Annotated in this window: 36 protein-coding genes (1 of these 36 running past the window's edge); 30 read left to right on the top strand and 6 right to left on the bottom strand. The window is 71.8% G+C overall.

Annotated features, from left to right (window positions below; all coding sequences use genetic code 11):
• The 6 genes in view from ACY34M_RS31215 to ACY34M_RS31190 are tightly spaced (at most 1 nt apart) and all read left to right on the top strand, a layout consistent with a single transcriptional unit that may run on beyond the window.
• A protein-coding gene (locus ACY34M_RS31215; RefSeq protein WP_462721830.1) for a DUF4910 domain-containing protein crosses the window boundary here: on the top strand, positions 1 to 406 show its end. The gene continues 848 nt to the left of window position 1, outside the view; 406 of the gene's 1,254 nt are visible here — the last part of the coding sequence; the start codon falls outside the window, past its left edge; the stop codon is at positions 404 to 406.
• Positions 403 to 1,701 carry a hypothetical protein gene (locus tag ACY34M_RS31210; protein WP_462721793.1) on the top strand — a complete coding sequence of 433 codons (1,299 nt, stop codon included), beginning with the start codon at positions 403 to 405 and terminating at the stop codon, positions 1,699 to 1,701. Before ACY34M_RS31215 ends, ACY34M_RS31210 begins: the two co-directional genes overlap by 4 nt.
• Complete coding sequence (locus ACY34M_RS31205) at positions 1,698 to 2,645, top strand: glycosyltransferase family 2 protein (RefSeq protein ID WP_462721794.1); 948 nt, start codon at positions 1,698 to 1,700, stop codon at positions 2,643 to 2,645. Before ACY34M_RS31210 ends, ACY34M_RS31205 begins: the two co-directional genes overlap by 4 nt.
• Positions 2,642 to 3,859 (top strand): polysaccharide pyruvyl transferase family protein, encoded by a 1,218-nt coding sequence (locus ACY34M_RS31200; protein ID WP_462721795.1) that lies wholly within the window; start codon positions 2,642 to 2,644, stop codon positions 3,857 to 3,859. The genes ACY34M_RS31205 and ACY34M_RS31200 overlap by 4 nt, the downstream gene beginning before the upstream one ends.
• Positions 3,856 to 4,407, top strand: a complete 552-nt coding sequence (gene rfbC, locus ACY34M_RS31195) for a dTDP-4-dehydrorhamnose 3,5-epimerase (protein ID WP_462721796.1) — start codon at positions 3,856 to 3,858, stop codon at positions 4,405 to 4,407. The genes ACY34M_RS31200 and rfbC overlap by 4 nt, the downstream gene beginning before the upstream one ends.
• A 1-nt stretch (position 4,408) precedes the next feature.
• Positions 4,409 to 5,734 (top strand): glutamate-1-semialdehyde 2,1-aminomutase, encoded by a 1,326-nt coding sequence (locus ACY34M_RS31190; protein ID WP_462721797.1) that lies wholly within the window; start codon positions 4,409 to 4,411, stop codon positions 5,732 to 5,734.
• A gap of 2 nt (positions 5,735 to 5,736) precedes the next feature.
• Here ACY34M_RS31190 and ACY34M_RS31185 read toward each other — a convergent pair whose 3' ends face one another.
• The gene (locus tag ACY34M_RS31185) at positions 5,737 to 6,345 is read right to left on the bottom strand and encodes a phosphatase PAP2 family protein (RefSeq protein ID WP_462721831.1); all 609 of its coding nucleotides are present in this window, start codon (positions 6,343 to 6,345) and stop codon (positions 5,737 to 5,739) included.
• Positions 6,346 to 6,680: 335 nt separating this feature from the next.
• On the opposite strand from ACY34M_RS31185, the gene ACY34M_RS31180 reads away from it, so the two are divergent.
• The 5 genes from ACY34M_RS31180 (at position 6,681) to ACY34M_RS31160 (ending at position 11,827) form a co-directional block, all read left to right on the top strand.
• Complete coding sequence (locus tag ACY34M_RS31180) at positions 6,681 to 7,187, top strand: MarR family winged helix-turn-helix transcriptional regulator (protein ID WP_462721798.1); 507 nt, start codon at positions 6,681 to 6,683, stop codon at positions 7,185 to 7,187.
• A gap of 159 nt (positions 7,188 to 7,346) precedes the next feature.
• Positions 7,347 to 8,513: a PP2C family protein-serine/threonine phosphatase gene (locus ACY34M_RS31175; protein ID WP_462721799.1), complete on the top strand. Its 1,167-nt coding sequence runs from the start codon at positions 7,347 to 7,349 to the stop codon at positions 8,511 to 8,513.
• 235 nt (positions 8,514 to 8,748) lie between these two features.
• Positions 8,749 to 10,332 (top strand): PP2C family protein-serine/threonine phosphatase, encoded by a 1,584-nt coding sequence (locus tag ACY34M_RS31170; protein ID WP_462721800.1) that lies wholly within the window; start codon positions 8,749 to 8,751, stop codon positions 10,330 to 10,332.
• Entirely contained in the window at positions 10,329 to 11,426 is a 1,098-nt protein-coding gene (locus ACY34M_RS31165) for a cobalamin B12-binding domain-containing protein (RefSeq protein ID WP_462721801.1), read from the top strand. The genes ACY34M_RS31170 and ACY34M_RS31165 overlap by 4 nt, the downstream gene beginning before the upstream one ends.
• Positions 11,423 to 11,827 carry an STAS domain-containing protein gene (locus ACY34M_RS31160; protein ID WP_462721802.1) on the top strand — a complete coding sequence of 135 codons (405 nt, stop codon included), beginning with the start codon at positions 11,423 to 11,425 and terminating at the stop codon, positions 11,825 to 11,827. Before ACY34M_RS31165 ends, ACY34M_RS31160 begins: the two co-directional genes overlap by 4 nt.
• Before the next feature lie 52 nt (positions 11,828 to 11,879).
• Here the strand turns inward: ACY34M_RS31160 and ACY34M_RS31155 are convergent, their stop codons facing one another.
• On the bottom strand, positions 11,880 to 12,173 hold the full coding sequence (locus ACY34M_RS31155; RefSeq protein WP_462721803.1) for a hypothetical protein: 294 nt from the start codon (positions 12,171 to 12,173) through the stop codon (positions 11,880 to 11,882).
• 347 nt (positions 12,174 to 12,520) lie between these two features.
• Between ACY34M_RS31155 and ACY34M_RS31150 the strand changes: the two genes are divergently transcribed.
• Positions 12,521 to 13,933, top strand: coding sequence for a DEAD/DEAH box helicase (locus ACY34M_RS31150; protein ID WP_462721804.1), 1,413 nt, complete (start codon positions 12,521 to 12,523; stop codon positions 13,931 to 13,933).
• Positions 13,934 to 14,095: 162 nt separating this feature from the next.
• Here ACY34M_RS31150 and ACY34M_RS31145 read toward each other — a convergent pair whose 3' ends face one another.
• On the bottom strand, positions 14,096 to 15,898 hold the full coding sequence (locus ACY34M_RS31145; protein WP_462721805.1) for a sigma-54-dependent Fis family transcriptional regulator: 1,803 nt from the start codon (positions 15,896 to 15,898) through the stop codon (positions 14,096 to 14,098).
• A gap of 218 nt (positions 15,899 to 16,116) precedes the next feature.
• Here ACY34M_RS31145 and ACY34M_RS31140 point away from each other — a divergent pair, with 218 nt between their 5' ends.
• The 4 genes from ACY34M_RS31140 to ACY34M_RS31125 all read left to right on the top strand — a co-directional run bounded on the left by ACY34M_RS31140 (position 16,117) and on the right by ACY34M_RS31125 (position 19,732).
• Positions 16,117 to 16,911, top strand: coding sequence for an acetoin reductase (locus ACY34M_RS31140; RefSeq protein ID WP_462721806.1), 795 nt, complete (start codon positions 16,117 to 16,119; stop codon positions 16,909 to 16,911).
• A gap of 70 nt (positions 16,912 to 16,981) precedes the next feature.
• Positions 16,982 to 17,989 carry an amidohydrolase family protein gene (locus ACY34M_RS31135; RefSeq protein WP_462721807.1) on the top strand — a complete coding sequence of 336 codons (1,008 nt, stop codon included), beginning with the start codon at positions 16,982 to 16,984 and terminating at the stop codon, positions 17,987 to 17,989.
• A gap of 1 nt (position 17,990) precedes the next feature.
• Entirely contained in the window at positions 17,991 to 18,710 is a 720-nt protein-coding gene (locus ACY34M_RS31130; RefSeq protein WP_462721808.1) for an iron-sulfur cluster assembly protein, read from the top strand.
• Complete coding sequence (locus tag ACY34M_RS31125) at positions 18,707 to 19,732, top strand: NAD(P)-dependent alcohol dehydrogenase (protein ID WP_462721809.1); 1,026 nt, start codon at positions 18,707 to 18,709, stop codon at positions 19,730 to 19,732. The genes ACY34M_RS31130 and ACY34M_RS31125 overlap by 4 nt, the downstream gene beginning before the upstream one ends.
• 65 nt (positions 19,733 to 19,797) lie before the next feature.
• Here ACY34M_RS31125 and ACY34M_RS31120 read toward each other — a convergent pair whose 3' ends face one another.
• Positions 19,798 to 20,727, bottom strand: a complete 930-nt coding sequence (locus ACY34M_RS31120; RefSeq protein ID WP_462721810.1) for an ADP-ribosylglycohydrolase family protein — start codon at positions 20,725 to 20,727, stop codon at positions 19,798 to 19,800.
• A 98-nt stretch (positions 20,728 to 20,825) separates the two neighbouring features.
• Between ACY34M_RS31120 and ACY34M_RS31115 the strand changes: the two genes are divergently transcribed.
• Positions 20,826 to 21,986: a cytochrome P450 family protein gene (locus ACY34M_RS31115; RefSeq protein WP_462721811.1), complete on the top strand. Its 1,161-nt coding sequence runs from the start codon at positions 20,826 to 20,828 to the stop codon at positions 21,984 to 21,986.
• Positions 21,987 to 22,051: 65 nt separating this feature from the next.
• Here ACY34M_RS31115 and ACY34M_RS31110 read toward each other — a convergent pair whose 3' ends face one another.
• Positions 22,052 to 23,035, bottom strand: coding sequence for a mannose-binding protein (locus tag ACY34M_RS31110; RefSeq protein WP_462721812.1), 984 nt, complete (start codon positions 23,033 to 23,035; stop codon positions 22,052 to 22,054).
• 410 nt (positions 23,036 to 23,445) lie between these two features.
• On the opposite strand from ACY34M_RS31110, the gene ACY34M_RS31105 reads away from it, so the two are divergent.
• The 4 genes from ACY34M_RS31105 to ACY34M_RS31090 all read left to right on the top strand — a co-directional run bounded on the left by ACY34M_RS31105 (position 23,446) and on the right by ACY34M_RS31090 (position 30,091).
• Positions 23,446 to 24,201 (top strand): type VII secretion system-associated protein, encoded by a 756-nt coding sequence (locus ACY34M_RS31105; protein WP_462721832.1) that lies wholly within the window; start codon positions 23,446 to 23,448, stop codon positions 24,199 to 24,201.
• Positions 24,198 to 25,382, top strand: coding sequence for an RICIN domain-containing protein (locus ACY34M_RS31100; protein WP_462721813.1), 1,185 nt, complete (start codon positions 24,198 to 24,200; stop codon positions 25,380 to 25,382). The genes ACY34M_RS31105 and ACY34M_RS31100 overlap by 4 nt, the downstream gene beginning before the upstream one ends.
• Positions 25,383 to 25,526: 144 nt before the next feature.
• Positions 25,527 to 28,844 (top strand): right-handed parallel beta-helix repeat-containing protein, encoded by a 3,318-nt coding sequence (locus ACY34M_RS31095; protein WP_462721814.1) that lies wholly within the window; start codon positions 25,527 to 25,529, stop codon positions 28,842 to 28,844.
• Positions 28,841 to 30,091, top strand: coding sequence for a S8 family serine peptidase (locus tag ACY34M_RS31090; RefSeq protein ID WP_462721815.1), 1,251 nt, complete (start codon positions 28,841 to 28,843; stop codon positions 30,089 to 30,091). The genes ACY34M_RS31095 and ACY34M_RS31090 overlap by 4 nt, the downstream gene beginning before the upstream one ends.
• 87 nt (positions 30,092 to 30,178) lie before the next feature.
• On the opposite strand, the gene eccCa is transcribed toward ACY34M_RS31090, so the two are convergent.
• Entirely contained in the window at positions 30,179 to 34,171 is a 3,993-nt protein-coding gene (eccCa, locus tag ACY34M_RS31085) for a type VII secretion protein EccCa (RefSeq protein ID WP_462721816.1), read from the bottom strand.
• A 462-nt stretch (positions 34,172 to 34,633) separates the two neighbouring features.
• Between eccCa and eccD the strand changes: the two genes are divergently transcribed.
• From eccD to ACY34M_RS31040, 9 genes are all read left to right on the top strand, one after another.
• Positions 34,634 to 36,040, top strand: coding sequence for a type VII secretion integral membrane protein EccD (eccD, locus tag ACY34M_RS31080; protein ID WP_462721817.1), 1,407 nt, complete (start codon positions 34,634 to 34,636; stop codon positions 36,038 to 36,040).
• 67 nt (positions 36,041 to 36,107) lie between these two features.
• Positions 36,108 to 37,709, top strand: coding sequence for a type VII secretion protein EccB (gene eccB, locus ACY34M_RS31075; RefSeq protein ID WP_462721818.1), 1,602 nt, complete (start codon positions 36,108 to 36,110; stop codon positions 37,707 to 37,709).
• A gap of 473 nt (positions 37,710 to 38,182) precedes the next feature.
• Positions 38,183 to 38,518 (top strand): hypothetical protein, encoded by a 336-nt coding sequence (locus tag ACY34M_RS31070; protein ID WP_462721819.1) that lies wholly within the window; start codon positions 38,183 to 38,185, stop codon positions 38,516 to 38,518.
• 82 nt (positions 38,519 to 38,600) lie between these two features.
• Entirely contained in the window at positions 38,601 to 38,909 is a 309-nt protein-coding gene (locus ACY34M_RS31065; protein WP_462721820.1) for a WXG100 family type VII secretion target, read from the top strand.
• A gap of 98 nt (positions 38,910 to 39,007) precedes the next feature.
• Positions 39,008 to 39,478, top strand: a complete 471-nt coding sequence (locus ACY34M_RS31060; protein ID WP_462721821.1) for a type VII secretion system-associated protein — start codon at positions 39,008 to 39,010, stop codon at positions 39,476 to 39,478.
• A gap of 85 nt (positions 39,479 to 39,563) precedes the next feature.
• Positions 39,564 to 43,250 carry an AAWKG family protein gene (locus tag ACY34M_RS31055; RefSeq protein WP_462721822.1) on the top strand — a complete coding sequence of 1,229 codons (3,687 nt, stop codon included), beginning with the start codon at positions 39,564 to 39,566 and terminating at the stop codon, positions 43,248 to 43,250.
• Between the two features lie 157 nt (positions 43,251 to 43,407).
• Positions 43,408 to 43,866, top strand: a complete 459-nt coding sequence (locus ACY34M_RS31050) for a YbaB/EbfC family nucleoid-associated protein (protein WP_462721823.1) — start codon at positions 43,408 to 43,410, stop codon at positions 43,864 to 43,866.
• Positions 43,867 to 43,868: 2 nt separating this feature from the next.
• Positions 43,869 to 44,261 carry a hypothetical protein gene (locus tag ACY34M_RS31045; protein ID WP_462721824.1) on the top strand — a complete coding sequence of 131 codons (393 nt, stop codon included), beginning with the start codon at positions 43,869 to 43,871 and terminating at the stop codon, positions 44,259 to 44,261.
• A gap of 81 nt (positions 44,262 to 44,342) precedes the next feature.
• The coding region (locus tag ACY34M_RS31040; protein WP_462721825.1) for a WXG100-like domain-containing protein at positions 44,343 to 57,671 on the top strand (13,329 nt) is incomplete at its 3' end.

Below are 57,671 nucleotides of genomic sequence, written 5' to 3'. Positions count from 1 at the left end.
GTACTGCTCGCCCGGATTCGACCTCGGCGTGGGCTCGCTCACCCGGACCCCGTACGCCGGGTACCCCGAGTACCACACGTCGGCGGACAACCTCGACTTCGTCTCCCCGGAGGCGATGGCGGACACGCTCGCCGTCTGCCGCGAGGCGTTCGCCGTCCTGGACCGCAACCGGCGCTACCTCAACCTCAGCCCCTACGGGGAGCCGCAGTTGGGGCGGCGCGGGCTGTACGACGCGCTCGGCGGGCGCAGTGACACCAAGGAGGCCCAGATGGCGATGCTCTGGGTGCTCAACCTGTCCGACGGCGAGCACAGCCTGCTCGACGTCGCGGAGCGGTCCGGGCTGCCGTTCGACACCGTCGCCACGGCGGCCGGTGCCCTGCACGGGGCCGGGCTGATCAAGGCATGACGGACGTGACCACCGAGGAGGAGACGACGAAGCCGACCGCCGCATCCGCCAAGCGGGCCCTCGCCGGGCGGCTCTCCTGGGGCCTCGCCGACCAGGCGGCCTCCAGCATGTCCAACTTCGCGGTGGGCATCTACGTGGCGCGCTCGCTCGGCGTCACCGCGTTCGGCGTCTTCAGCCTGGCCTGGGTGACGTACGGCGTGGTGCTCAACGTCTCCCGCGGCCTGGCCACCGACCCGCTCGTGGTGCGCTTCAGCGGGGTGCCGGAGGCGTCCTGGCGCGGGGCGGTCGCCCGCTGTTCGGGCACCGCGCTGGGAGTCGGCACGGCCCTCGGCGCGCTCTCCGTGGTGCTCGGCCTCGCCCTCGGCGGCCGGGTGGGGCCCGCCTTCGTCTGCCTCGGAGTCGTCCTGCCGGGGCTCCTGCTGCAGGACTCCTGGCGGTTCGCCTTCTTCGCCGTGGGCACCGGGCGCAAGGCGTTCGTCAACGACGTCGTGTGGTGCGTCGCGCTGGTCCCCGCCCTCGTGGCGGCGGACCGCGCGGGCGGCGTGCCCGCGTTCGTCCTCGCCTGGGGCGGATCCGCCGCGGTCGCCGCCGCGTACGGCTGCTTCCAGTCCGGCATCCGGCCCCGGCCCGCCGGGGCGCGCACCTGGCTGCGCGAACACCGCGACCTCGGCACCCGCTACCTCGTCGAGAACGTCAGCAACAGTGGCGGCAGCCAACTGCGCGCCTACGGGCTCGGCGTGATCGTCGGCGTCGGCGCGGTCGGCGTGATCCGCGGCGCCGAACTGCTGCTCGGCCCGTTCATGGCCGTGCTCATGGGGCTCTCCCTGGTCACCGTCGCGGAGGCGGCCCGGGTGCTGCGGCGGGCCCCGCAGCGCTTCCGCACCTTCTGCCTGCTGCTCGGCGGCGGGCAGGCCGTCGCCGCGCTGCTGTGGGGCGCGGCGCTGCTCCTCGTACCGGACCGGGCCGGGGAGTTCGTGCTGGGCGACGTATGGGGCGCCGCCTCGCAGCTCATCGTGCCGGTCACCCTCGGTGTCGCGGGCGCGGGACTCGGCACCGGCGCCGCCGCCGGGCTGCGCGCGCTCGGCGCGGCCAGGCGCAGCCTGCGCGCCCAACTGTTCGCCTCCGCCGCTTACGTCGGCGGCGGACTCGGCGGCGCGGCCGTGGGCGGCACGGTCGGCTCCGCCTGGGGCGTCGCCACCGCCACCGTCACCGGCTCCGCCGTGTGGTGGCTGACCCTGCGGTCCGCCCTGCGCGAGCACCACCACGACACCACCCCCGAAGTGAGGACCACATGACCGCCCACCCCCGGCTGAGCATCGGCCTGCCCGTCTACAACGGCGAGGAGTACCTGGCCGAGTCCCTCGACGCGCTGCTCGGCCAGACCTACGAGGACTTCGAGCTGGTCATCACCGACAACGCCTCGACCGACGGGACCGAGGACATCTGCCGGGCGTACGCCACCCGGGACAAGCGCATCCGCTACATCCGGCTGCCCCGCAACATCGGCGCCGCGCCGAACCACAACTACGTCTTCACGCAGTGCCACGGCGAACTGTTCAAGTGGGCGTCGCACGACGACCTCTACGCCCGCGACCTGCTGCGCCGCTGCGTCCAGGCGCTCGACGAGCACCCCGACGTCGTCCTCGCCCACGCCGACCAGGCCGTCATCGACGAGGACGGCAAGGTCAAGGTCCCGTACGCGTACACCCTCGACACCGACTCGCCGCGCGCGCCCGACCGGTTCCGCAGCATGCTGTTCGAACCCGGCGGCGACGACTTCTACGGAGTGATCCGGGCCGACGTGCTGCGCAAGGTCAAGCCGCACGACAGCTACCACCACGCCGACCGCACGTTCGTCGCCGAGATCGGTCTGCACGGGCCCTTCCACCAGGTGCCCGAGCTGCTGTACTTCCGCCGCGACCACCCGACCCGCGCGGAGCGGGCCAACCCGTCCAAGCGCTCCCGCTGCGTCAACCTCGACCCGCGCAGGGCCGGAGTGCTGCACCCGACCCCCCGGCTGCTCGCGGAGTACGTCCTCGGTTTCGTCTCGGCGATCCGGCGCGCGCCGCTGTCCTCGGCCGAACGGCGCGCGTGCTACCTGCACTTGGCCGCGTGGGCGACCAGCAGGGCCAGGCCGGGCGCGGGGGAGCGGGTCGAGGACCGGGCGCCGGTCGACCCCGCCCAGCTCGACGTGTCCCTCGACGAGATCGTCGCCGGCCGCGAGGGGCGGCGCCCATGAGAGCCGGGCCACGCGTCGGCGTGTTCGGGCTGCTCGGCTCGGGCAACCTCGGCAACGACGGCTCGCTCGAAGCCGTCCTCGGGTACCTGCGCGCCGACCACCCGGACGCGTCCGTGGACGCGCTGTGCGGCGGGCCCGACGTCGTCACGGCCCGCTACGGCATCCCCGCGACACGGCTGCACTGGAACCGGGGCGAGTACCGGACCGCGTCGCGCGCAAGTGCGCTCGCGTCGAAGGGCCTCGGCAAACTCGTCGACGTCGTGCGCACCGCCGCCTGGGTCCGCCGGCACGACGTGGTGATCGTGCCCGGCATGGGCGTACTGGAGGCGACCCTGCCGCTGCGGCCCTGGGGGTTCCCGTACGCCCTGTTCCTGCTCTGCGCGAGCGGCCGGCTGCTCGGCACGAAGGTCGCGCTGGTCGGCGTCGGCGCCGCCGAGATCCGGGTGCCCGCCACCCGGTTCCTGGTCCGCTGGTCGGCCCGGCTCGCCGCCTACCGCTCGTACCGCGACGAGCAGTCCCGCGACGCCATGCGGGCCATGGGCGTGGACACGAAGCGCGACCGCGTCCACCCGGACCTCGCGTTCGCCCTGCCGACGCCGCGGGCCACGGCGGAATCCGGCACGGTCTGCGTCGGCGTCATGGACTTCCACGGCGGCAACGACGACCGCGCGCGGGCCGAGGAGATCCACCGGCGCTACGTCGAGGGGATGATCCGGTTCGTCCGCGCACTGGTCGACGACGGCAGGCGCGTCCGGCTGCTCACCGGCGACGCCTGCGACGTGGCGGTGGTCGAGGCGATCCTCGAAGCGGTCGACTCGCCGCAGGTCACCGCCGCCGAGACGGCCTCACTTGCCGACCTCATGAAGGAGACGGCCGCCGCCGACACGGTGGTGGCGACCCGGTACCACAACCTGATCTGCGCCCTGAAGTCCGGCACACCCACGCTCGCCCTCACCTACGCGGCGAAGAGCGACGCGCTCATGGCCCGCATGGGCCTCGGCACCTACTGCCACCCCGCGCGCGAGGTCGACGCCGACCGGCTGCTCGAACAGTTCCGGGAGGTGGAGAAGCGCTCGGCGGAGCTGCGGCAGACCCTCACCGAGCGGGGCGAGGCCGTGGCACAGGAACTCGCCGAGCAATTCACCGACGTGAGCGCAGCCCTCTTCCCGACGACACACCGGACACCCGCCCCCGCGCACCCGGAGGACCGATGAAACTGACCGAAGTCCCGGAGATCGCCGGGGCGTTCCTGCTCGAACCGACCCCGCACGCCGACGAACGCGGCTTCTTCTGCCGCACCTTCGACGCCGACGTGCTCCGCTCGGTGGGCCTCGACCCGAACGCCTTCATCCAGGACAGCGTGTCCCGCTCCGTGCGCGGCGTGCTGCGCGGCATGCATCTGCGCTCCGGCAAGGGCGAGGCCAAGCTGGTGCGCTGCTCCTACGGCAGGATCTTCGACGTCGTCGTCGACCTGCGCCCCGACTCTCCGACGTACCGCAATCGAGCCACCTTCGAACTGTCCGGCGAGACGCAGGTGAGCCTCTACATCCCGGCGGGGTGCGCGCACGGTTTCCAGGCGCTGACCGAGACCGCCGACACCTCGTACCGGATCGACCGGCCGCACGACCCCACGGAGGACGTCACCATCGCCTTCGACGACCCGGAGCTCGCCATTCCCTGGCCGCTGCCGATCACGTCGATGTCCAAGCGGGACCGGGAGGCGCCGAGCCTCGCCGACGTCCTGAAGCAGAAGGGGAGTTGAGGTGCCCATGGAAGAATTCGACCTGCCCAGGTCGCGGTCGGCGAACGAGCGGCTGCACGGCATGATCCCCGGCGGCGCGCACACCTACGCCAAGGGCGACGACCAGTACCCCGAGCACCTGGCCCCCGTCATCAGCCACGGCCGCGGCGCCCACGTGTGGGACATCGACGGCAACAGCTACATCGAGTACGGCTCCGGGCTGCGCTCGGTCAGCCTCGGCCATGCCCACCCGCGGGTGAACGAGGCGGTGCGGCGCGAGATCGACCGCGGCGCCAACTTCGTGCGGCCGTCCGTCATGGAGGTCAGGGCCGCGGAGCGGTTCCTCGCCACCGTGCCGACCGCCGACATGGTGAAGTTCGCGAAGAACGGCTCCGACGTCACCACCGCCGCGGTGCGCCTCGCCCGCGCCGCCACCGGGCGGCTGCGCGTGGCCATCTGCGCCGACCACCCGTTCTTCTCCGTCGACGACTGGTTCATCGGCACCACACCGATGTCCGCGGGCATCCCGACGTCGACCACCGACCTCACGGTGTCCTTCCCCTACGGGGACCTGACGGCCACCGAAGAACTCCTCACGCGGTACGAGGGCGAGATCGCATGCCTGATCCTCGAACCCGCCGCCCACACCGAGCCGCCGCCCGGCTACCTCGAAGGACTGCGCGCCCTCACCTACAAGCACGGCTGCGTCCTCGTCTTCGACGAGATGATCACTGGTCTGCGCTGGTCCGCGGCGGGCGCCCAGGGACTGTACGACGTCGTCCCCGACCTCTCCACGTTCGGAAAGGCACTGGGCAACGGCTTCGCGGTCTCGGCCCTGGCCGGACGCCGCGAACTGATGGAGCGCGGCGGGCTCCGCCACCAGGGCGAGCGGGTCTTCCTGCTCTCCACGACACACGGCGCGGAGACCCACTGCCTGGCGGCCGCGATGGCCGTGCAGAGCACCTACGTGGAGGAGGGCATCACCGCGCGGCTGCACGCCCTCGGCGAGCGGCTGGCCGCCGGGGTTCGCGAGGCCGCGTCGAGCATGGGCGTCGGTGACCACGTCGTCGTGCGGGGCCGGGCCAGCAATCTGGTGTTCGCCACCCTCGACGAGCAGGGGCAGCCCTCGCAGGAGTACCGCACTCTGTTCCTGCGCCGACTCCTCCTGGGCGGGGTCCTCGCCCCGTCGTTCGTGGTGAGCAGCGCGCTCGACGACGAGGACATCGACCACACCGTGGACGTGGTGGCCGAGGCATGTGCCGTGTACCGCAAGGCGCTCGACGCCGGTGACCCCACGCCGTGGCTGGCGGGACGGCCCGTGAAGCCGGTGTTCCGCCGCAAGGCGTGACCTCAGCGGCGCGCTGGTCGACCGGTGTCTGCCAACCGGTCGACCAGCCACGCCGCCACCGGAACCAGCGCCAGCGCGGTGCACCAGCCGCCCAGCACATCGGTGGCGTAGTGCGCGCTCAGGGCGACCTCCGCCCACCCCATGACGGCGCCCGCGACCAGCCCCGCCCCGAACACGAACAGCACACCTGCCGCTCTGCTCATGCCGAGCCGGCCGGCCATCAGCAGCGCCACCACGAGGGCGAGCGCGGTGAGGAAGGCGGTGTGCCCGCTCGGGTAGGACAGGTTCTCCGGGCCGTGGATGGTGCGCCCCACCACCGGCTTGAGGGCCGTCCCCGTGCCCACGGTCAGGGCGACACCCACCATGACGAGCGCCGCCGCGCGGGGCCACCGCAGCAGCAGACACCACACCACGGCGGCTGCGACGAGTATCACCGAGCCCACGGGTTCCCCCAGGAAGTCGATGGTCAGCCCGACCGCCCGCCACGGCGGGCCCACGCTGTCCGCCGTCGGATCGACGAGCCACCGGTCGAGGCGGCCCGGCTCGCCGTGCCCCGCGTACATGACGCCGATCGCGACGGCCACGAGCGCGGCGAGGCCGGCGATCAGCATGAGGGGCGCGCGCAGCGCCGGGGGCAGCACGGGCGGCGGATGCCCGGAGACCGCCTGCTCGTGGCCACCGCGGCCCGGTTCCGCTTCCGGCTCTGCTCCTGCCAGGTGATCCAAGGCGAGCCCCCCCCGTCGTGTCCGACCCAACTTCCAGCGACCCTAACCGCCCTGTGCATGCTGCACCCCGCCAACTCGCCAGGCGGGTGGCGGAGTTGAAGGGGAGGGGGAGTGGGGGTCGTGGTGAGGGTCGGGTGTGTCGTGGCGCGGGGGTAGGCTCATGAGCCGTCGGTGTGTTTCGCCGACCGTTCTCTGACGGTTTCTGACGGGAGGGTGCTGGGATGCCCCGGAGTGTGCCCCTCCCCACCCCTGAGCGGGTGGCCGAGACGGCCTGTCACGTGTCGGAGCTGCTCGACGTGCTGTACGGGCGCGGCCAGGAGGCCGCCGCGGCGGGTCCGCTCCCGCCCTCGCAGTTCCGGGCGCTGGCGGTGATCGGGGAGCACGAGCGGGTGAATCAGCGGACGCTGGGCGAGGCCCTCGGCTCCCGGCCGTCGTCGGTGAGCCGGCTGTGCGACCGGCTCGAGGCCGCGGGTCTCGTGGAGCGCCTCGCCAGTACGACCAGCCGCCGCGAGGTCGACCTGCGGCTGAGCCGTCGCGGCGCCGCCGTCCTCGACGACTTCCGCGCTTCGCGCGCGCGGGAGATCGCGGAAGTGCTGGAGACCATGTCGCCGACCCACCTGCGCACCCTCGCCGAAGGGCTGGAGCAGTTCGAGCGTGCGGCCGCGGCGCACATCGGTCCGAGCGCTGGTCGGGCGGAAGCGCAGGGGGCGGCCGAGGCCACGGCCTGACAGGGCGTGGCGGGGCGGAGTGCGGCGCCGCGATCGGTGCCGAGCGGGTGCGTGGACGGGATACACTGCCCCAATCATTTGCCGTACGGCAACATTCCCGTGCATTGACGTTCCCGCCCGGCAGCCGGTATCTCTCCCCACCCATCGAAGAAGGCTGCCGTGACGCATTTCCTCGCCGCGGAGCGCGCTGTCCGCACCGCCGCGCCGTTCGATCTCCTGGATACCGTGCGGGCGGCGCTGACCGGGCACTACGCGGCCCTGAGCGTCGACCTGCTGCTGGCCGACTACGGCCTCACCGTGCTGCAGCCGGTGACGGAACTGCCGCACACCACCGAGCCGCTGCCCGTGCACGCCAGCCCCGCGGGCCGCGCCTTCGCGAGCCAGGACCCGCACAGCCGCACCGTCGGCGACGGGGGAGCGGTCGACCTGTATCTGCCGGTGACCGTACGGGGCGACCGGCTCGGCATTCTCTGCGTGCGCGTCCCCGAAGAGAGGTGCACCGCGCAGGACGTGGAGGAGCTGACCGCCCTCGCGGAGATCCTCGGCCACGAGATCGTCGTCGCGGACCGGGACACCGACGTCTATCTGCAGGCCCGCAGGGCGAGCCGGCTCACCCTGGCCGCCGAGATGCAGTGGCAGTTGCTGCCGGGGCGCGCCTACACCCGTACGGAATACGCGATCGGCGCCCAGCTGGAGCCCGCGTACGCCATCCACGGAGACAACTTCGACTGGGCGGCGACCGGCGAGACGCTCACCCTCACCATCACGAACGGCATGGGCGAGGGGATCGCCGCCTCGCTCCTGACCAACCTCGCCGTCAACGCGCTGCGCAACGCCCGGCGGGCCGGCATCGGCATCGCCGACCAGGCGGCCCTGGCCGACCAGGCGCTCCACGCCCAGCACCGCGGGGAGCAGTACGTCTCGACGCTGCTCCTCTCCTTCGAGGTGGCGACGGGCCGTGTGCAGGTGGTGGACGCCGGATCGCCCCAACTGTGGCGGCAGCGGGGCAGGGAAATCGAGCGGATCCCCTTCGAGGCGCAGCTGCCCCTGGGGATGTTCGAGGAGACCGACTACGTCGCGCAGGAGTTCACGGTGCTGCCGGGCGACCGCCTGCTGTTCGTCAGCGACGGTGTCTACGACGCGCTGTCCGCGGCGGGGGAGGCGTACGGGGAGAAGATGCTCTCGCGTGCGATACAGGCCGCCCGTCTGCTCCCTGCGTCCGCCGTGCCCGGGGCTGTGCTCCGGGAGTTGGCGACGCATCTGAACACCGATGCCGATGACGACGCACTCGTGGTCTGCCTGGACTGGACAGGCCGCGCGGGTTGACGGTTGCCCCGAGTGCCCCCAGCATGCAACTGTTGCCGTATGGAAACTGTCAGGCTTTGGGTTGCGCTCGGAGCAGGGCAAGTCCATTGATCACAGCGTCGTTTGCTGTCCCCAGACTCGTAGCGAAGGGTGGTGGGGGCCCGTCTCTGCCGGGCCCCAAGTGATGGTCTCCTCCACGGAGCCGTTGGGCCCCCACGACACGGCATCCACCCCTGGACCGGATACGTCGCACCCGATGCTGACGGTGAGCCCGGTCGGCCGCATCCTGTCCTGCAACGACCAGGCGCGGGCCCTCCTCGACGGAGTACGGGTCGGCGCCCTCCTGGTGGACACGGTGCCCGCCTGGCTGGCCGACGCCCACAGCGACGTCCTCATGGGCGCGGGCGACGGGCCGCCCGTCGTGGCGTGCGGCCGCGTCGGCGAGCGCACGGTGGAGGCCTTTCCCAGCCGCGGCACGAACGGCACGGTGTCCTGGTGGCTCGTCGACGACAGCGATCTCCGCTTCGCCCGCGAGCAGTTGACCAGCGAGCGGACCCGCTCCCGCCTCCTCCAGGAGGCCTCCAACGAACTGCTGGCCTCCCTGAACGTGGACCGGTGCATGGAGGTGACCGCCTCGCTCGCCGCCGAGCACCTCGCCGACGCGGCGGTCATCGTCGGCGTCGGCAGCGGCCGGACGCACCCGGTGGTCTGGGCGTGCGACGGCCGTGTCACGCGGGGCCGCATCGCCGTGAACACCGACGAACTGCCCGGCCTCACCGAGGCTTTGCTGGGATTTCCCCCGGTGCCCTCCCGGTGGATCGACCCGGCCCAGATGCCCGCGTGGGCCGTCCCCGAGGGCTTCACCGGGCACCCGGCCGACATCGGTTCGGTGGCCGTGGTGCCGCTCCCCGGCCACGGGCTGCCCGCGGGCGCCGTCGTACTGATGCGCCACAGCAAGGAAACGGCGTTCACCGAGAGCGAGGAGGCCTTCGCCCGGCTGTTCGCCGCCCGCGCGGGAGCGGGCCTCTCGGCCGCCCGGATCCATGCGGAGCAGACACACATCACCAGCGTCCTCATGCAGGAACTGCTGCCGCCGGCCCTCGGGCGGACCCAGGGCATCGACTTCTCCGGCCGCTACCGCCCCTCGGCGGCGAGCGAGCGGGTGGGCGGCGACTTCTACGACGTGTACGCCGCGGACAGCGAGGACGGCGAGGCGTTCGCGGTACTGGGCGACGTGTGCGGCAAGGGGCTGGAAGCGGCCGTCCTGACCGGGAAGATCCGCAACACCGTCCAGGCGCTGCTGCCCTTCGCGGCCGACCACGCCCGCGTACTGACCCTGCTCAACAACGCGTTGCTGACCTCGCACCACACGCGCTTCGCGACGATGGTGTTCGCGTCCGCGGTGCGCAGGCAGGGCCGGGTGCGGCTGCGGCTCACCAGCGGCGGACACCCCGCGCCCCTCATCCTGCGGGCCGACGGCCGCGTCGAGGAGGCCAGGACCCGCGGCACGCTCGTCGGTGTGCTGCCCGAGATGACGGTGGACACGGCGACGGTCGTCCTGGAACCGGGGGAGACCTGTCTGATGTACTCCGACGGCATCACCGAGGCGTACGGCGGCCCGTTGGGCGACCGCATGTTCGGGGAGGAGCGGCTGCGGTCCGTGCTCGCCGAGTGCGCCGGGCTGCCGGCGGACGCCGTCACGGAACATGTGCACATGGTGGCCGCCCAGTGGGTCGGCGACGGCCCCCACGACGACATGGCGCTCCTGGCGATCACCGCACCACGATCCACCCACCTCACCGCGGTGGACGGACACACCAGGGGCAGGTTCACCGCATGACGACGGACACGGCCGAGGAGTCACTGGACTGCGGCGCGCTGCGCGAGGAGTTGTGGGACGCCGCGATCGGCTGCGACGACACACGCGCCGTGGCGTTGGTGTCCCGGGCCGTCGGCGAGGGTGAACCCGCGCAGGTGTCGGCCGCGGCAGAGCGCGTCCTCCTCGACCTGATCGCGCCCGTCCAGGCACGCGTGGGCGTGGAGTGGGCGGCGAACACGATCTCGGTGGCACAGGAGCACGCGGCCACCGCCATAAACGAACGGTGCGTCAGCGCGGTCGCGGACCTGGCCGCCCCCGCGCCGGACGCCCCGGTCCGGGGCCGGGTGACGGTGGCGTGCGTCGACGGGGAATGGCACGCCCTGCCCGCCCGCCTGGTCACCGAAGTCCTGCGGCTGCGCGGCTGGGGCGTCGACCACCTCGGGGCGCAGGTACCCACGGAGCACCTCGTCGCCCACCTCCATCAGCGCGCCGCCGACGCCGTGCTGCTCTCCTCGTCGATCCCCTCGCACCTGCCCACCGCCCACGCCGCGATCAGTGCCTGCCAGGCCGCCGGTGTCCCGGTGATGGTCGGCGGCGCCGCGTTCGGACCGCAGGGCCGCTACGCACACCGGATGCGGGCCGCGTGGGCAGCCGACGCCCGCAGCGCGCACACCCTCCTGGAACGCGGGCTCCCACGCCCGTCCGTGGCGGCGGCCCGGCTGCCCGACCTCGACCTGCCGCACCTCAGCGACCAGGAATTCACCTTCGTCAGACAGTCGAAGCGACGGCTGATCAAGCAGATCCTCGTCGACGTCGAGAGCGCCTTCCCGCCCATGCGCGCCTACAACACGTACCAACTGGAGCGCACGACCGAGGACATCGACCACATCGTCACCCACCTCGGCACCGCCCTGTACGTCGACGACGCCGAACTGTTCAGCGGGTTCATCACCTGGACCGCCGACATCCTCCGCAGCCGCGGCGTCCCGTCCCGAAGCCTGCTGCCGGCCCTCGACTCGCTGCTGAACCAGCTCAACGACTTTCCGCGCGCCACGGCCGTCCTGACCGCGGCCCGCGAAGCCCTGACCGCCCCCCGACCCGGACACCCCGCATGACCTTCTACGCAGCCCTGAACGTGACCACTGTCGGGATCTCCGGCGGCGTACTGACCCTGCGGGCAGCAGGGGCGCTCGACCACGACAGCAGCGGCCACCTCACTCATCACGTCACCAGGGCGCTGGTCGAGCACCCCGCCACGCGCACCGTGCTCCTGGACTGCGCCGATCTGCACACCGTCGACCCCATGGGCCTGTCCGTCCTCCTGTCGCTGCGCCGGCGCCTCGACGGACTCGGGGCCACCCTGCGCCTGACCCAACGTTCCGCTCGACTGGACCGGTTCCTGGACGTGACCGGAACCTTCGACCACCTCGTGGGCGAGACCGGACCGACGACGGTCGACCAGGAGTCGGGCGTCGCCGAAACGAAGCCCCCTCAGCGCGAGGACACCTCACACTGAGGGGGCACAGGGCCGAGCGCCTCTCAGTCGTATTCGTACAGATCGTCCGGCGTCACTGCACGTGGTCGACACCCCGCAGCCCGACGGTCAGTTGATCCAGTACGGAGCCGGGATCCAGGTCGTACGCCTGCGCCGCGACGCCCACGCTCAGCTCCGCCGTGTGCGTCATCGCCCACAGCAGGGCGCAGTGGGCCGCGGCGTCGTTGCCGAGACGCTGTCTCAAGCGAAGCACGGCCGAGTCGAGTTGGGCCATGGACGCGGGCGTGTATCCGTCCTCCAGGGAGCCGCGCAGAAGCGTGAGGGCTTCCAGCGTGGCCGACGGATGGGACGGGGTCTCCAGTGACATGCGCGTTCCTTCCTTCATCAGCCGCTCTCTCTGTCGTTCTGGCCCGTTGCCCCGGTCCGTGGTGCGCACGCCTGGTGCCACCCGTGCGACGGACCCCGCGGTGTTCCGCAATCGAAGACAAGTACGTCGGTCGATCAAGGGATGGCGTATCGCGAGGACCGCACGGCCCTTCGGCGCCGGAGCCGCCGAGGAGTGAAGCAGCAGGTCAGAGGCGTACGACCGGCTCCCGTGCTAGCGTTGAACGCTTTCGGCGGCCAAACGTCGGAGCTCCGTTCGATGTCTCCGACCCGGGTGCCGCGTCCCCGCCGCTCCTGCCTCGGGACGGTCCCTTCACAGGAAGGCTCTCAGTGAGCGAATCAGCACATGCCGACAACCAGCAGGACGATGCGCCGGGCACCGCTCCCGTGACGTCCTTCGCTGAGCTCGAACTGCCGGCAGCGGTGCTGCGCACACTCGACGAGCACGGGGTGACCAAGCCGTTCCCGATCCAGGCGGCGGCGCTGCCGAACGCCATCGCGGGACGTGACGTCCTCGGCCGGGGCCGCACCGGCTCCGGCAAGACGCTCGCCTTCGGCCTGGGGCTGCTCGCCCGGACGGCCGGGCGGCGCGCACAGCCCAAGGAACCGCTGGCCCTCGTACTGGTGCCCACCAGGGAGCTGGCGCAGCAGGTCACCGAGGCGCTCACCCCGTACGCCGAGGCGCTGCGGCTGCGGCTCGCGACCGTGGTCGGCGGGGTGTCGATCGGACGGCAGGCCGCCGCGCTGCGGGACGGCGCCGAGGTCGTCGTCGCCACGCCGGGCCGCCTCCACGACCTCATCGAGCGCAAGGGCTGCCGCCTCGGCCGGGTCCGCATCACGGTCCTCGACGAGGCCGACCAGATGTGCGACATGGGATTCCTGCCGCAGGTCACCGAAGCCCTCGACCAGGTGCGGCCCGACGGGCAGCGCATGCTGTTCTCCGCCACCCTCGACGGCGACGTGGACCAGTTGGTGCGGCGCTACCTGCGCGACCCGGCCGTCCACTCCGTGGACCCCTCGTCCAGTTCGGTCACCGCGATCGAGCACCACGTCCTCGTCGTGCACGGACCGGACCGGTGGTCCGTCGCCACGGAGATCGCCGCCCGCGAGGGCCGCGTCCTGCTCTTCCTCGACACCAAGCACGGCGTCGACCAGCTCACCCGGCATCTGCGCGCGAGCGGCGTGGCCGCCGCCGCCCTGCACAGCGGCAAGGCCCAGCCGCAGCGCACCCGGACCCTGGCCCAGTTCAAGTACGGCGAGATCACCGCCCTCGTGGCGACCAACGTCGCCGCGCGCGGCCTGCACGTCGACGACCTCGACCTCGTGGTCAACGTCGACCCGGCGACCGACCCCAAGGACTATCTGCACCGCGCCGGCCGCACGGCCCGGGCAGGCCGCTCCGGCACCGTCGTGACGCTCGCCCTGTCGGGCCAGCGCCGCGAGACGAGCCAGGTCCTGACGGACGCCGACGTCAGGCCCAAGGTCACCAAGGTGCGCTCCGGCGAGGCGGAGCTGAGCCGTATCACCGGAGCGAAGGCCCCGTCCGGGAAGCCCCTCGACGGCGGCCCCGCCGCCCGCCCCAAGAACCAGAACACCCCGTTCCGCGGCATGGGCAGCACCAAGAACCCGAAGAGCGGCTCCGCCACCGGCTCCGGCTCGGGCGGCCGGGGCTCCCGCAAGACCAACGAGGCCCGCAAGCTCGCGGAGGCGCGGAAGGCGGCGCGGGTGCGGCGCGGGGGCTGAGCCTTCGACGGGCACCCGAGGAGGCTCACTGCGCGCGCGTCTCGTGAGCCTCCTCGAACGCACGGCGGATCGCGTCGCCGCCGCGTGCGCGCCAAGTCCGGACACGGACGCGATCGTCATGCGGGAGAGCGCGCCCGCCGACTCGTGGGCGGGCGCCCCGATTCAGCCGCGGGCGGGAAGCGTGATGCCGTAGGCCCGCATCTTGCGGTAGATCGTCGTACGGGAGATGCCGAGCCGCTGCGCCGCCAGCAGTTTGTTGCCGTCCGTCTCAAGGAGCGCCTGCACCAAGGTGTCGCGTTCGGACGCCTCCCAGGGGCTCAGCGACCGGCCGCCCGCACTGTGCAGGGACGGCGGCAGATCGCGGAGCTCGATGCGGTAGGTGCGGCGGCCCGCGGCGGCCTCGCGCAGGGCGACGTCCAGTTGCGTTACGTTGCCGGGCCAGTCGTGCCTGCGCAGCAGCGGCAGCACCTCCGGTGCGCACTCGACGCCCGCGCCGATGCGCCGCAGCAGACAGTCGACCAGGGCGGGGAGGTCCGCGAGGCGGTGCCGCAGGGCGGGCACCGGCGCCGCCTCGACGAAACAGCGCCGCAGGGGCTCCGGTACGCCCTGCGCACGCCGGAGCGTGCCCACGACCCAGGTGCCGTGCGCCGCCGCGGTCTCCAACGCCCCGGCGACGGCGGGCGCCTGCTCGGCCGGGACGGCGTCGACGTTCCGGAGGACCAGGGCGCGGCCCGGACCGGTGTGCGCCTCGCGCAGCACGGTCGGCAGGTCGCTCCCGGCGTCGGTGCGGGTGGCCGCGGCATCCACGACGACGGGCACAGAGGCGGCTCCCGTCAGCGCGTGCGCGGCGCCGACCAGCGAGACCTTCCCCGTGCCGGGCTCGCCGTGCAGCAGGAGCGGCGTCCGGTCGCGGGCGCAGCGCGACACCGTACGGGAGACGGTGTTCCAGGACGGGTCCGTTCCGGCCAGCCCCGGCAGCGGCCACGGCCGGGTCGCGTCCTCCGTCGCCCGGTACGGGACGCCGGCCGGAGCGCGGGACGGGCCGGAGAGGCGGTCCGCGAAGGACAGCTCCAGCAGATATCCGGCCGCACCCGCCGAACTGTCGACCCGGCGGCAGCGCATCAGGACGGTCTCGCCGCCGGTCAGCCGCACCTCTTGGCGGGTGCGCGGCGCGTGCCCCGGGCCGGCGGCGGCCTCGTGCAGCAGCCGGTGGTCGTCGCCCGTGAGCCGCGCGGAGGCGGCGGAGTTGGCGAGCACGAGATCCTGCCCGAGACAGAGCACCGGCCGGTCGCCGTAGTGGCTCACCTGCTGGAACGCTTCCAGGAGCGCCCGCTGGTGCGAGCTGCTGAACTCGTACATCACGCGCTCGATGTCGCTCGCGGCCTCCTGCACCAGGGCCGCCATGAGCGTGCGCGCCGGACCGTTCCAGCACGTCAGGTTCATGGCGCCCTCGACGCGACCGGTGACCGAGTTGCGGATCGGGGCGGCGGCGCAGGAGACGCCCTGCAGCCGTTCGTTGAAGTGTTCGGTGCCGAGGACGACGTTGGGGCGGCGCTCCTCCAGGGCGACCCCGATGCCGTTCGTGCCGACGAACTGTTCGGCGTAGTTGAAGCCGGGGGCCAGGTGGACCCGGTCGAGGTGCGCCGAGAGTCGCTTCTCGCCGACGCGCCGGTCGCGCACCCAGCCCTTGCGGTCCGTCACGATCACACAGGCGTCCGAACCCGCCAGCGTCCGTTCAAGGCGGTCGAGGACGGGCGTCGCGGCACGGACCAGGCGGCTCTCCCGGTCGTAGTCCGGCTGGTAGGGGGCGACCACCTCGTCCGTGCCGACCCCCAGGTACTTGGAACGCTGCCAGGAGTTGCGGATGCCCTCGGGGACGAACGGCGCAGGCGGTTCCGCGTTGGTGAGGAACTGCAGGCGCGCTCGTGCGATGGTCCGGTCCCGCTCCGTGCTGTCACTGAGCATGGCGCCTCCGATGGGCGTGTTTCCGCCATATTACGAAGGTGTTCGTACCAGTCAACGGACCGTTCGCCAAGAGGTCATGTGCGTTTTCACCGTCCCGATACCGGGTGCGGGCCCCGTGTGTTCCACATTGAAAAACTCGACGGCTCGCCCGGCCCCCACGCTGATGGACAGCGCCGCACACCGGATGCGGCGGCCCGCCGTCGAGCACAGGAGCCCCCATGACTTCCGTCGAGAACGCACCCCGTACCGCGATCGTCACCGGCGCCGCCCGCGGCATCGGCCGTGCCATCGCCGAACGGCTCGCCAAGGACGGACTCGACGTGGCCGTCGCCGACCTCCCCGGCATGAGCGAGGAGCTGAACGACGTGGCGGCCGGAATCGAGAAGGCCGGGCGCAAGGCCCTCGCCGTGCACGCCGACGTGTCCAGCAAGGAGCAGACCGACGCGCTCGTCGACGAGGTGGCGGCCCGCTTCGGCCGGGTCGACGTCTACGTCGCCAACGCCGGTATCGCCAGGGTCACCCCGCTCCTCGACACCGGGCTCGACGAGTTCGAGCAGATCATGTCCGTCAACCTGCGCGGCGTCTTCCTCTCCTACCAGGCCGCCGCCCGGCAGATGATCGCCCAGGGCGGCGGAGGCAAGATCATCGGTGCCGCGTCGATCGTCGCGTACCGCCCCTTCGCGCTGCTCGGCACCTACTCGGCGTCCAAGTGGGGCGTACGCGGTCTGACCCAGGCCGCCGCCATGGAGTGGGCCCAGCACGGCATCACCGTCAACGCGTACTGCCCGGGCATCGTCGGCACCGACATGTGGGACCTCATCGACGAACGCCTCGCGCAGGAGGAGGGCCTGCAGAAGGGCCGGGCCATCAAGAAGTACGCCGAGGCCATCGCGCTCGGCCGCGTCGAGGAGCCGACCGACGTCGCGTCCTTCGTCTCGTACCTGGCCTCGCCGGACTCGGACTACATGACCGGCCAGTCCGTCATGATCGACGGCGGAATCCAGTTCTCCTGACGCGCCGCGTCGCCCTCACACCCGGTCGGCCACCGCACGCGAACCGCGAACCCGTGAATCGAGGAGAGACATGTATTCCAAGGACGGCGAGAACTACTTCATCGTCGACGCGCACGTCGCACTCTGGGACGCGCGGCCCGAGAACCAACTCAACATCCACGGCAAGCAGTTCATCGACTGCTTCTACGACTACCACCGCAACCTGAGCCCGGAGTCGGAGGTGTGGCCGTACGAGGAGTACCTCTACCAGGGCGGCGAGCGCCTGATGAAGGACCTCTTCGACGACGGCTACGTCGACCACGCCATCTTCCAGCCCGCGCGCCTCGGGGCGTTCTACCGGAGCGGCTTCGGGCAGACCGAGGAAGCCTTCGCGCTCACCCAGAAGCACCCCGACAAGCTGACGTACAACCACTCATGGGATCCGCGGTACGAGCAGAAGGGCCTCGACCAACTGCGGCGCGACGCCGAGCGGTTCCAGCTCAAGGGCGTCAAGCTGTACACCGCCGAGTGGAAGGGAGACAGCCGCGGCTACAAGCTCGACGACCCGTGGACGTACCGCTATCTCGAGGTCTGCCAGGAACTCGGGATCAACAACATCCACATCCACAAGGGGCCGACGATCCGGCCGCTCGACCGGGACGCCTTCGACGTCGCGGATGTCGACAAGGCCGCCACGCAGTTCCCCGAGATGAACTTCGTCGTCGAACACTGCGGACTGCCGCGCCTGGAGGACTTCTGCTGGATCGCCACGCAGGAGCCCAACGTGCACGCGGGCCTCGCCGTCGCGATCCCCTTCATCCACAGCAGGCCGCGCTACTTCGCGCAGATCATCGGCGAACTCCTCTACTGGCTCGACGAGGACCGCATCCAGTTCTCCAGCGACTACGCGCTCTGGACGCCCCGCTGGCTGATCGAGCGGTTCGTCGACTTCCAGATCCCCGAGGACATGCAGCCCGAGTACGCGCCGATCACCCTGGCACAGAAGAAGAAGATCCTCGGGCTGAACGCGGCGGCCATGTACGACATCGAGGTCCCGGCGGGCCTCGACGTCGGCGTCGACGAAGCGGCGGTGGCCTGACATGGACGTCGCCGCACGGGAATGCTCCGCGCGCGCCGCACTGGACACGGTCCTCGACCCGGAGCTGGACGAGCCGATCACCGATCTGGGCTTCGTGCGCTCAGTGACGCTGACCCCCGACGGGGCGCTCACCGTCCGGCTCAGGCTCCCCACGTCGTTCTGCGCGCCCAACTTCGCGTACCTGATGGCCTCGGACTCCAAGGACGCGCTGACGGCGCTGCCCTGGACACGGGACGTCGTGGTGCTGCTCGACGACCACCACGACTCGGACCTGATCAACCAGGGGCTCGCGGCGGACGCGGGCTACTGCGGAACGTTCGGCGCGGAGGCGGAGAAGGACCTGGAGGCGCTGCGGCTGACGTTCCGCCGCAAGGCCCATGCCGCCGCGATGGAAAGGGCGTTGACCCTCCTGCTCCGCGAGAACCCCGACCTCACCGAGGAAGACCTGCACGCCGTGGTCCTCGACGACCTCCCGGACGCGGCGGCCTCCAGTGCGCTGCTGCGCCGACGGGAAGCGCTCGGCCTGGGCGTGGCACCGTCCGACCCGGTACTGGTGGACGAGGAAGGGCGACGCGTCCCGCCGGGCGAGATCCCGCTCCGGCTGCGCTTCGCCCGTGCGGTCCGGGTCTCGATCGACGGCAACGCGCACTTCTGCCGGGGGCTGCTGCGCACCCGGTACCCGCACTCCGCGGCCGACCAATCGAAGGAGAAAGTCTCATGAAGGCAGTTCAGGTCGTGGGCTACGGCAAGAACCTCGAAATGGCCGAAGTCCCGGCTCCCGAAATCACCGGCCCGTTCGACGTGATCGTCAGGATCGGCGGCGCCGGTGTGTGCCGCACCGACATCCACATCCTGGAAGGGCAGTGGGCGCAGAAGTCCGGCGTGACACTGCCCTACACGATCGGCCACGAGAACGCCGGCTGGGTCCACGCCGTCGGCAGCGCCGTCACCAACGTCTCCGAGGGCGACAAGGTCATCGTGCACCCGCTGATCACCTGCGGGCTGTGCCGGGCCTGCCGGGCGGGCGACGACGTGCACTGCGAGAACAACCAGTTCCCGGGCATCGACACGGCGGGCGGCTACGCCGAGTACCTGAAGACGTCCGCGCGCAGCGTCGTGCGGATCGACGACTCCCTCGAACCGGCCGACGTCGCGGCGCTCGCCGACGCGGGCCTCACGGCGTACCACGCCGCGGCCAAGGCGGCCCGCAAGCTGCGGCCGGGGGACCGCTGCGTCGTGATCGGCGCGGGCGGGCTCGGGCACATCGGCGTACAGGTTCTCAAGGCCCTCACCGCCGCCGAACTCCTCGTCGTCGACCGCAACCCCGACGCGGTGGCCCTCGCCACCTCCATCGGCGCCGACCACGGCATCGTCGCGGACGGCGGGCACATCGACCGGGTGCGCGAACTGACGGGCGGACACGGGGCGGAGGCGGTCGTCGACTTCGTCGGCGAGGGCGGCTCCACGAAGGAAGGTGTCGCCATGCTGCGCCAGGCGGGCGACTACCACGTGGTCGGCTACGGCGAGAACATCGACGTCCCGACCATCGACATCATCTCCGCCGAGATCAACTTCATCGGCAACCTCGTCGGCTCCTACAACGACCTGTGCGAACTGATGGTCCTGGCCGCACAGAACCGCGTACGCCTGCACACCGCGAAGTACCCCCTCGACCGCTTCCAGGACGCCCTGGACGACCTCGAGGGCGGCCGTATCCGGGGCCGAGCGATCCTCACACCGTGAACGCCCCGAACGCGCCCACCAGATGGTGGAGTCGACCCTCCACCCTCCACGCCGATTGAATGGGCTCAGGCGCCGAGGCGGTGCGCGAGGTCGAGCAGATCGGCCAGGCGGAGCACCCGTCCGTCGAATCCGGGGAGCGGAACATGGAGCGGCCGGGTCCAGCGGTCGGGGATCGCGTCGAGTCCGTAGTACGCCCCCGCGAGACCTCCCGTCACCGCGGCGACGGTGTCCGTGTCACCGCCGAGATCGATCGCCGTGCGCACCGCTTCCTCGAAGCCCGCAGTGGTACGCAGGGCCCAGACGGCGGAGCCCAGACAGGGCCAGACGGCACCGTTGAACTCGGTCGCCCGGTCGGGGTGCCAGTCGGGTGCGAGAACGGTGGCGTAGCGGTCACGGTGGTCGGGGTGGACGTGCGCCAGGACGTCCGGGAGCGCGGTGACGGGATCGGCGTCCTCGAAAGTGACGCGGATGAGTTCGTGGAAAATCGCGGTGCCCTCCCAGGCCGCGCGGTCACCGTGCGTCAGAGCGGCGATCCTGCGGGCCGCGTCCATGGTGGCTTCCTGCCCGGCGGCCGCGAAGTGGACCGCGGACGTCGAGGCCCGCATCAAGGAGCCGTTCCCGGCCGCTCGTAGATTGACCTGGAAATGGATCGCGGCGGCGAGGTCCCAGGACATGCCATTGGTCAGGACGTCCTCGGTCTGCAGTCCGATGTCCTTGGGCCCCGCCGCCGCCCACCGCTGAAAGCGGGCGAAGATGTCGGGCAGATCCAGTCCGCCCTGTTCAAGCAGCGACTCCGCGACCAGGACCGCCATCTGCGTGTCGTCGGTCGCCTCGCCGGGGTCCCAGCCACCGCCCCCGCACATCTCGTCATCGGCACCGGACACGGGAAACCGCGCGGAGAACGCCCCTTCGGGGCCGAACTCGAAGGGGCCACCCAGGGCGTCACCCACCGCCGAGCCGACGATCGCGCCTGCGGCCCGCTGAATCCGCTTCATCGCATCTCATTGCTGGTCATCAAGAAAGTGTCTCAGCAACACCGTTGCGTCGTCGGGCGTAGGTTGGGCTGTGCCGCACACCATTGGAGCCCGAGACCATGGCCGACCCGAACCAGGACCCCTGCCCGGTGCGGCCCGTACCGGGCGGCTCCGGTGGACGTACCAACTACGTGGTCACCGGGTACGCGGAGGCCAGGGAGGCCTTGAACGACGCCCGGCTGTCGAAGGACACGTCCGCCTTCTTCGCGGGCATGCAGTCACGGCGACGTCTGCACCCCGCGGTCGGCCACACCATGCTCGCCAGCGACCCACCCGAGCACACGCGGCTGCGCAAGCTGGTGACGAAGACGTTCACGACCGGGGCCGTCGCGCGGCTGCGTCCGTTCATCGCCCGTGTCACCGAGGAACTGCTGGACCAGTGGCACGTCGGCGAACCGTTCGACTTCGTGGCCGGTCTGGCTGTTCCCCTGCCGGTCACCGTGATCTGCGAATTGCTCGGAGTGCCGCAGGCCGACCGGGCCGACGTCCGGCGGTGGTCCGCGGAACTGTTCGCGGCGGGGGAGCCCGATGTCATCGACGCGGCATCGCACGCGATGGCGGAATACATGACGGACCTGATCGCCGCCAAGCGTCTCGCCCCCGGCGACTGTCTCCTGGACGAGCTGATCGCCGCCCGGGACGGAGCGGATCGCCTGACCGAGACCGAACTGGTCTCGCTCGCCGTCCTGTTGCTCGTTGCCGGACACGAAACCACCACCAACGCCCTCGGCAACGCCCTCCTGGCGCTGCTCCAGCATCCGGCCCAGTTGGATCGCCTCCGGCGGAACCCGGACGAGATCCCTGCCGCCCTGGACGAACTGCTCCGCTTCGACTCCGCGGTGAGCACCTCCACCTTCCGGTTCACCACGGAGCCCGTCACGCTCGGCGGCACCGAGATCCCAGCGGGCGTTCCGGTGCTGGTCGCCCTCGGGGCCGCCAACCGTGACCCGGCGCGGTTCCCGGGACCGGACGAGCTCGACCTGGACCGGGATGCCGCGGGCCACCTCGCCTTCGGCCACGGCATCCACCGCTGCGTCGGCGCACCGCTGGCCAAGGCCGAGGCGGACATCGTTCTGCGAGCCGTGCTGGCACGCTTCCCCGGACTTCAGTTGGCCGTACCGGCGGCTGAACTGCGCTGGAGGCGCACCCGCCTGGTCCGCGGGCTGACGTCGCTTCTCGTCTTGGCGCCCAATGGATTCACCTCCCAGCCGGGGCCGTAAGACGTGGCAACATCCGGTTGAACGGAAAGCTCTGTGAGTGAGGACGATCGAGAGATCGAAGTCGGTCAGGTCGACCAGATGACCCGCCCCTGGTGGACGATGACCACCTTGGCGTCGGCGCGGAGGATCAGTTGGGCGCCCTCGTGGCCGTGGCTCTTGGAGGCCCAGATGGGGCGGTCGTCGCCGTTGTGGATGACGAGGTTGCCGTCGTTCTGGAAGATCGCCCGGTGGTGCTCGCCGAAGGTCATGGACGCCCAGATCGGCTTGTTCTTCTCGTTGTAGACCACGAGGTTGCCGTCGGGCTGCATGATCATGCGGATGCGGTTGGTGGTCCAGGCCTGGTTGACCTCGAGGACGCTGGGCGCCCCGACCGTCGTGGCGCCCCAGTTCGGCTTCGGAGTCGCCTTGGGCTTGGGCTTGGGTGTCGCCTTCGGCTTGGGTGCGCTCGTCGTGGGCGCGGGCGGCGGCGCGACGGTCTTGACGACCGCCTTCGGCGTCTCCTTCTCCTTGCTGGGAGAGGGCTTCGGCTCCTCTGCCACGTAGTCGCCGAGGTCGTCGGGGGAGGAGTCCGCGTTCAGGACCGTGTCGGACTCCGCCGCGGTCCTGGCCTTGTCGTCGCGGGGCCCGTCGTCCTTCGAGCCGATCAGCAGCATGGGTATCGCGACCAGCGCGGCCCCGGCGAGCGCGGCCCCGGCCAGGACCGGCTTGCGCGGGCGGCCGCCGTCGACACCGGTCCGGGTCTTGGTGTTCGGCTGCACGGTGGCGACGGCCGTCGCCACCGCGACGCCCTCCTTCGCCTTCTTCGTCTTCCGCGCACCAGTGGTCTCTTCGGCGTCCGGGTCCGGGGACGAGGAGGCGGGCGTCTCCTGCGGCAGTGCGCCGGATCCGGAGGAGGCCGCGGGACCCGGTTCCTTCGCTGCGGCGCCCGACTCCGGTGCGGCGGACTCGGGTTCGGCGGTCGCGGCGCCCGACGCCGGTTCGGTACCGGCCTTGTGGGAGGCGGCGGCCGCCGCCCCGTTCGAGCCGGGGGGCTGCTGCTCGGTGGACATGCGGTACTCCTACTCGGGGCGGAGCTGTCGGTGTACGGAGCCCCTGCGGCGAGAAGGGACGAACGCCGCGTGGGGGACCGGCAGTTCGGCGCCGTACCCGGCACCGGTCACGCACGGCCCGGTACGGCTGGGGGGTCGAAGACACACCCAACTTAGCCCGTCGCATCCGTCACGGCCGCTCCTCCCGCCCCACCACCGTCCCCGCTATGTCCGCCAACTCCGCCTTGATCCCGTTAAGTTCCGCACTCGGGCGGCAAACGGGCAGGCTGTGGACCGATACGGGTCTTCCCGGGTCCAATACTGAAGGGACGTGTGTGGCATCCTGTTGACGCCTGATCTGATCAGTGTCGGCGTGTGCGCATGTCATGCGGCACCCAGGAATTCGTACGGACCAAAGAGTTCAGGTGGAGATGCGGCCCGGAGAACGGCAGGACGGCAGGCACGAGGCCCTGCCCGAGGCGCCCGACGGCTCCGGGACGGCCCATGACCCCGAGCCCGCCGTCACCCCTGCCGCCGACACGGCCGAAGCCCCCGAGATACCCGAGGCCGTGCGGGCCGCCGCCCGCCGCGCGCCCGGCCACTGGATCGGGGTGGCCGACCCGGAGTGGACCGAGGAGCGAACCCCTCCGGAGTGGGCGGTGCTCGGCGAATGGCAGTCGGACGCGAGCGGCGAGGTCGGTGACTACCGCGCCAATCCGGGGTACCGGCCGTCGGCCCGGATGCTCGGCTGGCCCGAGCCGACCGACCCCGTGGACACGGCGGCCCAGCGTGCCGCCACCGGCTACGGCACGGCGGACGACGCGGTCGCGGCGCTCGCCGACGCCGAGGTCACCGTGGTGCGCTCACCGGACGGCGGCCCGCTCACGGCTGCCGGACGGGACGGGGAGCCGGTGGTGCTGTTGTTCACCTCCGCGGCACACGCGTTCATGTCCGCAACACTTCGCCATGACAGTCTTCCCGCGCGGGAGTTGGCCCGGTCCCTGAGCGGATCGGACGCCCTGCTGCTGGCCAACGCCGGGGCAGCGGCACCTCTGCTCGTCCCGGCAGACCGTCTGCTCGGCCCCGAACCGGGTCCGGGCGCCGAGCAGGCGCCCGTGGCGGACACCGCCGCCCGGCCCGACAACTCCCCTGAACCCCGGCCCCACATCACAGGGAGGACCCCGTGACGCGTTCGGCCCAGCAGCCCCCCACCTCCGCCAAGGCGGAGACCGGGCCGGACGGCGAGGAGACGGCCACGGCCGCGACCGCCGCCGCCACCGAACCCGTACCCACGCCCGAGAAGTCCGGGGCCGAGTCCCCGTCCGAGCCCGGGAAGGCGACGACCGCCGACGGTGCCGCGTCGGCCGGTGCGCAGAGCACGGACACCGGCCCCGAAGCCGCTCCGGAGAACGAGAACGAGAGCGCGAGCGAGAGCGGCGACGGTGCGGACGCCGACGGCCGCACCGGATCCGGGGCCGACACCGAGACGGACCCCGGCGCCGCCGCCGCGGCCAAGAGCCGACTGCCCGCCCTCGTCCGCACCATGAGCGCCACGGCCATCGACAAGCCGCAGGCCGCCGCCGCGGTGGGGCGTCCGGGCAAGGCGGTGATCGCCGGTGCCGCGGTCGCGGGCGCGCTGCTGGTCTCCGTACCGTTCCTGGTGCTCGGCGGCGACAAGGACGACAACGACCGCAAGGAGACGACCGCGGCCGGCACCGTCCTCGGCGGCGACGAGACGGAGGCCCCCGGCGCGTTCTCGGAGTCCACGCCCAGCCCCAGCGCCTCGAAGGACGACAAGAAGGACTCCGGTGAAAAGGTAGCGGCCGGCCACGACGCCGCCTCTCCCTCCGCCGCGAAGAGCGAAAGCACGGACGAGGCGAAGAGCGGGTCCTCCGAGAAGAAGGAACCGGCGAAGAAGGCGGCCGGCGACAAGGAGTCGGACGCCAAGAAGAACAAGCCGGCCAAGGCGGGCAACGTCACCTTCAGCGCCCCCATGGCCCTGCGGAGCCACCTCGCGGGCCGCTGCCTCGACGTGCCGGCCGGCGACTTCAGCGACGGCAAGAAGCTGATGATGTGGGACTGCAACAACGGCCCCGCGCAGAAATGGCAGTTCGCCTCCGACGGCACCGTCCGGATCCACGGCATGTGCCTGGACGTCGCCAACGCCGACTTCACGCCCGGCACACCGATGCAGATCGCCTGGTGCAACGGCAACGACGCCCAGAAGTTCGTCCTGAACGAGGCGCATGACCTGGTCAACACCGTCAAGGGCATGTGTGTCGACATCAAGGGCAGCAACCCGGACAACAAGGCACCGGTGCAGCTGTGGACCTGCAACGGCGCCGACGCACAGAAGTGGAGCGTCTGACCGGACGCACCGGACCGGGGCACCACCCTCGGTCCGCCGCCCGTCACCACGACGAGGCATGATGACACCGTCGGCTCGCCGACAGGCACCCCCGGAAATCGGGGGAGCCCGCTCAGGACGCCGCCGTAGCAAGGAGGTTGGTGCGTGTCGCGCCAGGTACTGACGGTCGGACCCGGCACCGGGGACCGCTACCGGACCATCGGTGAGGCACTCGCGGCTGCCCGCACCGGCGCGCTGGTCAGCGTGCGGCCCGGGACGTACGCGGAGAATCTCGTGATCTCCACCCGGGTCACCCTCACCGCCGCCGAGGGCCGGGGCACCGTGGAGGTCCGGCCGCGCACGGGCAGCGTGATCGCGCTGCGCGCCGACGCCGTGATGGTCTCCGAGCTGACCCTGCGCGGCGGCGATGCGGAGCTGCCGACGGTGGACGTACGGCGCGGCCAGGCCGCGTTCGACGGCTGCGAGATCGTCGGTGCCGCCTGGACGGCGATGCTGGCGGGCGGCACCGGTTCGCTCGCCCTGCGCGAGTGCCGGATCAGCAACTCCCAGGGCGCCGGCGTCGTGATCACCTCCACCACGCCCACCACGGTGGAGTCCTGCACCTTCGAGCACCTGGGCACCAGCGGCCTGGTCCTCGCCGAGCAGGGCGAGGCCCGGATCCGCGACTGCACGGTGCGCGATGCCCGCGGCAACGGAGTCCTCGCCAACGGCGAGTCCCGCGGCACGGTCGAGGACTGCGACATCTCCTCCACCGACAAGCCCTCCCTCGCCCTGGAGCAGAACTCCGCCCTCACGGTCACCCGCACCGTCGTGCACGACACCAGCACCGGTGTGCACGTGAGCACCGCGGGCCGCACGACCCTGGAGGACGTCCGTGTCACCGGAGCGTCCGGGAACGGGATCGCGCTGGCCGCCGGCACCGACCCGGTGCTGCGCCGCTGCCGCGTCTCGCGCACCCGGGGCAACGGCATCCTGGTCACCGACCGCTCGCGCGGCACCTTCGAGGACTGCTGGGTGGACGGCGCGCGCGGCGCCGCCCTCCGCGTCGCCGGAGCCGCCTCCCCGGCGCTGACCGGACTGACCGTCCGCGACGCCGACCAGACCGGACTGCTCCTGGAGGAGGACGCGGCACCGGAGCTCGACCGCCTCGAGGTGATCGGCGGCGCGCCCGCCATCGCCATGCGCGGCGGCGCCAACCCGATGCTGCGCCGGGCCCGCCTGGTGGAGCCGAACGGCGACGGCATCGCGGCCACCGACAGCGCCCGCGGGCGCGCCGAGGACTGCGAGATCGTGCGGCCGAACGGCGCCGGGGTGCGCGTGGCCGCGGGCAGCACCCTCTACCTGGCCGGCGGCGGCGTCTCCGACTCCGTCCGCAACGGACTGGTCGTCGAGGACGGCGGCAACGTCACCGTCCGCGACTTCCGCGTCGAGATACCGGCCGAGGAAGGCGTGGTCGTGGCCGCGGGCGGCGAACTCACCGCCAACCGCACCACCGTGCACGCCGCCAAGGGGCACGGATATCTGCTCCGCGAGGGCTCGCTCGCCTCGCTCAGCGGCTGCGAGGCCAACGGCGGCGCGCAGGACGGCTTCCGGGTGGAGTCCACCGCCCCGGTCTCACTGGTGAACTGCACCGCCCGGGAGAACGAGGGCGCCGGGCTGGTGCAGACCGCCCCCGGCGAACGGCTCGCGGTCGAGGGCCTGAACAGCACAGGGAACGGCAAGCGCGACGCCTGGGGCAGCGGCAACGCCGAGAACACCGACCCGGCCGGCTCCGGCGCCGCCGACGCGCCGCCGCCGGACCGCGAGGGCGGCCCGCTCGGCGCGCTCAACGCGCTGATCGGCCTGGAGAACGTCAAGCAGCAGGTGGGCACGCTGGTCAATCTGACCCAGCTCGCCCAGCGCCGCGAGCAACTCGGCATGATCGCCCCGCCGATGAGCCGGCACCTGATCTTCGCCGGGCCGCCCGGCACCGGCAAGACGACCGTGGCCCGCCTCTACGGCGCGATCCTGGCCGAGCTGGGCTCGCTGCGCAGCGGCCACCTCGTCGAGGTGTCCCGCGCCGACCTGGTCGCCCAGGTCGTCGGCGGTACCGCCATCAAGACCACCGAGACCTTCGAACGGGCCCTCGGCGGCGTCCTGTTCATCGACGAGGCGTACACCCTCGCTGCGGACAGCGGCAACGGCGGCGCCGACTTCGGCCGGGAGGCCGTGGACACCCTCCTGAAGCTGATGGAGGACCACCGCGACGACGTGGTGGTGGTCGCCGCCGGATACTCTCGCGAGATGGACTCGTTCCTGGCCTCCAACCCCGGCCTCGCCTCCCGCTTCTCACGCACCGTCGAGTTCGAGAACTACTCGGTGCCCGAACTGGTCGCGATCATGGAGAGCATGTGCGCCCAGCACCAGTACGAGCTGGGCGAGGGCACCGCGGAGGCGCTGGCCGCGCACTTCGAGACGATGCCGCGCGACGCCGGGTTCGGCAACGGCCGCGCCGCACGCGGGGTGTTCGAGGAGATGGTGGACAGACAGGCGGTCCGGCTCGCCACCCTCCAGCAGGTCGGTGAAGACGATCTGCGGCTGCTGCTGCCGGAGGACGTGTCCGCGACGGCCGCCGGACAGGGCGGCGAGAGCGCCGTCCAGGAGGACGACCCGCTGACCCGCCTCGGCGACATGATCGGTCTGGCCGAGGTCAAGCGCGACGTCGCCAACCTGGTCAACCTCATCACCACGGCCCGGCACCGGGCCGCCGCCGGACTCCCGGTGCCCTCGCTCAGCCACCACCTGGTCTTCACCGGCCCACCCGGCACCGGCAAGACCACGGTGGCCCGCCTCTACGGCGAGATCCTCACCCAGCTGGGCATCCTGCAACGCGGCCAGATGGTCGAGGCGGCCCGCGCCGACCTCGTCGGCCGCTACATCGGCCACACGGCGCAGCTCACCCGTGAGGTCTTCGAACGGGCCCGCGGCGGCGTGCTGTTCATCGACGAGGCCTACACCCTCACCCCGCGCGGGGGCGGCGCCGACTTCGGCCAGGAGGCCGTCGACACGCTGCTGAAGCTCATGGAGGACCACCGCGACGAGGTGGTCGTCATCGTCGCCGGATACACCCACGAGATGGAGCGCTTCCTCGGCTCCAACCCCGGCCTGTCCTCGCGCTTCCCGCGCCGGATCGCCTTCGCCGACTACTCGTCCGAGGAACTGGTCACCATCGTGCGCGCCCAGGCCTCGAACATGGGCTACGAGTGCGGTCCCGGCACCGGTCCGCTGCTCAAGGAGTACTTCGACGCGCTGCCCAGGGATCGGACCTTCGGCAACGCCCGGCTGGCCCGTCAGGTGGTCGACTCGATGGTCACCCGACAGGCGGGACGGCTCAGTTCGCTGGCCTCGCCCACCCTGGACGACCTGCGCATCCTGCTGCCCGACGACGTCACCACCGCCGAGCCGAAGGCGGCGCCCCGATGAGGCCGCCCGCGCGCGGTGCCGCACGTGCGCTCTCCGGCGCCGCGGTCGCCGCCGCCCTGCTGATGTCGGTGGCCCCGCCGGTGCAGTCCGCCCCGCCGCGGCTGCCTGCCGCGGACGGTGACAAAGGTCAGGCGCTGCCCGGAATGCCGTCCGCGCTCGACACGAAGTACGGCAAGACGTCCTGCGTGCCCGCCTCCAAGGAACGGGCGAAGAAGCAGGACTGGTCGCGCCAGCGTCTCGACCTGGACAAGGTGCGCCGCGACGGCACCGGTGCGGGCGTGACCGTCGCCCTGATCGACACCGGGGTCGCGACGGACGCCGCCGGGCTCGACGGCCGGGTCACCGCGTCCGGCGCCGCCGGTGAGGACTGCGTGGGCCACGGCTCCTTCCTGGCGGGGCTGATCGCCGGTGACGGCGGGGCCAGCCCCCGGCTCGCCGGGGTCGCGCCGAGCGCCGAGATCCTCGCGCTGCGCGGCACCGACAAGAACGGCCGGGCCGAAGCCGCGCTCGTGACGTCGTCGGTCCGCGCGGCGACGCAGGCCCGCGCCGGGGTCATCGCGATCGGTGTGGCGCTGCCCCGGCGCGACAAGGAGCTGACCCGCGCGATCGCCGAAGCCCGCGCCGGGGGCGCCGTCGTGGTCGCCGCGGCCACCCCGGACCCGCCCAAGACCCTCGGCGACGAAGAGATCCCCGCCCGCCTCTACTGGCCGGCCGCCGAGCCCGGCGTCCTGTCGGTCGCCGACATGCTGCCCAATGGCTCCCGGCCCAAGAACTCACTGCTCACCGCGGGCGTCGACCTGGCCGCTCCCGGGGCCGGAGTGGTCTCGGGCGGGGCCCGGGGCACCGGCCACTACCTCGGCGGCGGCCCCGCGGTGGCCGCCGCCTACACGGCCGGTGCCGCCGCCGTGGTGCGCGCCGCACGCCCCGACGACTCGGCCGCCGAGGTGACCCACCGGCTCACCGCCACCGCCTACCCGGCCGACACCCCGCAGCTGGACCCGTACGCGGCCGTCACCACGGTCTTCGGTCACTCCGGGTCGTCCGGTTCCGGTGGCTCCGACAGCGCCGCGGAGCCGGTGACCGTGCGCGACACCTCGGACACCGAGCGGGCCACCGGACGGGCGACCGGCATGCTGCTCGGAGGGTCCGCCGTCGTCCTGGTGGTCGTCTGGCTGGCGTTCGCGCTGCCACGGGCCCGCTCCCGTGGCTGGCGCCCGGCCGAACAGGGCGGCTCCGGCACGGAGTGAAGGCGGAGGGAACGCGGAGGGAACGCGAGAGCGGGGGCCACCTCGGGTGGCCCCCGCTCCTTTGTGCCGTGCGCCTCTCGCGCCGGCTCAGCTCTCCTGCGGCAGCTCCTCCATCAGCGCCGTCTGCATCAGCCGCGCCCGGCGGCGGGCGATGTACTGGGCCCGGCCCGGCGGCAGGTTGAGCGGCTTCGCACTGCCGAACAGGCGGCCCTCCGTGGGCGGGCAGGACAGCAGGACCGCCGGGTTGTTGGCCTCGTCCAGGCGGCGCACCAGCGCGTCGCTGAGACCGCGGCCCGCGCCCATCGCGCTGCGGGCGACGACCACGTGCAGCCCCATCTCGTAGCCGAGCGTCAGATGCTCGAAGAGCGGCTCGAAGGGGTTCTGGAACGAGTTGCCGGAGACCATGTCGTAGTCGTCGATCAGGAGGAAAAGCCGCGGGCCCGTCCACCAGTCGCACTTGCGCATCCGCGCGGGCGCGATGTCCGCGCCGGGCACCCGGGTCTTGAGCGCACGGGCCGCGCCGTCGATGGTCTCCGTGAGGTTGTCCAGGGAGATCACGTGCCCGATGCGGTACTCCTCGGGGATGGCGTCGACCAGGGTGCGGCGGTAGTCGACCGCGATGATCTTCGCCTCGTTCGGGGCGTACCGGCTGGTGATGCCGTCCGTGATGCGGCGCAGCAGGTTCGTCTTGCCGCTTTCGGTGTCACCGACCACGATCAGGTGCGGAGTGCGGCTGAAGTCGTGCCAGACCGGCTCCAGAGCGTCTTGGTCGATGCCCACCGGCAGCCGCATCCCGCCGCCCTCGGTGCTCTCGGGCGCCGGGAGTTCGGCCAGCGGGAGCCGGTGCGGCAGCATCCGGACCTGCGGGGCGCGGGCACCCGTCCAGGCGCGGGAGATCTCGGAGACCAGGTGCGAGACACCGTCGCCGAGGTCCTCAAGGGACCCGCTGCCGTCCAGGCGGGGCAGGCCCGCCAGAAAGTGCATCTTGCTGTCGGCGGTGATGCCTCGGCCGCCGCTGCGCGGCACCGTGCGGGCCTTGCGGGTGTCGATCTCGGAGTCCATCGGGTCACCCATGCGCAGTTCGAGCCGGGTCGCCGACTGGTCGCGGACCTGCGCGGACAGCTCCACCCAGCGGGTGGTGGTGATGATCAGGTGGATGCCGTAGTTCAGTCCGCGGGCGGCGAGTTCATTGAACTTGGGGATCAGCTCGTCGTAGTCCTGGCGGACCGTGGACCAGCCGTCGACCACCATGAACACATCGCCGAACGGCTCGTCGGCGAACTCGCCCGCGGCCCGGCGGCGCCGGTAGGACTGCATGGAGTCCAGGGTGTGGTCCACGAAGAACTGCTCACGCCGGGCGAGCAGGGCCATCACCTCGGAGACGGCGCGCTGCACCCGCTCCGGGTTGAGCCGCGCCGCGACCCCGCCGACGTGCGGCAGACCGGCGAACTGGGAGAGACCGCCGCCACCGAAGTCCAGGCAGTAGAACTGGATCTCGCGGGGCGTGTGGGTCAGCGCGAGCGCGGCGATCAGCGTCCGGGCCAGCGTCGACTTGCCGCTCTGCGAACCGCCCGCGATGGCGACGTGGCCGCCCGCCGCGGACAGGTCCACGACCAGCGGGTCACGACGCTGCTCGAACGGCTTGTCCACCAGACCGACCGGGACCCGCAGCCTGCCGGTGCCGGACCACTTCGCCGCGGTGAGCCCGCGCTCCTCGTCGGGCACGACCCCGCCCAGGAGTTCGTCCAGCGGCGAGGGCGCGCCGAGCGGCGGCAGCCACACCCGGTGCGGATCGGGTCCTGAGCCGCGCAGCCGGTCGAGCGCGACCTCGAGCAGGGTCTCCTCGTCGCCGCTCTCCTCCTCGGCCGGCTCCGGCTCGGGGGCCGCCTCCAGGGTGCGGGGCACCACCCAGCCGCTGGTCCACTGCACCACCTGGCTGGCCACCCGGGCCTGCACGACCGCCCCGGTGCGGCGCCGGTAGGAGCCGGAGGAGTACGCCGCACGGAACCGGATCAGCGACTCCACACCGGACTTGAGGTAGCCACTGCCGGGCTGCGCCGGCAGCTCGTACGCGTCCGGGACGCCCAGCACACCGCGGCTCTCCATGGCGGAGAAGGTGCGCAGACCGATCCGGTAGGAGAGGTGGCTCTCCAACTGGTGCATACGTCCCTCGTCGAGACGCTGCGAGGCGAGCAGCAGATGGACGCCGAGCGAACGGCCGAGGCGGCCGATCATCACGAACAGGTCCATGAACTCGCGGTGAGCGGAGAGCAGTTCACTGAACTCGTCGACCACCACGAACAGGCTGGGCAGCGGCTTCAGATCGGCACCGGCCGCGCGGGCCCGCTCGTACTCCAGGGCGGAGGTGTAGTTGCCCGCGGCGCGCAGCAGTTCCTGGCGGCGGATGAGCTCACCGTGCAGGGCGTCCTGCATCCGCTCCACCAGCGCGGCCTCGTCGGCGAGGTTGGTGATGACGGCCGCGGTGTGGGGCAGTTCGTCCAGACCGAGGAAGGTCGCGCCACCCTTGAAGTCGACCAGGACGAAGTTGAGTGTCTCGGAGGAGTTGGTCAGGGCCAGACCGAGGACGAGGGTGCGCAGGAGTTCACTCTTGCCGGAGCCGGTGGCGCCGATGAGCATGCCGTGCGGTCCCATGCCGCCCTGCGCGGACTCCTTGATGTCGAGTTCCATCGGGCGGCCGTTCTCACCGACCGCGATCGGGACCCGCAGCCGCCCGCTCCCGGAGTGCCGGTCGAACAGGATCTGCGGGTCGTGCCGGTGCAGATCCGGGATGCCGAGCAGGGTGGTCAACTCGACGTCGCTGTCCAGTGGCTGGGATATGTCGCCGCCCAGGCTGATCCGGCGCGGTGTGAGCAGCCGGGCCAGCGCCTCCGCGCCGAGCACGCCGAGCCGGTCCGGTGTGCCGAGCGGCACGGAGCGCTCCTTGCGGCTGCGGTCGGTGCGCACCAGATTGACCCGGCCCTGCCCGACGGTCAGCCGCAGCGTGTTGCGGCCGGGACGCCAGCGCAGTGCGCCCGAGACATCGAGCACCAGCGCGTTGCGGTAACCGTGGCCCTCCCAGCGGTGCCCCTCGGGGACGGAGACACCGTCCAGGACGATGACCGTGTACGGCTCGTCGCGGTCGGGGCGGCCGTCCGGGTCGAAGCCCGGCCGCTCGGCGAACTCGGCGCCCAGCAGGTCGTCCAGCTCGGTGATGTCACCGGTGATCCGGCGGACCTGGCCCGCGCCGTCCTCCTCGTGCGGGTGCAGCACGTGCGGGAGCCACTTGGTCCACTCCCAGTCGGCCCGCCGCTCGTCGCTGACGCACAGCGCGAGCCACAGCTCCTCGGGCGCGTGGAAGACCGCGAGCTGGCCCAGCATGGCCCGCACCAGGTCCCGTACCGCCTCGGTGTCCCGCTCGGAGCCCTGCGTGCCGCCGCGCTCGGCGCTCTCCTCGCCGGCCGCTGCCTCGGGGCGCAGCAACACCCTGGCCGAGGAGCGAAGATACAGCCCGAGCGGCTGGTCGGGGATGGTGGAGTAGGCGCGGATGAAACGGCGCAGCGCGTGCGCGCACAGCGGTTCCAGGTCCTCCACGGGGCGGGTGGAGACCGGTTCCAGGGTCACCGCGAGCTGCTGCTCGCCGACCGCGAGCCGGACCTCGCCGAAGTCCTCGTCGGCCGGACGCCGCTCCCACAGCCGCGAGGTGCGGGCCACCGAACGCAGCGAGGAGGGCTCCGGGTGGCGCCAGGCCAGTGCCCGCTGCTGCTCGACGATGGTGGTACGGACCCGCTTGCGGATCTGCGCCAGGTACCGGAGGTAGTCACGCCGCTCGCCCTTGAGGCGCTGCTTGCGCTCACCGGCGCGGCGCATCAGCTGCCCCAGGAGCATCGCGGCGGCGGCGATCACCATGACACCCATCGCCAGATACATGAAGATGCCGTTGCTGCCGCCGGTCCGCAGGAACATCAGCATCATCGACACCGACATCAGTGCCATCGGCAAATAGGTCCAGATCGCCGATGTGTCGGGCACGGTCTCGGCGAGGACCGGTGGCTCCTGGAGGGTCAATTGCCCGTCTGGCATCTCCGGTCCACGCCTACGGGCCGGCCGGCGAAACAGCACCACACTCAAGGAACAGAACCTCCGGTTTCACTGACTTTCCGGCCCGGACCGAGTACCGGTGCACCGGTTCCGGGAAAGACCGCACCACGCCGATTCTCCGGGTCGCCGCTCACGCGGTGAACACCGGATGAAAACTTCGAGCGCATAACAGGGCAGCCGACTCCCGAGAGCAAGTCCGCACCGGACAAAGAGAGTCCGGTCGGCAGTGCGATCCGGCGGGCACAGGCAGTAGTCTGCATTCACGGAACGCGCCCTGTCCACGCGGGATGAGGCGGTCGCCGGACCGCGGGACTCAATTCCACTGCCCGGACCCGCCGTTCCTCACCGTGCGCGCTTTCCGTACTCTTCGCACATCCCTGTCGGGGAAGTTCCCTCTCGGGAAGTCCTCCGACAAAGCCCCCACGGAAGACGAGAGTTCAGCTGATGACCGACAGCGTGGTGGCCGCCCTGTGCCGCCTGACCGTACGTGCGCCGAGCGTCTCCGTCGATCTGGCCGTGCCCGCCGACGTCCCGGTCGCCGATCTGCTCCCCACGCTGCTGCGCTACGTCGGCGAGGACGCCGAGGAGTCCGGACTCGACCACGCGGGCTGGGTGCTCCAACGACTCGGTGACACCCCGCTCGACGAGGAGACCACCCTCGAACGCGCCGGTCTCGCCGACGGCGACGTGCTCCATCTGCGCCCGCACACCGAGGCACTGCCCGAGGCCCGGCTCGACGACCTGGTGGACGGCATAGCCGACACCGCGGGCCGCCGGCTGCACACCTGGCGCCCCGCGGCCTCCCGCTGGGCCCTGGTGGTCACCGCCCTGGTGACCGTGGCGGCCGCCCTCGTCCTGCTGCTGTGGCCCGGCGTCACCGCCACCGATTCCACCCGCGCCGCCTGCGCCGCGGTGACCGGGCTGCTGGTCCTCGCGGGCGCCGGTTCCGCCAGCCGCGCGGTCGGCGACCGGCTCTCGGCGACGGCCCTCGGCCTGCTGGTCGCCCCCTGCCTGGCCCTGGCCGGCTGGCTGCTGCCCGGCGGCGACCTGACAGGACCGGACGCGGCGCGCGTCGCCGGTGCCCGGCTGCTCGCCGCGGGCGCCGCGGGCGCGGGCGGCGCGGTCCTCGCGCTGGCGGCCACCGCGGTCGGCGCCCCGGCCCTGTTCGCCACCGCCGTCGTCGCGGTGGCCACCGCGATCGCCGGTGCGCTCATGGGCTACACCGGACTGCACGTCCCGGCCGCCGTGGCCGTGGTGGCCACCGTGGTCGCGCTGGGCGCCGGAGCGGTGGCGCCGTTCGCCTTCAAGCTGGCCGGGATGCGGCTGCCCGCCCTGCCCTCGTCGGCCGGTCAGCTCCAGGAGGGCATCGAGCCGTACGCGGGCGACGAGGTCGCCGAGCGCACCGAACTGGCCGGACGCTGGGTCGCCGCCCTGTTCGCCGCCACCGGCACCGTCGTCGCGGCCACCCTGGTCGTCCTCACCGAACACCCCAACCTTCCCGAGGTGCTGACCGCCGCCGCGCTGAGCCTGCTGCTGCTCCTGCACTCCCGCGGCCTGGTGCACATCGGGCAGCGCCTCACCCTGGCCGTCCCCGGCATCTGGGGGCTGCTGCTCCTCGCCCGCAGCTGGGCGGTGGAGGCCGAGGGCACGTCGCGCACCGTGGTCTTCGCGGTGCTGCTGGCCGCGGCCGCCGGGCTCGTGATCGCCGCCTGGACGGTGCCCGGCCGCCGGATGCTGCCCTACTGGGGCCGCGCCGCGGAGATCCTGCACACGCTGCTGGCGGTGGCGGTGCTGCCCCTGACCCTCTGGGTGGCGGGCCTCTTCGGCTGGCTCCGCGGCCTGTTCGGCTGAGCACACCCGTACGCCCGAAACGCCGACCGTAGGCGCGCGGACACGAGAAAGACGTTGAGGAGAGGCCGTGCAGTCCAAACGCGACCAGGTACACGCCCACACCTTCATGATGGGCAGGCTCAGCTCGGGCCTGCTGATGGCCGACCCGGACGCCCCGGAGAGCCCGCTCGGGCGCACCACCCGCGGTGTGGTCTTCGGCGTCCTGGTGACGGTCCTGATCGGCGCCGGGACCACCGTCTACGGGCTGCTGCGCCCCGGCGGCAACGAGAGCTGGCGCGACGGCAAGCACCTCGTGGTCAACCGTGACACCGGCGCCCGCTACCTGTGGACCGACACCGACGACGTGCTGCACCCGGTGCGCAACTACGCCTCGGCGCGCCTGATCGGCGGCTCCGACCTGGCCACGTCGGACGTCCACACGCCCTCCCTCGAAGGCGTCCCGGTGGGCTCCCCGGTCGGCATACCCGGCGCCCCCGACTCCGTGCCGGGGCCCGGCCAACTCGACGCGGACGCGTGGCACATGTGCGTCACCGGGCCCGGCGGGGCACTGGCCAACACGTCCGGAACCGTGTCGAACACCGGCGTGAACGAGCCCGGCGCCACCACCATGGTGGCCGGGGCGCCCCTGGACTCCTCCGACGTCGGCGGCGACCGCGGCGTGCTGGTACGCGGCCCGAACGGAACCGAGTACCTGGTCTGGCGCGGCAGCCGGCTGCCACTGGACCGCGCGTCCGACGCCCGCAACGCCCTCGGCTACGGCTCCCAGAAGCCGATGCCGGTCTCGGCGGCCTTCCTGGACGCGCTGGCCTCCGGGCCCACTCTGAAGCCGCCCGCGGCCCCGGGGCGCGGCGAACAGGGCCCCGTCATCGGCGGCGAGGCCAGCCGCGTCGGCCAGGTCTTCCAGGTCAGCGTGCCCGGCGGCGACAGCACGTACCACCTGCTGCGCAAGGACGGCCTGGTGCCGCTGACCCGGCTCGACGCCGCCCTCGTCCTCGGCGATCCGGCCACCCAGAAGGACGCCTACCAGGGGAAGTCGCCCGAGGCCCGCACGGTCGGCGCGGACGCGCTGCGCGAGCACCGGGCCAAGAACGCCGGTTCGGCCGGTTCTGCGGAGCTGCCGGACGCGCCGCCCGCCCCGCAGACCACACCGCGCGGCAAGGCGCTGTGCGCCCGGGCCGACGGCGGCGACGGCGGCGTCCGGATCAGGTCGGTCCTGGTCCCGCTGACCTCGCTGTCCCCGGTCGCGGTGCCCGCCGGCACCGCCGACCCGCTCGAGGACGCCTGTGTCCCCACCGACGCCACCGTGGTGCGGCCCGGCCGCGGCGCCCTGGTCAGGGCGCTGCACGCGAGCGGCGCCGCACACGCCGGGACGACGTACCTGGTGGCCGAGAACGGGGTGAAGTACCGCGTGTCCAACGAGGAGTCGTTGGCGGCCCTGGGCTTCGGCACCGGTGACATCGACTCGGTCCCGGCCCCACTGCTCGCCTCCCTGCCGACCGGCGCCGACCTCGACCCGGACGCCGCGACCGGCGCCGTTGAGGCCAAGGTCACAGCGCCGGCCTGTGCCAAGGGGGAGGAAACGGGGCAGCGGGGAGAGAGCGACGCACAGGACAAGAACGGAAAGACGGGCACAGTGCGCACTGTGGGCACAGCAGACACCGCGCACTGAGCGCGGCAAGCAGAACATAAGGTGGCGAAGAAAGAGAAAAGGGCGGCCCGGGGATACATTTCGGCCGAACTGGGTGCCGGTGACACCGAGTCGGTGTGCCGGCGCGGTATCCGGTCGCGGCGGCGAACCTCAGACAAAGCTCAGAAATATGTCCTCGGCTGGATCCGCTAAAGCCGCTGACGCGTCTTCAGGGGTGGATCCGATCCGTCCCGATGCCCGTTCGGCAGTCGCGTGCGCCCGTTTTCCGCCCGCGTCGCGTGCGTCGGTGAACGGTTCATGTCCGGCTGCCCGAATCCATGCCCGGCGAGTGTTCATCGTGCTGAAACCTGTGCTCAACTCCCGTGCCACACAGGAATTCTGGCGGGGCTTCGGATGCTCAAATCTTTCCGGCTCGCGTTGCGCGGAACCGCAGGTTCTCTTTAGCCTCAGCGGACAGCGTGCGACGAGACTCGCTTGAGCGAAGGGAACGCGACATGGCGGACAGCGCCGCGAGGAAAGCGGAATATGCCAAGGGTCTGGGAGGTGTCTCCTCCCTGGAGAGCGCCCGGGACCAGGTCGAGAAAATTCAGAACAACGTCGGTGAGATCGCGGCGCGTTCTGGTGTCGGCGGCGACGAGGGCCAGGCCCTGCTGAAGCTCTTCCGCAGCTGGAACGGCGAGGCGCAGAAGGTCGTCGTCCAGATCAGCAAGATGGTCGACGCCCTCCAGGAGAACGTGACCTCCGCCAACCGTCTGGCGCAGGAGAACCAGGACCTGACCGAGGTCCTCAACAGCAAGACCAGCCAGGGCGTCTTCGAAGCACTGCGCTGAACCACCCTGCGGTACGAGCCCCTTGACCGCGGGCTCGTGAGCTTTCCGGGCCACGGCGCCCGGCCACCGAAGAGGAGACGTCATGGCCGACGGCATTATCGATGTTCAGTACCCCAAGGTCCGGCAGGCGATCGAGGAGCTGGGCGAGCAGACCCAGCACATCATCACCGTCCTGAACAACCTGGAGGACGAGCTCAAGCCGCTCATCGCCTCCTGGGAGGGTTCGGACCAGGAGATGTACCGCGGGGTCCAGGCGGAGTGGGACCAGGCCACCAAGAACATGGCCCAGCTCCTCGGCGACAACGGCGAGTTGATCCAGAGCATCCACGACAACCACTCGCGTGACGAGCGCAAGAGCGCCGACAACTGGGGCAGCGTGCGAGCCCGTTAGGTCTTTCCGGGCCCCGGCGCTGCGGCCGGGGCCCCTGCTCGGGGCGCCCGTCGGGCCACCCCCACCCCCGTCAGGCAGCAAGCGGCAGGAGGCGCCCCATGGCCGACGACAAGGCCGACGTCACGCATTTCGACCTCAAGCAGATGGAGAGTTTCCGGGACCACGAGGTGCAGCCGGTCTACACCAAGGCGAAGAAGCACCGCGAGGACGGCGACGGGAGCAGCGTCCGCCCGCTCGGCGAGCTCATCGACGGACACACCACCGCGGACAACCTCTCCCAGGACCAGCAGCTCCTGCGCCTCGGCAAGATGAACAAGGAGCCCCTGGTCTCGGGCCCGACGCTGATCGAGGGCATCACCACCGCGGCCACGGCCGTCGACAAGCTGCTCGGTGACCAGATGGACCTGTTCAAGGAGCTGAAGGAAGCGCTCACGGACACCATCGACGAGGCCGAGAAGACCAAGGACAAGAACCTCGACGCGATCGACGCGCAGACGCTGCTGCAGAAGTTCGAGGAGGTCGACACCCTGACCTCCGGCAGCTCCGGATCGGACGACGAGACCACCTGAGCGGAACCTCAGCCGGCCGCCCCCCCCTCACGCATGAGGACCCGGTGGGCCGGTTCGCACGACTACTGACCAGAAGGGGCGCCCGGTGGCGGACCGGTACGACAAAGACTCACGGGACAACATCGGCGAGTTCAAGGACGCCAAGGACCCGCAGAGTGACATCTGGGCGAACCTGGTCACTCACATCACGGGCTACCCGGTGCCGGACCGCTCCACCGTCTTCGACACGCTCCGCTCCGACCACGGCGGCAAACTCTTCCGGATGGACATCCAGGAGCACAGCCTCAGCAACGCGGTCAAGGACTCCGGGTTCCTGCAGAACAGCGGCGAAGACTACGACATCTACTTCTTCGACAGCGGCAAGAAGACGGTGATCAAGCAGGCCCGCATCGTCTTCGAGGGCCGCGTCAAGTCGGGCGACGAGATCCACTTCGCCGACCCCGGCAGCGACAACTACGAGGACGCCTCGGTCAGTTCGGGCAACGAGTTCACCGACTACAACAAAGACAAGATGAGCACCGTCGCGCTCGCCCGGTACATGAACGGGCCGCGCGAGGCGCTCATGAAGCTGCTGGCCGGAGGAACCGGGGACGCCCGGTTCAGCAACCTGGGGGTGGCCGAGGACGCCGCGGTCGACCTCAGCTCCTTCGACCGCACCGGCGAATCCTTCGACTACGCCGCCAAGTTCTTCCGCGAGACCAAGGAAGTGCTGGAGGACTGGGAGAAGCGGTTCGGCGGCGACGGAGCGAGCTGGAAGGGCGAGGCGGCGGAGGTCTTCCGCAACCTGCTGAAGAAGGTCCGCGAGAACTACGAGAACTACATCGAGACCTTCGACGAGACGGCAGGCGACGGGGACGGGGCCGGCAAGGGCGGCACCGTGTACTCGCGGGCCCTCTCGCTGGGCCGCACGTACCTGGAGAACTCCGCGAAGGAGTTGCTCCAGGCGTGGAGCAAGTGGGCCAACTCCCCGTACTACGACCCGCTTCAGGTGCTGCGCTACGTCCTGGACGACCTGGCGATGTGGGTGGACGAGCACAACGTCGCCCAGACGGACATCCAGACGACGTACAGCGCGTACTCCTCCAGCACCTACCACTCCCCGAAGGACGGCTTCACCCAGAACCACCCGGAGTACGGCGACCTCACGAACATCGAGAACTGGTCCAAGGTCGGCGACAAGGCCGTCAAGCTCTGGAACCAGGGCATCGACCAGTACCTCGGCGACCCCGCCCGTACGGTGCAGTCGAATCTGAACAACCACTTCCTCGACCTCTCCAAGGACTTCTCGGGCAACGTGCCGAAGCCCAAGTCGACCAGCACGGCGTCGGACGACTACGAGAAGCAGCAGGCGCAGGAGGAGAAGGAGCGGATCGAGGAGGAGAACGAGAAGAACCGCAAGGAGCAGGAGGACCTCCGCAACGAGCAGGACAAGCAGCGTGAGGAGGACAAGGCCTACCAGGAGAAGTTGCGCAAGGAGCAGGAGGAACAGCGCAACGAGGACAAGGCCTACCAGGACGAGCTGCGCAAGGAGCAGGAAGAGCAGCGCAAAGAGGAAAAGGCGTACCAGGAAGAGCTGCGCGAGGAGCAGCGCAAGCAGCAGGAAGAGGCCCAGCGAGAGGCCGACGAGCAGGCCAAGAACCTGCAGAACAGCCTGGGCGACATCAACGGCGGGGGCGGCGGCGACCAGAGCCTCGACAAGCTCGACGACTACCTGAAGCAGAACGGCCCGACGACCGAGAACCTGGGCAACATCGACGGGTTGAACGGCAACGGCCAGAACAACCCCGTCACCGAGAGCCTCGGCAACTTCGACGGACTGAACGGCAACGGCGACCAGCAGCAGGGCAACGGCGACCCGCAGGGACTCGGGAACAACCCCGCCGCGCCGATCACGCAGAGCCTGGGCAACCTCGGCAGCCTCAACGGGGGCGGCGGGAACGCGCTCAAGACACCGACCGGCGGCAACACCCGCCTCGACGGCAACAAGCTGAACACCGACTTCGACGACGGCAGCAAGACCTCGTTCGACCCCGGCACCGGTGAGGTCACCACCACCAACCCGGACGGCTCGACCACCACCACGGATCTGGGCAACGGCAAGGAACTGCTCAACCCGGACGGGTCGAGGACCACGCTCGGCGACGACGGCAAGCTGACCACCACGTTCCCCGACGGCACCACCCAGACCGTCGACCCCAACACCGGGCAGAGCCTCACCACCAACCCGGACGGTTCCACGCACACGGACAACCTGGGCAGCCTTCAGGGCCTGAACAACAACAACGACGCGACCAACGCGCTGAACGAACAGCTCGGCAACAGCACCCTGGACACCCCGACCGGCGGGCACACCCAACTGACGGGCAACGGCGACCTGTCGACCGACTTCCCGGACGGCAGCGAGTCCTCGTTCAACCCGGACGACAGCACGCTCACCACGACCAACCCGGACGGTTCGACCAACACCGTCGACCTCGGCGACGGCCGCTCGGTGACCAACCCGGACGGCTCGGTCACCTCCCTCGGCGACGACGGCAAGCTGAACACCACGTTCCCCGACGGCAGCAGCCAGAGCGTCGACCCGTCCAACGGACAGGCCACCACCACGGACCCGAACGGTCACACCACGACCAGCAACCTCGGGAACCTGGGCAACCTGAACGGCAACAACAACCCGAACGACCTGAACAACCTGAACAACCTGAACGACCTCGGGAACATCGACTCGAACATCCCGACCACGTCGGACCTCGGCAACTTCGGCGACCTCAACAGCGGCAACAGCCTGGACACCCCGACCGGCGGCCACACCGGGATGGACGGCGACGACTTCGCCACCACATTCGCCGACGGCGGGCACTCCTCGTTCGACCCCGACACCGGCTCGCTGACCGTGACCAACCCGGACGGCACCACCACGACCACCGACCTCACCCACGGTGCGTCGGTGCACAACCCGGACGGTTCCACCACCACGCTCGACAACGGGCAGCTGACCACCAAGTACCCGGACGGCAGCACCCAGACCATCGACCCGGACACGGGCCTCGCCACTACCACCGACGCGCAGGGCCACACCGAGAAGGTCAACCTGCACGACCTGAACAGCGGCGGCAACACCACCTCGGACCCGCTGAAGGACCTGAAGGACCTGAACCTGACCGGCGGCGACAACCCGAGCACCCAACACGTCCCGACCTCGGACCTGAATCTCGGCGGAGGCGGGGCGAACGGCGGCGGGTCGAACGGCAGCACCCAGTCCCTCGGCTCGGCCCCGGGACTCAACGGGAACGGCTCCAACTCCTTGGGCGACCTGGGTGGCGGCAACGCCGCGCCGCTCTCGGACAGCCCCGCGAGCAACTCCTCGCTGAACAACGGGGGAGGCGGCGCGCAGCAGCCCGGCGCCCCGGGCGCCCCCGGTACGCCGGGCACTCCCGGTATGCCGATGGGCGGCGCCGGAGGCATGGGTGCGGGCGGCGCCGACAAGGGCAACGGCGAGCGCGTGCGTGCCGTCCTCGTCGACGCGGCCGAGGAGAGCGAGCGGCGCAACCGCCGGCGACGCAACCCGTGGAACCGCCAGGAGGACAGCGACACCTTCCTCTCACCGGCCTCCCGCGTCGCGACCACCACCAGCGGCGGCGGCCACGACGGCGCCGACCAGGACGCGGAGACCACGGGCCGAAGGACCACCAGCTCCGCCGACTACCTGGAGGAGGACGCCGACGTGTGGGGCACCGACGAGGGCGGCGCTCCCGCCGTCATCGGGCGGTGAGCGGTGGCGTGCCCCGGCCCGGCCGGTCGTGGAGACGAACACCACCCGACCCCGGCTTCCGCAGCACGCCCCTCACCAGGCAAGATCATGAGTGCAGTTGAGGGACCAACAGCGCGAAGAGACTGAAGAGACCGACGGGGAAGGGGGCTGAGCCGACGTGACGGAACCGCTGGAGAAGCGCCTGGAGAAGGCGATGGTCGAGCTCCAGGAGGCCCAGGAGGCGATCGCGCGCACCGAGCGCGAGCTGCGGCAGGCATCGTTCTCGGTGCTCTCCTCCGACCGCGCGGTCCGCGCCACCGTGGGCCCCCAGGGCGAACTGACCGGGATCGAGTTCCTGGAGAACAAGCACCGCGACATGTCGCCCCAGGAGCTGGCCGCCAGCGTCCTGGAGGCGTCGAGCGCGGCCCGCATCAAGATGAACCGGCATGTCATGAAGGCGATGGCGCCGTTCGCCGAGCCGAGCAGCAACCTGCCGGAGCTGAAGGGCTTCGAGCTGGACTGGGAGCGGATCTTCGGCCCCGAGGTGCTGCGCGACGACGACGAGGACACGGCACGCGACGACACCCGGGCCACGCCCGCCTGGCGGGACGCGCTCGACGAGGACGGGGAGGACTGACGATGGGACAGCGGTACTACGTCGACCCGCAGCGCATCGAAGCCTGCACGGGCCAGCTCGAGGAGATCTCCACGCTCGTCCGGAGCATGACCGAGGAATTCCTCGACGGTCTGGCCCCTACGGTGAACTGGCCCGGCCACGAGGGCGAGTTCGCGGAGAAGGCCAAGCCGCAGGAGCAGAAGGAGCGGCAGACCACCAAGGACACCATGATGTCCATCCGGGACGCCCTGGTGGGCATCACGGACTCCACGCTCAGCCAGGTCGAGATGATGAAGCGCACCCGCGACCAGAACATCGAGGACGTCGAGCGGGGCAACAGCCGGATCGAGACCGAGGGACTCGGCGACGACGTCGGCGTCGATGTCGACGGTGTCGGGAACCGTGGTCACCACTGACGCACGCCGCACCGGCCGCTCCCGCCTCCCGGCGGCAGCGGCCGCTCCGGCCTGCCCGTACGACCCCGCGGGCGGACCCCGGTGAGCATCAAGGCCTCGCCCGAGGTCAACGCGATGATCTTCATCCTCACCGGAGAGAAGCTCATCGACGCCGACGAGGATCTCGCCTACGACAGCCGTCAGCCCTACTCGGGCCTCGGCCGGAAGGTCGACCGGCTGTCGTCGCTGATCGACAAGTCGGTCCACGACATCTCCGAGGCCATGCCGGACGACCTGGCCAAGTCGTACGCCAGGGCGATGGGCACGCTCACCGACGACAACGGCAAGAACTATCTGCGCCAGTTCGCCGAGCAGCTCGACAAGATCGCCGAGGGACGGCGCAAGACCTCCATGGACATCATGGAGTCCAAGTGGCAGGTGATCGCCGAGATCATCCGGCTGCTCATCGAGATCGCCATCTATCTCGCGATGTCGTTCTTCACCGGCGGCGCCTCGGCCAGCCAGATCATGATGGCCAAGCTGCGCAGCCGCTTCATGATCCTCACCACGCTCAGTCATCTGCTGCAGCGGCTGCACATCGCGCCGTCGCTGACGGAGGCGTTCGCCGAGGCGTTCACCACGTTCGCGGTGCGCCTGGCGATGATGAACTTCGCGCCCAACAACCGCCGCCCGGACGGCTTCGACTGGAACCAGATCCTCAAGGACGGCGCGTTCGGAGCCGCCGCCGGAGGCCTCACCAGCATCTTCGACAAGTTCGCGCACAACATCGTCAAGAGCTACGACAGCACGTTCCTCAAGGACAGCCCGGACCTCGACTTCAAGCCCGGTCCGAACCTGAAGAACGACCTCGGTCCCGACCTCAAGGACCACACTCCGGGCCCCAACCTGAAGCCGAACGACCCCGGTCCCGGCCCCGACCCCGATCCGAAGCCGAAGCCCACACCGACCCCTGAGCCCACGCCCACCCCGACGCCCACGCCCACTCCGGTGCCGGGCGGCTCCGGCATCACCCGCAATCCGCCGTCCCTGCTGCACAACAACTCGCTGTCGTTCCTCAACAACCCGAACCTGTGGCGCAACAGCACCATCCTGCGCGACAACGCGGACAACCTGCGCGGCCTCGCCGGGCACTACGGGCTCAAGACGACGGCCGACTTCGTCGCGGCCGGTGCCGGTGAGGCGCTCGCGGAGATCTTCATCAGGGGCGTGTTCGACGGCGAGTGGACCACCAGCTGGTCCACCTTCGTCGGCGCGGGTGTCAGCAGCAAGGTCGAGTCCTCGCTCACCTCGACCGCCCTGAACGGCGGCGCCGAACTGCGCAACACCATCGACACCATGCGTACGCCGCCGACCGTCAGCGGCGGCGAGAACGGCTCCACGCGCTCCGTCGACGGCGACGGCCGCCCGCATACCGAAAGCGGGGGCGGCAACAACGGCCCCGGCTCCACGCAGTCCCCACCCACTGGCCAGGAGAGCCCCGCCCAGAACCAGGCGTCCGGCAACGAGTCCGCGTTCACGGACAGCCCGCCGCCGTACACACCCATGGACCCGCCGCCGTACACGCCGTTCGCGCCCTCGGTGTCCGCCAACGAGAGCCACCTGTGGCAGCAGGTGCTCAACGGTCCGGCCGACGTACGCCAGCAGGCGCTGGACGACCTTGGCGCACTGCGCGGCACGCCGCCGCCCGGCGGCACCGAGATCGGGGTGCGCGACGGTCTGAACCACAACCTGTCGCAGGTCCCCGAGGTCCGGGTGGTGTCCCCGGGCGGCCCCACTGCGCAGGCCGACATCGACCATGTCCGCGGTGCCCTCGACGGGTTCGGTACGCCGGTCACGGTGGACACCCCCGGGGGAGTGGACCACAACGACCAGCCCAGCACGCTGCCGGGCCAGGCCGGCGGCTCCACGTCCGGCACGGGCCCCACCTCCTCGACGACGCCCGGCGCCGGGCCGTCGAACACGCCGGGCGGCAACAACGGCGCCACCGGCCAGGACGCCTCGACAACCCCGAACCCCGACCCGGCCGCTTCAACGGCCCCGGACCCCGACACGTCGACGGTCCCCGACCCGGCCGCCTCAACGGCGCACAACCCCGACACGTCGAACGTGCCCGGCACGGACACGTCCGGGGCGTCCGGCTCCGACCTGTCGACGGCGCCGGGTTCCGACACGTCGAACGTGCCCGGTCGGGATGGCGTGACGGGGGACCTCCCCGACACGTCGAACGTGCCCGGCACGGACACGTCCGGGGCGTCCGGCTCCGACCTGTCGACGGCGCCGGGTTCCGATGCGTCTGACGTGCCCGGTCGGGATGGCGTGACGGGGGACCTCCCAGACACGGCGAACGTGCCCGGTACGGATACGTCCGAGCTGTCCGGCTCCGATCTGTCGACGGTGCCGGGTACCGACACGTTGAACGTGCCCGGCACGGACAGTGCGGCAGGGAGCGGCCCCGAGATCTCCGAGGGGCCCGGCGCTGGTACGTCCACGCCGCCGACGCCCGACGGCTCGCCCGTACCGGACTCCCACACGTCCCACGCGCCCGGTACGAACGACTCGACCGGATTCGGCTCCGACACCTCCGACGCGCCCAGTACGTCGAAGCCCCCCGGTGCCGCTCCCTCGACGTCGTCCGACCCCGAGATCTCGACCCGGCCCGACCCGGACGGCTCGACCGCGCACGACCCCAACACGTCTAGCACACCCAGTGACACAACCGAGAACGGACCCGCACCAGCTGTCCCGCCGGTGCCGGGCGCACCGGCCGCGCCCGGTACCGGCACCGGAACCAACGCCGCGCCCGCGCCCGGCTCCAACAGCTCCGCCAATCCCGTGGGCGCCACCGGCCCCCGGCCCGGCGCCACCGCCCCGCCGCAGGGCACCCGCACGAACCTCGACGGCACGCCGCCCGCCGCGGGCCCGCAGACTTCGCCGCCCCCGGAGGCCACCACCTCTTCTGGCACGGACACTTCCCCGGAGACCACCACCTCTTCCGGGACGGACACTTCCCCGGAGGCCACCACGCCTCCCGAGACCACCACGCCCCCGAATACCGGCAGCACGCTGGACACCACCTCGTCTGCCGACATCATCACGTCCGCGGACACGACGACGGCTCCGGATCTCACCACGTCCCCGGACGTCTCCAACACGCCCGACAGCAGCGTCAACCCGGGCCCCGACGGACGTCGCGCCACCCCACCGCCTGCCGACACGGTCACCCCGCCGAGGGTGAACACCACCGGGTCGTACACCGGAGGCGACGGCACCGTACGGACCGAGTCCACGCCCGGGACGGACCCGGCAGTCCAGGCGTCGCCGCTGACGATCGTCGTCTCGCAGACTCCTCCGCCGTCGGCGGGCACCCCCGAGGCGGCCGCCGTCCTGGACGGCGCCGGAACCGACCGCGCCGTCGTCTTCGGGCCGGGTGTCACCCCGGACGGCACCGGTCGCCCTGCGCGCTCCGCCGTGGAACTGACCCGCGTCGGACCGGGCGCCCCCGTCCAGGTCCGCCCGCTCGCCGGCCCGCCGCCCGCCGCGCACCCGGACGCCACCACCGACACCGAGTTCCCCGGCGCGGACGTACTGCTGCCGCTCGCCGACGCCCTCGGCCCGGCCCCGTCGACGACCCGCCCCGCCACCGAGTCCGGCCGCCCCACCGAGGAGGCCACCGACCTGCACCTGGAGTCGGGCCACGGCACGGGCGTACACGCTCCGGGCCCCGGCGGCGGACGCGGTCGCGGTACCGGCGCCACCCCACCGCCGCCGGCGAAGATCGTCGTACGGCCCGTCGCCCAGAGCGCGACCACCCCGGCCGAACCGGTCGTCACCACCCTGGACGGACAGACGGTTCCGGTCGCCCAACTGCGGCGCTGGATGCCCGAGTCGACCGTTCACCCCCGGCCGGGACAGGCCGTGCAGACGCTGACGATCTCGCAGAGCCCGACCGAGGACGGCACACCGCTCAGTGAGCGCCGGGCCGAACTCCTCGGCCAGGAGGACTTCCGCGGGGTGCGCACCACGTCCGGCCCGGAGGACACCTCCCGCACCGTGTTCACCGGCCCGCCCACCGCGCTCCCCGGCTCCGGCACCGAGCGCGGAGCCGACTACTTCGCCGGGCACGGCACGCCCCGTACGGTCACACTCGGCACCGACGACTCGGCGCACCCCAGCGTCAAGGTCAGCGGTGTGCAGCTCGGCGAAGTCCTCAAGTCCTGGTCGCAGGACGGGCAGCAGGACCGGCCAGTGGTCCTGTTCTCCTGCGAGACCGGACGGCAGCCCGCGGTGGCCGGACTGCCCGTCGCCCAGCACGTCGCCAACCGCACCGGACGCCCGGTGTACGCGCCGACCACCGAGGTTGGTACCGCCCGCGACCGCGACGGCAACGTACGCGCGGTGCTCACCGAGGGCGCGGAAGGACCGGGCCGCTGGCGGCTGTTCACCCCCGAGCCCGCCGGTGCCACCCTCGACCAACTGGCCCGCGAGGCGGGCCTGCACCGCGGCCCGGAACCGGCCGACGCCTTCGCCCGCGCCCGTACCCTCCAGCAGGTCCGCACGCTGCGCGACGCGCTCGGCCCGGACGCCGAACAGCGCCCGGAGAACCGCGCGCTGCTGTCCGGGCTCGCCTACGCCGACGCCCTGCGCTGGCACAGCCCGCAGAGCGCGGCCCGCTACGGCGACGGCCGGATGACTCCGGACCTGCTGAACCGCATGGTCACCGACCGGCTCCGCACGACCGGCGGCACCCTCACCGACCCAACGGCCGGCCCCACCGTCGAGCAGTACACCGAGTTCCTCCACGCGGCCGCCGAATTGCGTGCGAACACCGGACCCGACACCACTCTCGACGCGCTGCTCCCGCCGCCCCCCACCGAACTGCCGCCGAGCACGCTGGTCTCGCCCGACGACGTCCGCGGCCTCGACTACGCGCCGTCCGCGCGCGTCACCTGGTCGCTCTCCCACGAGCCGCTGCCACTGTCCGAGCTGTCCCTCAGCTCCGAGGACACCGCTGAACTGCTGCGTCGCAGACCCGACCTGGCCCCCGCGCCGAGTCGCCCGGAGAGCCTCGCCGACAACGTGGCCCTGTTCAGCAAGAGTCCGACGACGCCCGATCCGACCAACACCGTCCACGCGGACGGCCGTTCGCTGGTCCGGCTGGACACCCGCGCCGACGGCGACTGCCTCTTCCGGTCCCTGCTCGACAGCGCGCGCGGTCAGGACATCCCGCCCGCCTGGGCCGCGCGCAACGTCGCAGGGCTGCGCGGCCTGCTGCGCGACCGGATCGCCGGCTCCGAACTCGTCGCCACGGCCTCCGCCATGACGCCCGACCCGGTGCTCTCCGTCGTGGACGATCTGCACATGACCGCCATCGCAGGGGTCACGGACCCGACCGAGCAGGCGCGGATCACCGAGCGCTGGAACCGGATCGCGGACCAGGTCGTCACCGACGGCGATCCCGACCAGTGGCAGCAGATCCTGAAGGAGAGCGGCTATCCGCAGCTCGCCGAGTTGGCGCCCACGCCCGGCGACGCGCGGCGGATCGGCACCGAGGGGCTGATCGCCGCGGCGGCCGAACGGACGGGCCTGTGGTCCTCGCCCTTCGGCGACCTGCTTCCGCACGCACTGGCGCACACCCTCGACGTCGACCTGCGAGTGGTCCAGCCCGACCGGCACGGGGCGCCGGGCGCCACCTTCGTCACCCGGCTCAACCCGGGCGGTGGCAACGGCATCCTGCACCTGGCGTACAACGGCAGGGACCACTTCGACGCCCTGATCCCGGCCTCCGCACCGCTGACGACGACCGGGACGACGCCGGTCACCACCGGAACCACCCCGGTGACCACGGAGACGACGCCCGACACGACCGCCACGTCCGAGACCGAGTCCGACACCGACGGCTCCGACCCGTTCGGCGAGTGGCTGCGCGGCATGGGCGGGGTCACCGACGTCTTCGGCACCGACACCACGCCCAAGGACAGCGGCGAGACGGTCCCGCTGGAGACCCAGCTCGACCGGCACCGCCCGGCACGCCTCATGACCGGGCCGGACGCCACCCCGCCGGGCCCGGCCCCGCGCACCGTCACCTTCGACGACGGCAGCCGACTGCCCACCGTGCTGATCAGCCCGGACGCCGACCCGAACGACAAGAGCACGGAAGGCGCCACCGGCACCAGGACACCGGCCGTCCGCACCGGACTCTTCACCGGTCCGGGCACGCTCGCCCTGCGCTCGCCCGAGCTGGCGGCCCGGCAGATCCTCGACGGACTGCCGCCGAATCTGCGCTCCCAGTTCGACGAGGCCGAACTGTTGCGGCTGCTCGCCGAACAACCCAGCGCTTTCACCGCACCCCGAGGCGCCCGCTTCGTGGGCCGCGAGAAGTCCGGCGTCGGCCATGAGCTGACCGTCGAGGCCATCCCGTACCACCGCTGGGAACGGTTCAGCGACATCGACGGCGGCACCACGCGCCTCGACACCATGCGGCGCGGCCAGTCCGGTACGGGCGGCGGACGCAGTGCCGGCATGGGCCGCCGGATCGCCGGTGCGCTGAGCATGGGCCCGCCGCTCAACTGGCTGCTGAAGATCGGTGTCTCGCTGGGCTGGACCCGCAGGACCGACTTCTCGCTGGGCACCCAGGGCTTCCACCAGTCCGAGTACCGGGCCTTCGAGGGCTCGCATCTGCACCTGGACGACGTGCACTACCGGGTGCGGGTGGAGCGTGTCACCGAGGCCCCGAAGCCCACCGGCCCGACCACCGGTGACCGCTCCGGCGGCAACCGCGCCCCCAACTGGCGGCGCACGCCCGTGCACACCGCCGAGTTCGCCATGCGGGACGGCCTGAGCTGGCGGCTGCCCGACGACCTCACCATCCCGTACGAGGGCACCCGGCGCGCGCCCGAGACACTGACCTTCCCGGACGGCGTCGCGCCGCGGATGACCGACACCACCGGCCTGCATCTGACGGACCCGCCGGAGGACCTGGCCCTCGCCATCTCCGGTGCCCGGCCCGGCAGTTCGGCGCACCGCACGCTCGTCTCCTACGTCCGGCCTGGACGGCTGCTCGGACTGTTCGGGCGGCTCGCGGGGCCGGTCAGCAGCCCCGAGCTGACCCGGGGGAGCGGACACCATCCGCTGGGCCACCTGATCGTGGAGCGGTCGGTGCCGCACCGCGCCACGCTCGTCGCCGAGTCGGTCAAGGCGGAGGTGCGCGACCTCACCCAGACCACGTACCAGAACCAGCGCGGCCACGTCCGCGACACCCGCTTCGGTGTCCAGGTCACCTCCGGTCCCAACCACAGCTTCGTCGGCCCCGACGTGGACGTACGCGTCCAGGGCGGGCCCCAGGTCCGCTCGGACCTGAGCACCGGGCGCGGCCACTACTACGGTGCCGACGCGGCCCGCAAGGTCACCGGCCGTGTCCGCAACCACCCGGTCGCGCTGTACCGGGTGGAGCGCACCCTCATGGTGCGCAAGGCCGGCCAACCCGCTTCCGCCGCCCAGCCGGTGCGCGTGGTCAGCCTGGACTGGATGTCCACCCAGGACGCGCGGCGGCTGGCGGGCTGGGACAGCCGCACGCCCGGCCAAGCAGGACCGAACCCGGACGCCGAGCCGCCCGTGCCGTGGTACCTCACCCGCGAGGACCCGGTGCACCTCGGCGGCCAGGTCCGCGCCGAGGGCTTCCGCCCGGACCACCCGCAGAACTCCGCACCGAACCCCAACCCGGAACTGGCCACGGACCCGCCCCCGAAGGCGACGACGGACGTCACCCCGGACCCTGAGACGACGACGGATCAGAACACGTCGACGGCCCCTAAGACGACGACGGCCCTTAAGACGACGACCGATCCGAAGGCGACCACGGACGTCACCACGGATTCGAGCACGACGCCGCAGGACCCGAACGCGACGACGGACCCGAACCGGAACCAGGACCCCATGCGGGTCTTCGCCGACACGGTCCTGGACACGCTGCACCAGTCGTACCCGTCACTGTTCGTCCCGCCACTGATGCTGCGTCACCCGCGCCTGGCCAAGCTCTGGTACGGCGACGGCCGGATGCGCACCGCGCTGCACAACGACCGCCAGGTGCGCGAGGCGCTGAACCGCCCGACCCTGGCGCAGAGCCTGGACGACCTGACCACCACCGGAGTGCCCGTCACCCTCACCGAGGACGGCAAGGTGCGCCGCGGTCACCACACGGTGATCCTGCGGGCCCGGCTCACCGACCGCCGGTTCGAGACCACCATGAGCGAGCGCTCCCTTCGCAACGCGGTGATCGGCACCGAGGTGTCCGGCCAGGGCGAGCAGGCCTCCAGCACTCTCTCCGGAGGCGTCGAACTGGGCATCTCGCCCCGCGACCACACCCCCGTGCCCGGCACCACGTCACTGGCTCAGATCGGCAACGTCACCCTCGGCGCCCGCTACGGCAGGACCGACCAGACGGCCACCCGGAGCACGTCCGCGGTCACCCACGACAACCTGGCATTCCAGAGCACCTCCGACCTGTACAGCTACCGCGTCGACCTGGGAGCCACGTTCGAGGGTCACCGCCGCCCGCGCGGCTGGACCCGTCTCGCCACGGCCGGCCTGCTCGGCGGCGGCATCTTCGTCAGCAAGGTCACCGAACGCCCGCTGTTCGACAACGGCAGCGCGAGCGTGGGCCGCGTCGAGCTGGCCGTGCCCTCCTCCCACGGATCCGACCGGTACGCCCCCACCGACCCGGCGACCGACCCCGCTACCGGCAGCCCGGCCACCACGCCGTCGCCGACCCCGTCCCCGCAGCGGCTCTCCAGCGTCGAGGCCGACCAACTCCTCGACGGTGAAAGCCCCTTGCCGCACACCGGCAGCGCCGACCGGGACCTGACCCGCAAGCTCCTGAAGTCCCCGCACATCGTCCTCAGCACCGAGGGCGGCGGCCCGCGCACCCGGCTCATGCAGGACACCGCCGATCGCGCCTCCGGCACCACCTGGCACGTCAGCGCCCCCGGCGCCCCCGTGCGCACCGCACTGCGCCGCGCGATGGCCAACCTGAGCATCGCCGGTCAACTCGGCCAGTACCTGGGCCCGTTCGGCTCCCGGATCACCGGACTGAACGGCGCGGGACCGCTGCGCACGCACTACCTGAAGGCCGCGGTCCGCGGCGAGCTGACCAACGTACGCGTCAAGAGCGACCCGAAGGCCGGCAGCCTGGAGGTCACCCTCGGCAACGAGCACCGCATCCTCGGCAGCTCCGGCGCGACGACGCGGGCCACCGTCGGCCTCCAGGGCAGCGACATCCCCTATCAGCACACCCCCGGCCACCAGGGCGTGACCGGCACGTACCAGACGGCCCTCCAGTACGCCTGGGGCAAGGGCCGCAGCATCTCGCAGACCGTCTCCCGCGGCCGCAGCACCACCGTCAGCTACGCGGGCCGGATGTATCTGCTGGCCGCCGACGCCACCGAGACCGTCGCCGTACGGGACCGGTGGACCGCCGCGATGGGCACGATCGGCACCCGCGCCGGCACCGCGCTCAGCTCCGCCGCCGGACGGATCTCCGGCCGCCTCGGGCAGAGCCTCGCCCCGCGCAAGGCCGCCGCCGCGCTCCAGCGCATCAAGGACGCGGTCATGCTGCACCTGCCGATGCAGGACGCCATCGAGGCCGGACTCGCCCCGGACGGGCTGAGCACCAACACCCCGCGCAACCTCGGCGGCGGCTACCGCGTCCCCGCGTTCCTGCGCGGCCGCCGCTTCCCCACCCACCCCAGCGGCCAGCTCGACGCCGGGCACGCAGCACACCAACTGCTGCCCCGCCTGGAGAAGATCGGCGTGCCCTCGCACGACCGCGAGCAGGTGCTCCAGCGGCTCTCCCCGGACTTCCTCCGCGCCCATCTGCACGAGCTGACCACCGACGGAATGACCCTGCCGGTCCGCTACCGCTCCTGGTCGAGCCCGCACCACCTGGTCGTCGGTGGAAGCCCCGGCCAGGTGAAGTTCAAGCTGACCCCGGTCACCACCACCGTCGAACGGCTGCGCACCGGATACGAGTTGGAGGACTACCGGAACAACGCGCGCGACAACGCCGACGCCACCGTCCAGGACCGCGGCGGCGACGCGACCCTCGGCGTCGGCGAGCGCATGGGCGGCGGCCCCCTGCTCGCCGGACCCGCGGTCCAGGGCACCGCCACCCAGCAGCAGGCCACCACCCGTACCCGCACCGCGGGCAACACGGCGATGCCGAACATCGCCACCACGCAGGCGCACGCCGAGATCGTCACCGACTACATCCTGACCGTCACCATGACCGACGAGGCGGGGCAGCGGCTCTCGCCGCGCGCCGTGTCCCACGTCGGCGAGCTGCACGAGATCGCCCCGGCCAGTCTGCTCACCCCGGAGGGCGACGGATCCGACGGCGCGCTCACCGAGGGCAGCGTGCCCGAGCCGGAGCGTGCGGTGCGGATGAAGACCCCCGAGCAGGCCCGCCCGGACGGCATCGCCGCATGGCGCACCGCACCCGCGGGCAACACCCCCGGCACGTCCGACGTTCTGCCCTTCGACGACCGGATCGGCTCCGGCATCCTCGCCGTCGACATCCGCGGCGCGGCCAATGTGCAGGACGCCCTGACCCTCGCCACCGCCCGCGCCGACGGCTTCGGCGACAACGACCCCGGCAAACTGCACACCGGCAACGTCCTCGACGAGCGGCTGCGCATGGCCCGCCTCACCCCGCTCACCGGTCCGGGCACCGCCGCCGCGCAGGCCCAGTACGAGGCCACCACCCAGGGCGGGCTGACCGCCGGTTTCCGCGAGGCGCTCGGCGCCCACGGCTCGCAGCTGCCGAGCCAGGCCTCCGCCCGCCTCTTCGGCCAGTCCCACACCGCCGACTCGCGCCTGTACGCGAAGATGCACCGCACCGGCGCCCGACTCCTCGCCGTCGAGAACAAGCCGCGCATGGAGGCCATGCAGCGGGCGAAGACCTCCAACGCCGACGAGACCGGTGTCACCGACAACGTCGAAGGCGCCATGGGCACCGGCCCCATATTCAGCACCACCGCCGCGGGCCTGGTCATTCCCGGCACCACGGTTCCGTTCGGCGGCAGCAACGACACCAACGCGCTCCGCGGCGCCAACGACACCACCCTCGGCACCCACCTCAAGGTGGTCACCGACCGCAGCATGCTCTTCGCCGTGCCGGTGAGCTGGCTGTCGGTCGCCGAAGCGGACCACCGGCTCACCGACAGCCGCCCGTTGCAGGCGCTCGGCAAGCCGGTCCGTGGCCCGCGCGCCGCCGAGGCGGAGACCACCGCCCTGGTCTGGCTGCGCGAGGACATCGCCCGTGACTACGGCCTGCTGGACGACACCTCGTTCCCCGACGAGGTCGGCACCGCCTGGGACACCATGTCCGACGCGGCGGGCGACCTCGCCAAGGCCGAGACGAACTACTACGACGCCCGCGCCCGTGCCCGCGAGACCTGGCTCGGCCTGAGCCCGGACGAACAGGCCGCGCTCGGCGACGGAGACCCCGACCGGCCGACCGTCCTGCCGAAGACCCTCGCCGAGTCCCCGGCCGTGACCGCCTGGCAGGCCGCCCGTGACGACGTCCGACTCTGGCAGGAGCGCGTCGACACCGCGGCCAAGGACCACCACCGGCTGCACCTCGCCGCATCCCGGCTCACCGCCCACCACCAGGGTTCGACCGCCGTCCCCGTACCGGACCGTCCGCAGGAGTACACCGAGCCGACGTGGCGCTCCGAGGCCCCCGACCCGTACACGGTCACGGACGCCGAGGGTGACACCCCGCGCACCCTCACCTCTCCGGGCGGCGCCACGGTGCGCGAGGTGCACGACATGCCGCACGACGGCGCCTCGTTCTTCCACGCGCTGCTCGCCACCGCCGACGCGCACGGCCGGCTGCCGCACCTGCTCGGCACCGACCTCGCCGAGCGGTTCACGCGCACCCCCGGCGACCCGAACGTCACCGCCGAAGCCGTCGGCGCCGCCCGCGACCGGCTCGCCACCGCACTGGGCGACAACGGCAACGAGGACCTGCTCGACGCGCTCGCACTGGATGCCGCCGACACCTTCACGCAGGCCGAACTCGACGCCGCCGGAGTGGAGTTCACCCCGGCCCAGCAGGCCGAGTTCGACGCGCTCGGACGGCTGCCGCAGACCTTCTGGCCGACGCCCGCACAGCGCGTCGCCCTGGCCGTCTCGGCGCTGGCCCGCCCGTTCGCCATCGAGCCGACGCCGGACACGGACACCACCGCCCGGCCGGACGGCGAGCAGACTCCGCCGCAGCGCATCGCCGGCGACCACGGCGGCGCCGACCTGCTGCCCGCGCTCGCCGCCCGCGTCCTGGGCACCCCGCTGACTGTCGTCACCGGCGAGGGCCGCGACCAGCTGTTCCTGCCGCACGGCGGCGACCCGGCGGCCGTCGACCCGGTCAACGACCCGGTCCTGTTCACCACCGACGGCTTCTTCCACGCCACCCTGGTGCCCGGCACACCGGCGCCGGTCGCCACGCCGCTGCCGACGCCCGGGTCGACGACCGGCACCGCGGCGCGTACGGAGTCCACCGGTACGAACACGACCGCGGACCGGGCCGCGAAGCCGACCCCGCACCGCAGCCACGACACCCCGCCCTGGTCGCCGCCGACCGACCTGAGCGGCCCGCGCTACCGCCTCGACCGCGACGGCGTCCTCACCGCACCCGACGGCGCCACGTACACCCAGGGCCGGCCCACCGGCCACGGCAACGGCTTCTTCGGCGCGCTCACCACGGCTCTCCAGCACGCCGCCGCCCACCCGGGCACGGAGCGCCACGAAGCGGCCCGGCTGCGCGTCCGCGCCACGGTGCCGGCCGCGCAACTGATGCGGATGAACGGCCTCCCGGGCAAGCCGGACGAGCGCTCCTCGCTCTTCTCGCCGCCGCCACTCCAGCAGGCGCCGAACACACCGGCGCCCAGTCAGTACGCCCGCGACGGCCACCTGCGCCGCCACCTCGCCGAGGCTCCCTGGAAGCACGAGGCGGACCGCGCGGTGGCCGAATGGGCTGCCGCCGCGACCGGCACCACGGTCACCCTCATCGAGGAGAACGGCACCGCGCACACCTACGCGGGCCCGTCCTCCGACAGCACCCACATCCGGCTCCGCCGCCGCGGCGGAGACTTCGTACCGTTGCTCGAACGCACCCCGGCGCCGAAGCCGACGACTTCGGAGACGGACGAGGCGTATGAGCTGGACACGATGTCGGGTACCGGCCCCACCACGGACGCCACACCCGACACGGCCACCGGTCCGACGGCCGACACCCCGCCGCGCGACATCGAGTTCACCAACCTCGACGACTCGGATCAGCGCTACCGCGACAAGGCGGAGCGGATCATCGACCTGTTGGCTCGGCACGGCACGATCAGCGACTACGTCGGCGGCCGC

Source organism: Streptomyces sp. EDA2-14, assembly GCF_054963755.1.
Note: the sequence above shows the minus strand (reverse complement) of the source record. Positions and strands in the feature narration are given on the sequence as shown.

What these genes read in the sequence shown, in the direction of transcription:
- ACY34M_RS31210 (WP_462721793.1), top strand. Translation starts at nt 403, where the DNA reads ATGACGGACGTGACCACCGAGGAGGAGACGACGAAGCCGACCGCCGCA.
- ACY34M_RS31205 (WP_462721794.1), top strand. Translation starts at nt 1,698, where the DNA reads ATGACCGCCCACCCCCGGCTGAGCATCGGCCTGCCCGTCTACAACGGC.
- ACY34M_RS31200 (WP_462721795.1), top strand. Translation starts at nt 2,642, where the DNA reads ATGAGAGCCGGGCCACGCGTCGGCGTGTTCGGGCTGCTCGGCTCGGGC.
- rfbC (WP_462721796.1), top strand. Translation starts at nt 3,856, where the DNA reads ATGAAACTGACCGAAGTCCCGGAGATCGCCGGGGCGTTCCTGCTCGAA.
- ACY34M_RS31185 (WP_462721831.1), bottom strand. Translation starts at nt 6,345, where the DNA reads ATGCTGATCGCCGGCCTCGCCGCGCTCGTGGCCGTCGCGATCGGCGTC.
- ACY34M_RS31180 (WP_462721798.1), top strand. Translation starts at nt 6,681, where the DNA reads ATGCCCCGGAGTGTGCCCCTCCCCACCCCTGAGCGGGTGGCCGAGACG.
- ACY34M_RS31170 (WP_462721800.1), top strand. Translation starts at nt 8,749, where the DNA reads ATGCTGACGGTGAGCCCGGTCGGCCGCATCCTGTCCTGCAACGACCAG.
- ACY34M_RS31165 (WP_462721801.1), top strand. Translation starts at nt 10,329, where the DNA reads ATGACGACGGACACGGCCGAGGAGTCACTGGACTGCGGCGCGCTGCGC.
- ACY34M_RS31160 (WP_462721802.1), top strand. Translation starts at nt 11,423, where the DNA reads ATGACCTTCTACGCAGCCCTGAACGTGACCACTGTCGGGATCTCCGGC.
- ACY34M_RS31155 (WP_462721803.1), bottom strand. Translation starts at nt 12,173, where the DNA reads ATGTCACTGGAGACCCCGTCCCATCCGTCGGCCACGCTGGAAGCCCTC.
- ACY34M_RS31145 (WP_462721805.1), bottom strand. Translation starts at nt 15,898, where the DNA reads ATGCTCAGTGACAGCACGGAGCGGGACCGGACCATCGCACGAGCGCGC.
- ACY34M_RS31140 (WP_462721806.1), top strand. Translation starts at nt 16,117, where the DNA reads ATGACTTCCGTCGAGAACGCACCCCGTACCGCGATCGTCACCGGCGCC.
- ACY34M_RS31135 (WP_462721807.1), top strand. Translation starts at nt 16,982, where the DNA reads ATGTATTCCAAGGACGGCGAGAACTACTTCATCGTCGACGCGCACGTC.
- ACY34M_RS31130 (WP_462721808.1), top strand. Translation starts at nt 17,991, where the DNA reads ATGGACGTCGCCGCACGGGAATGCTCCGCGCGCGCCGCACTGGACACG.
- ACY34M_RS31125 (WP_462721809.1), top strand. Translation starts at nt 18,707, where the DNA reads ATGAAGGCAGTTCAGGTCGTGGGCTACGGCAAGAACCTCGAAATGGCC.
- ACY34M_RS31120 (WP_462721810.1), bottom strand. Translation starts at nt 20,727, where the DNA reads ATGAAGCGGATTCAGCGGGCCGCAGGCGCGATCGTCGGCTCGGCGGTG.
- ACY34M_RS31115 (WP_462721811.1), top strand. Translation starts at nt 20,826, where the DNA reads ATGGCCGACCCGAACCAGGACCCCTGCCCGGTGCGGCCCGTACCGGGC.
- ACY34M_RS31110 (WP_462721812.1), bottom strand. Translation starts at nt 23,035, where the DNA reads ATGTCCACCGAGCAGCAGCCCCCCGGCTCGAACGGGGCGGCGGCCGCC.
- ACY34M_RS31105 (WP_462721832.1), top strand. Translation starts at nt 23,446, where the DNA reads ATGCGGCCCGGAGAACGGCAGGACGGCAGGCACGAGGCCCTGCCCGAG.
- ACY34M_RS31090 (WP_462721815.1), top strand. Translation starts at nt 28,841, where the DNA reads ATGAGGCCGCCCGCGCGCGGTGCCGCACGTGCGCTCTCCGGCGCCGCG.
- eccCa (WP_462721816.1), bottom strand. Translation starts at nt 34,171, where the DNA reads ATGCCAGACGGGCAATTGACCCTCCAGGAGCCACCGGTCCTCGCCGAG.
- eccD (WP_462721817.1), top strand. Translation starts at nt 34,634, where the DNA reads ATGACCGACAGCGTGGTGGCCGCCCTGTGCCGCCTGACCGTACGTGCG.
- ACY34M_RS31070 (WP_462721819.1), top strand. Translation starts at nt 38,183, where the DNA reads ATGGCGGACAGCGCCGCGAGGAAAGCGGAATATGCCAAGGGTCTGGGA.
- ACY34M_RS31065 (WP_462721820.1), top strand. Translation starts at nt 38,601, where the DNA reads ATGGCCGACGGCATTATCGATGTTCAGTACCCCAAGGTCCGGCAGGCG.
- ACY34M_RS31060 (WP_462721821.1), top strand. Translation starts at nt 39,008, where the DNA reads ATGGCCGACGACAAGGCCGACGTCACGCATTTCGACCTCAAGCAGATG.
- ACY34M_RS31045 (WP_462721824.1), top strand. Translation starts at nt 43,869, where the DNA reads ATGGGACAGCGGTACTACGTCGACCCGCAGCGCATCGAAGCCTGCACG.